Here is a 57,671-nt window from a genome sequence, read left to right on the forward strand (position 1 = left end):
CGCACGCGAGTTCGTCGAGAACACCGCGATTTTCGAACAGCCCGGCGCTTGGTCGGTGGCGGAGGAGAACAGCGTGGAACTCTACAACGGTGCTCCCCAAACGCCGATATTCGAATGGCATTCGCCGACCGACCACCTGATTCCGCTTCATGCCATCGACAACACCGCCCGCCGCTGGTGCGCGGCCGGGGTGCCATTCCAGATGCTGCACGTGCCCGCCTTCGATCACCTGTCCGCGGCCGCCGTGGGCGCCCCCGCGGTGGCGGCGTGGCTCGGAGGCCGGGTTCGTGGAGAGCCCGCCCCTTCCAACTGTTGACGATGCGAGCCCCGCTGCGACCGCGCAGGTGGTGCGCTCCGGACCGCCGGAAGCCGTCAGGGCCGGATTGCGTCGAGATCTGCGGGGTAAGCCGTGATTACAGGAGGTGATGACATGCCGAAGGCTTGGACGGACAAGCAGGAACGTCAATACGAGCACATCAAGGATTCGGCGAAAGACCGGGGCGCGAGCACCGGTCGCGCGAAGGAGATGGCCGCTCGCACGGTCAACAAGAATCGTGCCCAGTCCGGGCAGTCCAAGACCGCGAGCAAGACCTCGACCGACGACAAGTCTCCGCAGCAACGCGGAGGGCAGCGTTCGCACAGCGGTGCGCAGGGTCCGACGCGGGATCAGCTGTACAACGAGGCCAAGAAGCGCAATGTCGAAGGCCGCTCGAAGATGACGAAGAAGGAACTGGCGCACGCGCTCGGACGGGATTGAGCCCCACGCGCCGTCGAGGATCGAGAAGCGAGAGGAGTGAAAATGGCCGAGCAGCAGGAAACCGGCACCGTCACCGGCACCAGGGACAAGGATTACAACCTGATCTGGTTCGTCGAGGCGTCGCTGGAGAACGCGTTGCGTCTGGACACGTTCATCCGGGACGCGGAGCGGGACGGAGACACCGAACTGGTGGAGTTCTTCCGCAAGGCGCAAGCCGACAGCCGCAAAGGCGGTCGGCTGGGTAAAGAGCTTCTGGCCCAGCGTCTGGCCAAATCCGATATCTGACGATAGACAACCACCGACGGCGGAGGGTGCAGCCCATGGGGCCACCCTCCCCGCGTGTTTCTCCACGTCGTTACGCCGGTCCGCTGCGCAACGCGCCATGTCCTGCCAGTTCGCGGACCGGGCACGCTGTTTGCCGTTCCCCGCCGACCCGCCGCTCGGATGATTCGCCGCCGGGATGCTGGGTAACTCGCTCACGAATCTCGCCGCCGAGCCAAGGAGCAGACATGCGCGTCGTTGTGGTCGGTGCCACCGGAAACGTCGGGACCAGCGTGCTGGAGACGCTGTCGGGCGAGGCAGCGGTCAGCTCGATCGTCGGGATCGCGCGGCGCGTGCCGGGCAAGCTGCGCGACGGCGTCGAATGGGTCCGCGCGGACGTGCGGACCGACGACCTGGAATCCCACTTCCACGGGGCCGACGTCGTGGTGCATCTGGCCTGGTTGTTCCAGCCCACTCATCAGCCCTTGGTCACGTGGCGCGCGAATGTCGGCGGCACCGAACGCGTGCTGCGCGCCGTGGCCGCGGCACAGGTCCCCGCTCTGATCTACGCCTCGTCCGTCGGCGCCTACTCCCCGTGTCACGACGACGAGCCGGTGCCGGAGAGTTGGCCGACCGACGGATGGCCACCGGCCGCGTACACGCGTGAGAAGGCTTACGTCGAAAGACTTCTGGATCGGTTCGAGGCCGAGAACCCGGACCGCCGGGTGGTTCGCATGCGCCCGGGATTCATCTTCCGACGGGAGACCGCCAGCCAGCAACGGCGCCTGTTCGCTGGTCCGCTGCTGCCGAATCGCCTGATCCGGCCCGGACTGCCGCCGGTCCTGCCGATTCCGCGGGGGCTGCGATTCCAGGCGGTACACAGTGACGATGCCGGCCGCGCCTACACGCTCGCGATCACCACCGACGCCCGTGGACCGTTCAACCTGGCCGCGGAACCGGTGATCGACCGCGACCGGTTGGCCGAGTTGTTCGATGCGCGTGTGGTGACCGTGCCGCCCGCGCTGGTGCGCGCGGCGCTGGCGGTGGGATGGCACGCCAGGGCGCTGCCCGCGGCGCCGGACCTGTTTGACGCGGTGATGCGGCTGCCGCTGCTGGATACCGGCCGCGCGCGGGCAGAGCTGGGTTGGACGCCGCGGTTCACGGCCGTCGACACCCTCCGGCAGTTGCTCGCCGGGTTGCGCGCGGGCGCAGGAGAGGACACTCCGCCCCTGGCTCGCGACGCGGGTGGCCCCTGGCGATGGCGCGAGTTCACCTCCGGGGTCGGTGGTCGAGAGCTGGGCGTCGGCTGAGGTCCGGTCGGCGTCCGGAATTCCGCTCGCCGCCGAAGCCGCGGATCGGCCCACCGAGGCTGTTTTCCCCCATGCGCGGATGGCGACGGTTCGAATGGACCACGCGCTCGGAGAGGAAGCGTCGGGCCCGGACGTGGTGAGACGTCACTGACCCGACTACCGCTGAGACACCGGGGAATCGGGCAACCCGACCCCGTTCTCCGGCACATCCGCCCCTTCCGACCGGGCGGCATCCTCCGTTGCCGAGCGAATGGCGGTGAACGGGTTACTTCGCCGGGTAGGGCGCGTTGATCGTGGTGAAGTACTGGATCGCCGCGCCGATGGCCACCGGTGCGGTGACCAGGATCTGGCCCGCGACGGTACCCAGCGCGCCGACCGCGGCGACGCCCACGAGGCAGCCCACAGCCGCGGCCGGGATGAACGGACCGAACAAACCGGCGATGGTGCCCGCGGCGATGGTCGCGCCCGCGATGCCGCCGAGGACACAACCGACGGCCGCGCCGCCGATGCCGCCGACCAGAGTGCCGATGGTGGCGCCCATGCTGATGGTGCTGGTCATACGGGACCAAGCGGCCTGCTCACGGTCGTACTCGGTCTTCCACGGCGCCTTGTCCTCGAACGGCAGCGCGACCGGCTCGTAGACCGCACGGTCCAGCGACAGGTCCGGCGTGAGTGTCGCGGTGCGGCCGGAGATCTCGGCGATGATCGGGAACTCGAACTCGTCGAGGGTGAACGTCAGCGGCGTGCCCGCGACGGTGACGCCGTCTCGGGACTTGACTTTCAGCGTCGCATCCTCGACAACCAATGCGCCCGAGTCGATTTCGATGATCGAGGCCGTGTCGGTGGCGTGCGCGGTGAAGGAGATGGCCCGGTCGTCACCCGGGTCGGCGTGCGCGGTGGCCGTCACGGCGGTCAGGGCGGCGAGCGCGGGCACGGCAAGTGTCCTCAACAACATGGGGGTTTCCTCATCGTGAAATCGGTCGGGCTGAAGTGCCCAACTCGACCATTATTGATAATGATTGTCGTTATCATCAACTTCTTCACGACAGTTGTTGCAGCACAGACCTTTCACCCTTCTCGACCAGCGACCGCCCTTGCGCACTTAGTGGAAATGGTTATCATTATTTGCTGCTCGACACTTGGAGGGTTTGTGGGACATCTGCTGAGGGTGGAGACCTGGGCCGGCTCGATGAGCACGCTGCTTCCGGCCGGAATACGCGACGGAGGACATACGAGACGGTCACCGTGCGCGGCCACGCCACCGTGGTCGGCGTGACCGACAAGCGGCTCACCGGAGTGCCCGCGTTGAACGAGGCAGGCGCATGTTCCCGGCCGCGCTGAACGCCGACGAGCAGGCAGCGGTCAGCGCGGTGGCCCGTGCCGCGATCGCGGCGCTCGGCCTCGACGACACCGTCGCGCCGGACTGGACCGTGCCGTCGCGACGCGCCGCGGACGTGGTGAGCCGATGATCACGGTGGACGACGTAGCCTTCTCATATGACGGTCGGATCGTGCTCGACGGCGTCGGGCTGGTCGCCGAGCCCGGCACGACCGTCGGCTTGATCGGTCCCAACGGCTCGGGCAAATCCACACTGTTGCGCCTGCTCTACCGCGCGCTGCGGCCGCGGTCGGGTGTGGTGGCCATCGACGGCACTCCCGTCGAGGCGCTGCGCGGGCGCGAGCTGGCGGCGCGCCTGGCCGTGGTAGCCCAGGAGTCGCCCGCCGAGACGCCCATCACCGTCGCCGAGACCGTGCTGCTCGGCCGCGCGCCGTGGGCCGGTGCGCTGCAGGGTTACTCGCGTGCCGACCGGATCGCCGCCGCCACGGCGCTCGCTCGCGTCGGCGCCCGTCACCTGGCCGATCGCCCCTACACCGCGCTTTCCGGCGGGGAGCGCCAACGGGTCCTCATCGCACGCGCGCTGGCGCAGCAGGCCGACCACCTGCTGCTCGACGAACCGACGAATCATCTCGACATCGGCTACCAGCACGAATTACTCGGTCTGATCCGCGATCTGACGACCACGACCACGCTGGTGGTGCTGCACGACCTGAATCTTGCCGCCCGCTACTGCGACCGCTTGGTGCTGCTGCACCAAGGCCGGGTGGCCGCCGCGGGGCCGGTCGAGGAAGTGCTCACGCCCGGCATCCTCGAACCCGTCTACGGCGTCTCGGTCCACATGTCGGCCGCGTTCGGCGCGATTCAACTGCTGTTCGGCCCGCGCGAGGTGGCATCGCCCGCCGAGGCGCTCGATACCGGGAAGGCTGCCGTCCGATGACAACGACCCGGTCGCACACCGAGGACGCCGACGATCTGGAATACGCGCGACACCGCGCGACGACCCTGCTGTGGCTCGGCGGGCTCGGCGCCACGCTGGCAGTGGCGCTGATCGTGGCCACCGGGCTGGGCCCGGTGTGGGTGCCGCCCGGCACCGTCGCGCGCATCGTCGGCCACCACACCTTCGGGACGCCCGTGGTCGCGGACTGGACACCGGCCCAGGATTCCATCGTCTGGCTGGTGCGCGTGCCGCGCGTGCTGCTCGGCGCGATGGTCGGCGCGGCGCTGGCCGTCGCGGGCGCGGTGCTGCAAACCATGGTGCGCAACGTGCTCGCCGACCCGCACATCCTCGGCGTCACCTCCGGCGCGTCGACCGGCGCGGCGGTGTCACTGCTGTTCGGCGTCACCGCGGCCACCGCGGGCGCGCTGGCGGCCAGCGCGTTCGCCGGTGCGCTGGCCGCGACGGTCCTGCTGTTCGCCATCGCCAGGATCAACGGGCAGATGACCTCGCTGCGGCTGCTGCTGGGCGGGGTCACCATCGGTTACCTGTTCTCCGCGGCCACCAGTTTCCTGATCTTCGCCTCCGACAATCAGGAAGGCGCCCGGACCGTGCTGTTCTGGCTGCTCGGTTCGCTGAGTTCGGCAGGCTGGTCGTCGGTGACCACCACGGCGCTGGTCACCGTGGCCGCGGTCGGTTCCTTGCTGCTGCTGGCCACGCGGTTGGACGTGCTCGCCGCGGGTGACGACACCGCCCGCGCGCTGGGCCAATCGCCGGTGCGGCTCCGGATGCTCGCGCTGGGCATCGTCGCGCTCGCCATCGGCGCGGTCGTCGCGGTCGCGGGCGCGATCGGCTTCGTCGGCCTGATCGTGCCGCATGTCGCCCGCCTCTGCGGCGGCGGCACGCATCGCAGGCTGATCCCGCTCTCGGCGGTGCTGGGCGCCCTGTTCCTGGTCGTCGCGGACGTCGCGGCCCGCGTCGTCTTCGCGCCCCGCGAGCTGCCGCTGGGCATCGTCACCGCCGTCGTCGGCGCGCCGCTGCTGCTGATGCTGATCCGCCGGTTCCGGCAGTCACCCGCCTGAAACCGAGTCCGTACGGAAGGAACATCGATCATCGTGTCCATTGGTCTCACCCGGGCCGCCCGGCTCGCGCCGTTACCCGCCGCGCTGCTCGCCGCGGCGCTGCTCACCGGCTGCGGCAGCCCCGCTCCCGCCCCCGTCCAAGCGTCGGAGGGCTTTCCGATGACGATCTCGAGCTGTGGCCGCGGCGTGGCCTTCACCGCCGCGCCCCGGCGCGTGGTGACGGTCGGCTCCGTCGCGGCACCACTCATCGCGGCCGCGGGCGCCGCCGACCGCATCGTCACCCGCACCTTCGAAACCGCGCCGTTTCCCGGCCGGTACGCCGACGCGCTGAAGGACGTCGAAGTCACCGCTCCCACCGGCGAATTCGCGCGCGAGGAGATCATCAACCGCACGCCCGATCTGGTGGTGAGTTTCGAGGGCGCCGCGGTCACGCCCGATGATCTGGCACGGGTGAACATCCCGCTGCTGGTGACCCGTGGCTACTGCCGCGATGCCGCGGGAAACTTCGACGACATCTTCGCCGACATCGAGTTGTACGGCCGGTTGTTCGGCACGTCCGCGGCGGCGAACGCCGAGGTCGCCGCTCTGCGGCAGCGAGTGGCCGCGATCGCCGACCGCCACCGCGCCGATCAGGTGGCCCGGCCCGCCGCGGCGCTGATCATCTCACGCGACGGCGCCGAGCTGAGCGCCTACGGCAGCACGAGCACCGTCGCCACCCAGATGCGAATCCTCCGCCTCGACAACGTGTTCGGCGACCTCGCCGAACGCAACTTCGAAGTCAACACCGAAACGCTGATCCAGCGCGATCCCGAGGTGATCATCCTGCTCACCCAAGGCGCCCAGACCCCGGAATCGGCGCGCGAGGCGCTGCGCGGCCGCCCCGAACTGGCGGGGCTGCGCGCGATCCGCGCCAACCGGATCGTCGCCGTCCCGTTCGGCTACACCGGCCCGGGACCGGTCGCCGTCGAGGGCCTGGAAGTACTGGATCGTGAAATCGGAGCGCAACGGTGAGCGCGCCCGCGGCCACCGGCTACCGACTGCGCGTGGCCTGCCCCGAGGATATTCCCGGCGCCCGCAGCGTCATGCTCGACACCTTCTACGAGGTGTTCGGCATCGGTTATCTGCCCGAGCACCATCACGATGTGATCGACCCGGAAACGGCGTATCTGCGCCACCCGCTCAACCGGCTCTGGGTCGCCGAGCACGAAGGCCGCGTCGTCGCCACCACCGCGATCCGCGCCCAGGGTCCGCGTCATCCACCACACCCGCAGTGGCTGGCCGAACAATTCCCCGACCAGAGCACCGCGCAGCTGTTCCGGGTCTACGTTCGCCCTGAGCACCACCGGCGTGGTCTGGCCACACAATTGGTCGGCGCGGCGATCGACTACGTCTCCGCAACACCGGAATTCGAGCGGCTGTATCTGCACACCGACGCCAGGACTCCAGGAGCCTTGGACTTCTGGCTCACTTTCGGCGAGATCATCCACGACGCCCGCGGGCCCGGTCCCGGGTTCCAGACCGTTCACCTGGAGATCCCGCTGACTCGCACGTAACGCTGTGCCACAGTTGGGCGCATGACGACCCGCGCCCAACTACGCAAGGCCGCGCTGGCGCTGCCCGAGACCGTCGAACAGAGCACCCGATCCGGTGTGGTCGCGTTCGCCGTGCGCGACAAACAGTTCGCGGCGGTAGGCGAGGACGGGCGAGCCCAGCTTCATCTGTCCGGACCGGACGCCGACGAAGTCCTGTCGGCGCACCCGACCGCCGAGCGGCTGACCCGTGGCGCCGTGCCGATCGGCGTCCGCATCTCGCTGTCGGATATCAACGGCCAGCAGCTCAACCACTGGGTGCGGCGCGCCTGGCTCGCGCGAGCGCCGAAACGGCTCGCGGCACAGGTGTCCGCCGGGGACGACGTGGACGCCGTCGTGAGCGACTTGCCCATGGCCATCGGCAGACCGGCCCGCCAAGCGCTGGTCGCCGCCGGGATCACCACGCTCGCGCAGGTCGCCGCGTCTACGCAGACGCAACTGCTGGCGCTGCACGGCGTCGGCCCGAAAGCCGTTCGCCTGCTGCGCGAAGCGCTCGAAACGACCGGACGTTCGCTCGAGGAGTGAACCGCTATGCGCGGACCGTGGTCAGCACTTGCTCGATGCGGGCGCGCAACGACCGGCCCGCCGCGTGCAAGGGTTCGGTGGAGCGCAGGGTGCGGCTGAGGACGAAAGCGCCCTCGAGGGCGGTGAGGACGGCGAGGATGAGGTCGCGCGCATCCGTGACCGGCAGGCCACGCCGGACGAAATAGTCGGTGCCCTCGTCGATCCACGCGGCGATGACCTCGGCCGCGACTTCGCGCAGCGCGGGTTCGCTGTCGGCGACCTCCCCCGCGACGGTGCCGACCGGGCACATGTTGATCCAGCCGGTCTGCTCGATCTGCTCGGCGGCGGCCGCGAAGGCGGCGGGCACCGCTTCGCGCAGGTCGTCATGGGGATCGAGCAGCAGGGGCAGCAACTGGATGTACGCGGCTCCGGACACGCGCAGCGCGGCGGCGGCGATCTGGGGTTTGCCGCCCGGGAAGTGGTGATAGAGGGAGCCCATCGGGGCCTCGGCGGCGACAGTGATCTGTTTGACGCTGGTTCCCGCGTAGCCCTGGGTGCGCATCAGCTCGGCCGTCGCGGTCACGAGGCGTTCCCGGGTGCTGGTTGACATCTTCTCGGTCACCATTCCAGACTAGAGCAAATACTCTAGAGCGATCGCTCGAATGGAGGCGGAACATGCCTGTCGTCGAACTCCCCGCGGGCCGGGTGCACTATGTCGAGCGCGGTGACGGACCTCCGGTCGTCCTGCTACACGGCCTGCTGATGAACCACACGCTGTGGGACGACGTACTCGACGCCCTTCCCAGCGGCTTCCGCTATGTGCTGCCGGACCTGCCGCTCGGCGCCCATCCTCTCCCGCTGCGCCCCGATGTCGACCTGAGCCTGCGCGGCTTGAATCGGCTGGTCGCCGATTTCCTCGAAGCCTTGGACCTGCGCGAGGTGACGCTCGTGCACAGCGATTGGGGCGGAGCGCTGTTCCTCACCGCCTACGGGCTCGACCGACGCGTCGGCAGGCTGATCGTGCTGCCGTGCGAGGCATTCGACAATTTCCCACCCGGTTTGCCGGGCAAGATGGCCACCGTCGCCACCTATCTCCCCGGTGGGATCTCGCTGGCGCTACGGCAATTGCGTGTGCCCTGGCTGCGCCGCTCGCCGCTGCTGTTCGGCTGGATGGCGCGGCGCCCGCTGCCCGACGCGCTGGTGCGCGGCTGGACCGAGCCGGGGTTGCGGGACGCCCGGATCCGGCGGGACCTGCTGGCCTATACCAAGTCGGGCTTCCGCAAACCGGAGTTGATCGCGAATACCGGAGCGCTGCGCGACTTCCAGGGGGACGCGCTGATCCTGTGGTCGTCGGCGGGCAAGGTGATGCCCCGCGAGCACGGACGCAGGCTCGCCGAACTCATGCCGAAGGCGAAGCTGGTCGAAATCGACGACGCCTACGTCCTTTCCATGCTCGACCAGCCCGCGGCGGTCGCCGATGCGATGACGGCGTTCCTGGTCGAGAGCCACCGCGCACCGGAACCGAACACGCGCTAGACGCGCAGGCGCTCAGGCGTCCACGGTCACCAGTTCAGGTGCGGCCACGGGGGTCTGCGCAGCCTCGGACGGTTCCTCGGTCATGCGGCGACGCGTCCGGTGGTACGCCCACTGCAAAAGGCCGAGTCCGACGAGCCCGGCCGCGGTGGTCGCGATCCCGATCCGGCTGCCGGGCGGACTCCAGTCCACGATCAATTCCGCGCCCGAGGTGCCCGCCGGGATGTCGACCGCGAGGAACACGCCGCCGATCGTGCCCGCCGCCAGCTCGCGCCCGTTCAGGGTGACGCGGTGGCCCGGCCAGGCGAGCCGGGAGAACACGACGCGCCCGCCGCTCGCGGAGCTGACCACGGAACGGATGGTGATGTCGTCGAGCGCGTTCTTCGTCTCGGCGGCCACCCCCGCGGTGTGGGCGATCGGCCCGTTGCGGGTGGACACGGGCCCGGCGGCGCGCTCCAGCACCCAGATGTGGCGCTCGTGGCCCGGGTAGTCCGCCCACCGCCAGCCCGGGGGCGCGGGACGGTCGCGGGCGTCCGGGTATTGCGTGCGATGCAGGACCACCCGGTCGACCTTCATCAAGTCGACGATGCTCGCCCCCGTGACGGTTTCGGTCGCGAAGGCGCGGCGGAACGCGTCCGGGCAGGTGCTGCCGTCCCAGGCCATGCACAGCATGCCGGCGAAGGCGGCGTGCCCGATCGGCGTATAGGCGTTGACGTAGTCGAGGCCGAGCGCCTTCGCGTAGTTGCCGATGGCCAGCGAACCGTAGGCGCCGGCCAGGTTCCGGTCTCGCGGGTGGACGGCGGCGCGGTCGGCCAGTTGCAAGGTGAGGCCGTCGAAGTCGGGGAACGCGGCGCGCATCGCCGAGCGCCGTTCCGGGAAGTTGTAGGACATCGGCGTGCTCGGCGCACCGGCCACCTGCGCGTAGGCGATGGGGAACATGGCGAGGACGGCCAGTGCGCACGCCGCAGCCGCGCCGCGATGGCGCACCACCCACAGGGCGGCCGCGCCCAGCGCGCCCACCGCGAGCGCCCCCGCCACATGCCGCAGCACCAGTTCCGGAGCGGCCGAGACCGACCGCACGAACAACAGGCCGATCAGTACGGCGGCGGCTGTGGCGCGTCGGCGCGAGGCGGCGAAGGTGCCGTGGCGGCTCAGCAAGACGCAGACCAGCACGAGCAGCACGATGGCGAGCATCGGCAGCACGCGGGCCGGCCAGCGCAGCGGACCGATGGCGCCGGGGCCCGCCGTCCACATCAGCACCGCGACCGCCAAGAAGACCGGTCCGCTGAGGTCCCTGGCGGCGGAGCGCGCCGCACGCCAGCCGATGAACGCCAGCGCCGGGATGAGGAACCACGCGATGTAGACCATGGGCAGCGGCTGGACGTGCCCCCACCAGGCGGTGAACGCGGGCGTGGTGCTCGGCAGGCTCGCGTTCAGCGACTCCGACCACGGCACCGTCAGAAACGGGTCGTTGTGGATCTGCACGCTGCCGCGCCAGGTCACCTGCGAGGACAGGATGCCGGACAGATTCGCGATCGCCGCGGTGAGCGCCGCGCACCCCGCCGCGAGGCAGAGCCGGACCGTCGGCGCCCAACGGCGTTGATACACCACCTCACCGGCCGCGACCGCGGCGATGATCAGCGCCGATTGCACCGCGGTGAACGCGTATTGAACCGTGAGCGTCAGGTACAGGAAGACGAATACCGGCAGCGGTCCACTCCGGCCGCGGGCATACTGCACCGCCGACGCCCAGGCGTGCACCATCCAGGCGGTCGCCACGTGCGGGGTGAACCAGCTGGCCTGGTCGAAGAACAGGAACCAGCCGCTCAGCGGGAACGCGACGCCCGCGACAGCGGCCCACCGGGGGCGAGCGCCGTAGGCGAGGCAGATGCGGAACACGCCGAGCGCGGCGATGATCGAGAAGACCAGCTTCACCGCGGTCGCGTAGGCGGCGAGATCGTCCATCGAGGGCGCGAGGAGATAGACCAGCAGCTGCGGCGGATTGAACAGCGCCGCCTCTTCCAGGGTGTAGTTGCCCGCCATCCACTCGTGCGGGACGAGCGCGGGAAAGCGGCCGTCGCGCAGCAACTCGCCGAGCATCACCCACATGGGGGCGTACTGCGCCTCGGTGTCGTCGGTGTAGTAATGCCTGGCGTCGGCCAGCAGCACCGACACATACCCGGCGATCACACCGACGACGGTGGCCGCGCCCCAGACGTAACGTTCTTTTCGGGGCCCGGTTGCCGCGGCAGTACTCACAAGGCGCGGAGTGTAGCCGCAAGGAGTAAACGAGTCACGACCTGTTCGCGTGATATGTCCGAATTCTCGGCGGCTGCGGTCTTCGATCGACTCCTGCGATTCACGCCCCGTCCGGCACGCCCAGGACTTCCCTGCCGATCACACCGGCGATCACCTCGGTCGAATACGCCATGAGCTGGCCCGCCTGGGCATCGCGCAAGTGGCGCTGGATCGGGGACCGCTTGAGATACCCGGAGGCGCCGCCGACCCGGACGCCCAGTTGCGCCACCTCGACCGCGACCTTGTTCGCCAGGTATTTCGCCCGGGCGAGGTTGTCGAAGAACGACGCGATCCCGTTGTCGGCCTGCCACAACGCCTGTTCATAGAGCGTGTGCGCCGCCGCGAGCCGGGTCTGGACGTCCGCGACGTCGTATTGCACCCACTGCTGGTGCGCCAAGGGCTTACCCAGTATCTCCCTGGCCCGAGCGTGCTCGACCAGCGCGTCCAGCGCCGCATCGGCGATACCCAGCGAGATCGCGGGCAGACCGGCGGGGATCACCGCGAAATCTTCGGGCCGAGGCCCCCGCCCTCGGTAATCGGCGCGCAACAGGGTGTTGTCGAACGCCAGCAGCTGACTGCGGGTGGCGCGCAAGCCGAGAGTGTCCCAGATCGGGATGACCGACACCGTCTCGTCGGGGACCACGCCGAAGAAGGCGGGCTCCCCCGCCACGAGCGCGTTGACCAGCAGATAATCGGCGATCTCGCTTCCCGACACGAACCGCTTCGCCCCGCTGAGCGACCATCCGCCCTCGGTCGGCATGGCGACCTGCTGTGGTTGGAGGAAACGGTTGCCGCTGGCGGGTTCGGACAGCGCGTTCGCGAAGCGCTTGCCCGCACGGAACTCCTCGGCGAAGAACGAACCCAATGTCTCCCGGGTGAATTCGGCCAGGGCGACACCGGCCCCCGCGTGCATCGTCCAGATCGTCGCGGTGGACGGATCGGCCTTGGCGAGAATCCGGATCAGGCGCCCGAGCCCCGAGTAGCTCAACCCCGCGCCGCCTGCCGATTCGGGTAGAACCGCCTGATTCACTCCCGCCGTGTGCAACGCGTCGAGATGCGCGACGGCGATCTCGGCGCGCTCGTCGTAATCCGCTGCCTCGGCGGCGAATCCGATCGCCAGGTCCGAGACCCGATCGAGCAGTTCCCGTTCGTCGTCTCGGATCGGAAGGAAGAAATGGGCACTCGTCACGAATCGCTCTCTGGTCGGGAGGAAATCGGCGGGCACGACCGCCGGACGGCTCACCCGAGAATAGGCAGACGCTTGCCTTGACGTCGACGAGAAGGTTTAGCGTTGCGGTGACCTGGGCGAAGGAGGACGGATGCGCATCGGCGAATTGGCGCGGCGGGCCGGCACGAGCACGCGCGCCCTGCGCTACTACGAAGAGCACGGTTTGGTGCGGCCACGCCGCGCGGCCAATGGGTACCGGTTCTACGACGACACCGAGTTGCTCATCGTGGGGAAGATCCGCGAACTGCTCGGCGCCGGCTTCGACCTCGACGACGTCCGTCCCTTCGTGGCCTGCCTGCGGGCAGGTCACGGCTCCGCGGACGTCTGCCCGGATTCGGTGTCCACCTTGCGGCGCAAGCTGGCCGAGGTCGATTCCTATCTGGACCGCCTGGAGGACGTGCGCAGACAGTTGCGCGGCCGCCTGGCCGCGGCGTGCGAGTTCGACCGGGTGCGGGAGCAGCGGTGAAGTTCGCGGTCAACTACAGCACGCCGTACTTCGGCGTCGACCCCGACCGGCTGATCGGCTACGCACAGCACGCCGAGCGCTGCGGATTCGAGGCCGTTTACCTGCCCGAGCACATCGCCCTGTATCCGGGCGCGACCGTCGGGCCGATGGAGATCACGCCGTCGGTGCCGTTCGCCGATCCGCTCGACGCGCTGAGTTTCGTGGCCGCGGCGACGGACCGGATCCTGCTCGGCACCGCGGTGCTGCTGCTGCCCTATCACCATCCGGTGGTGCTCGCCAAACGCCTGGCGACGATCGATGTGCTGTCCAAGGGCCGGATGCGCCTGCTCACGGTGGGACTGGGCAGCCTGCCCGGTGAAGCGCGAGCGATGGGCGTGGATTTCGCCACCCGCGGCCGTCGCGCCGACGAGGCCATCGACGTGCTGCGACTGCTGTGGTCCGGCGACGCGAACGGCGTGAGCTTCGACGGTGAGTTCTTCCGATTCGAGAACCTGTGCAGTTACCCGAAGCCCGCTGGGGGCGAGCCCTTGCCGATCCATGTCGGTGGATCGAGCCGGGCAGCCGCCCGCCGCGCCGGAGCGCGCGGCGACGGATACTTCCCGGGCGGCATGCTCGGACCGGCCGAACGCGCCCGCCAGCTCCAGGAGGTCCGCGCGGCGGCCGACGCGGAGGGGCGCGGCGCTCACGCGTTCGAGTACACGCGCTGGGGATCGATCGACATGCCGGCCGAACGAGTCGAAGGCCTCGCCGAGCAGGGCGTTACGCGCGTAGTGGTGAGCGCGAGTACGGGCGACCCGGCAATCGCGCGCGACGAGCTGTCCGCCTTCGCCGAACGCTTCGGCCTTGCGAACACGCCGCGCTGACAGCCGGATCGCGACGTGACCACCTCAGACAGTATGCCCGGCAACCAGATCCGCGACCGAGTGATAATGCAATGTCTCCGCCGCGTGGCGCAGCACGGCGCCGTCCTCGGGTTCCAGTAGCACTCCGACGTGATCGCCGAAGTCGTACCGCTCGCGGATGTGGGCGCTGAACCAGCAGGGCACCGTGCTGAGCACGGGAATGCCGCCGGGGCCGGAGTGCCAGCCGCAATGCATGAACTTGTCGATGTCGTCGCCGGTCTCACCGCCGAAAAGCCGGGCAAGCGAGCGCTGTTCGCTGCCCAGCAAATGCACCGCGAGCCGGTCGGCCCGCTGGGCGACCCGATAGGTGTGGTTCTTCTTGGACAGGCCGATCAGGAACCGGCGCGGCTCGATGCTGACCTGCGTCGCGAAACCGACCAGGCAGCCCGCGCGCCGGCCTTCGGCCTGCACTGTGACCAGCAGCACGGGGTAGTCCGCCGCCGCGACCACCGCGTCGAACACTGCGGTCCGGTCTTCGGTAGCCATCGGTCCTCCCAGCGTGATGCGACGTTCTCCGGCTGCCCGCGCGATCGTCGCGCAAACATGCCGGGCCGAGCGGCGCCAACCTTCGACCGCGGCGGCAGATTCGTCTGAGACGCTGACGCCGACAAGGGTGGGTCGCCCGTGCGACGGCTGCGTAGACCAGCTTTCCGATCTACATCCCGTGGATGATAGTCCACCACAACGGCTTCCGCGCCGACACTGAAAATGCAGAGTGGCGATCGCCACATTGCGAGCCACCTGCGTTCACGTCCACACAGCGGCGTCGATCACGCGCCCCGGTGCACGCGCCCCCGCCCGCGACCGGGGGCGCGTTCCTGCTCCTAGTCCACCGGTGCCAGGTACACGGGAAGCCTGGCATGTCCGTTGGAGATGAAGCTGGACACTGCGCCGAGTTCGGCGGGGCTCGCCGCCAGACGCAGCTTCGGGAAGCGCTGGAAGAGGGCAGGCAGGGCGATCTCGGCTTCCAGCCGGGCCAGCGGCGCGCCCAAGCAGTGATGCGCCCCGTAGCCGAAAGCCAGATGCTCCTTGGTCGGTCGCCGCACGTCGAACTCGTCGGCGGTGGCGCCGTGCAATTTCGGATCGCGGTTGGCCCCGGCGTAGGAGGCGAGAATCGGGTCGCCCTTGGCGATGCGCCGGCCGCCGATCTCGATGTCGTCGACGGCGAAGCGCAGCGGCAGGTGCGCCACCGGCGCCTCGTAGCGCAGCGCCTCTTCGATCAGATCGCTCCAAGCCGCACGCCCCTCGGTCACCTCCGCCCACTGCTCTTGATGGGTCAGCAGCGCGAAAACGGCTTGATCGAGCAGGTTCACCGTGGTCTCGTGCCCGGCGCTGATGACGAGCAGCAACGTGTCGATCAGCTCCTGATCGGTCAGCTTCGAGCCGTCCTCCTCGTCGCGATGCGCGATCAGCAGGCTGGTCATGTCATCACCGGGCGTCTCGCGCCGGTAGGCGACGAGTTCACCGAGGATCCGGTACATCTCCAGGTAATTCGCCTGTGACGCCTCGGGTCCGAGCGAAGTGTCGAAGATCCCGTCGACGCAGGTGCGCAAACCGGCGTTCAGGGATTCTGGTACGCCCATCAGCGCGCTGATGACCTGGATCGGCAGCGGGTAGGCGAAACGCTCCCTGAGGTCGACCGCCTCGCCCGCCGGGATCGCGGCGAGCTCGGCCAACAGGTCCGCGGTGATCTGCTCGATCAACGGGCGCATCGCCTGGGTACGGCGGTGGGTGAACGCGGGGGCGACCAGCTTGCGCAGCCTGCGGTGATCGGCGCCGTACGCGGTGAACATGTTGTGCACGGCGACCCACAGGAACAGCGGCCAATCCTGGGGTATCTCCCCGTTGATGAACGCGGGCCAGTGCTGCCTGGCGTCTTTCGACACCCTCGGGTCGGCCAGCAACTGCTTGAGCACCTCGGCGTCGGTGACCGACCATGCCCGCACGCCGCCCGGCAATTCGACGAGGGCCACCGGCCCGCGCTCCCGGATTCGTGCGGACTCGCCCTGGATGTCGGCGCCGGCCGGGTCGAGGACTAGGGGTTGTGTGTCCATCGGGACTCCTCAGAAAACAGTCAATGGAGGGGATTTGGGAAACACGACGGGTAGGGACACCAGGGCGCGATGGAATGGACCGGGCCGCCAGCTCAATTGGCCGGGCTCGACCGCCAGCTTCAATTCGGGCAGTGCGTCGAGGATTTGATCGATGGCGTCCTGGGCCAGGAGATACGCGGCCGACCGCGCGGGGCACGCGTGCGGCCCCACGCTCCACGCCAGGTGCGCACGGCTGTCGATACGTTGACCGACGCCGATCGCGGGATCGTTGTTGCAGCCCGCCATACTGATCAGGACCGGCTGGTGCGCGGGCAGCCAGACGCCGTCGATGAGGATCGGCTGCTTCGGGTAGCTGACGCAGTAGTTGGCCATCGGGGGGTCGTTGAACAACACCTCGTCCAGGGCATCGCGCGTCGAGAGGCTGCCGCCGAGAAAGTCTCCCGCGAAGCGTTCGTCGGTGAGCATCAGCAGCAGCGTGTTGACGATGAGGTTCTGCTGTGGCTCGATGCCCGCGCCGTAGAGCGTCGCCAACTGGTGGATCATCTCCACGTCGTCCAGGCCCGCGGAGTGCCGCAGCAACCTGGAGGAGATGTCGTCGCCCGGTTCCTTCCGCTTCAACTGCACCAGTTCGAACAGCGCGTCGGTGAGCATCGCGTTGCCCTTGTCGGCGTTGACGCCCTCGAAGATGGCGGCCATACCGGTCGCGACCTGCTGTCCGATGTCCGGCGGGCAGCCGATCATCGCGTTGAGCACCGCAAAGCTGAGTGGAAACGCGTACTGGCTGATCATGTCCGCCGCGCCGTCCTCGCAGAACGCGTTGATCAGCGGAATGGCGATCTGCTCGATGGTTCCGTGCAGCGCGTGCAGATCGATCCCGGCGACGGCGGCGACGTTGGCCCGGCGATAGCGCAGATGTTCCAGGCCCGCGCTGCGCAGCGCATTCGGCCGCCATTCCAGCATCGGCAAGACCGGGCACTCACCTGGAATGTCCTTCTGCCAGGTGCGGGGATCCGCCGGGAAGTGATCGGGATCGTTGAGGATGCGCAGCGCGGTGTGGTAGCCGATCACCAAAGTGGCGGGCACATTCGGCGATAACTCGACCGGAACGAGCGGACCGTACTTGCGGCGCATTTCGTGGTAGGCCTTGTGCGGGTCCTGCGCGTATTCCTCCGAATACAGCGAATAGCGAGGACCGTCGGTGTCGATCGGCGAGCTGTGTCGAACGGGGCACCCGTTCGCAGCGTCGGACGGCGGGAAGTGTGGCGTGGTCAAAAGACAGAGCTCCAGAGAACAAGCAGTCGACGAACGCGTTCGCCGCGCACGTGCGCGCGCGACGCGGTGGGTCGACTCGATGCGTGGTTATCGGCGACAGGCCGGCGCGCACCCTCGTCGGCATGTGCGCAGGCGGCCTCTGAGCGGCTGCCTCCCTTCTGAATCGCGATCCCGCGTTCCTACCATCGCCGGACGGCTCGCGGCTAGGCCGGTTCGCTCCCCTGCTGGTCCGGGAAGACAGGCAACGGAGGGGATTCGGGGAAGACAATCGGCAGCGCGGTGAGCGAACGGTGAAACGGGCCCGGCCGCCAGGCCAGTTCTTCGGCGGGAACGGCCAGCCGCATCTCGGGCAACGCGTCGAGCAGCTGATCAATCGCGTCCTGGGCGATCAGATAGGCCACCGATCGGGCCGGGCAGGCGTGCGGCCCGACGCTCCATGCGAGATGAGACCGGTTGTCGGTGTATACGCCGGTGTTGATCGCGGGATCGTTGTTGCATCCGGCCATGCTGATGACCACCGGCTGGTGCGCCGGTAGCCACACACCGTCGATCAGGATCGGCTGACGTGGAAACGTGACGCAATAGTTCGACAGCGGCGGATCGGTGAACAACACCTCGTCCAACGCGTCCCGCGTCGACAGGCTGCCACCGATGATGCCGCCGGCGAACCGCTGGTCGGTGAGCATCAGCCGCAGGGTGTTGATGATCAAGTTCTGCTGCGGCTCGATGCCCGCGCCGTAGAGCATCAGCACCTGCTGGACCATCTCCGTGTCGTCGAAATCGACGGGGTGCTGCAATATGCGGGAGACGATGTCGTCACCGGGCTGGGATCGTTTCAGCGCCACCAGTTCCGACATCGCGTCATTGAACATCGCGTTGCCCTGCTCGGCCTCCACGCCCTCGAACATCGCGGCCAGTCCCATCGCGGCCCGCTGCCCGATGTCCGGCGGGCAACCGAGCATGGCGTTGATCACCGCGAACGACAGCGGAAACGCGTACTGTGCGATCAGGTCGGCCGAGCCGTCCCGGCAGAAGCTGTTGATCAGCGGAACGGCGATCCGCTCCACCGTGGCCTGCAGTGCGAATTGGTCGATCTCATCGATGCCCGCGACCGTGGCCTGCCGGTAACGGGTGTGCTCCGGGCCGGAGTTGCGGATCGCCGCCGGACGCCATTCCAGCAGCGGCAAGACCGGGCAGTCGCTGGGGACGTTCTTCTGCCAGGTCCGCGAATCGGCCGGGAAATGGTCGGGATCGTTCAGGATGCGCAAGGCGGTGTGGTAACCGATCACCAGCGTGGCCGGCACGCCGGGCGCCAGTTCCACCGGCACCAGCGAACCGTACCGGCGGCGCATCTCTCGATAGACACTATGGGGATCCGCGGCGAATTCATCCGAGTACAGCGCGACCCGGGGGCCATCGGGGCCGACCGGTGAGCCGTGCCGGACGGGGCAGCCGCCCGACGACAGCGCGGACGATGACGAGGACTGTGGGGTGGTCAAAACGTGACTCCAAAGACGGAACGTTCGACGAGCAGGGTAGGCGCATGACACGTGCCCAGCCGGAGGCCGGGTCGTCGTGCGGACGTGGCTGGATCCGACTCTACGCCGTAATCCACTGGGGCACAGCATATCTCGTGCGCGAAATCGAGGCGATCGGGTGTCGGCGGACACCCTCTCCACCCGCGGCGGAACACCGCGTATCCGCGAGGGATACGCGGGTGATCGAGTCCGGCACGGGACGAACGAACTCCGCTGCCGACAGGTGTGATCGCAAAGCCCGTACGGGCCGGACTACTCCGCAGCCTCCAGGAACACCGGCAGCTCGGAGTGACCGTTGGAGATGAAGCTGGGCACGGGGCGCAGCTCGGACGGGTCGGCCGCCAGGCGCATGTCCGGGAAGCGACGGAAGAGCGCCGGGAGGGCGATCTCGGCTTCCAGCCGGGCCAGCGGCGCGCCCAGGCAGTGGTGCGCTCCGTAGCCGAAGGCCAAATGCTCCTTGACCGACCGACGCACGTCGAACTCGCCCGCGGTGGCGCCGTGCACCTTCGGATCGCGGTTGGCCGCCACGTAGGAGGCCAGGATCGCCTCGCCCTTGGGAATCCGGACGCCCGCGATGTCGATGTCCTCGACGGCGTAGCGCAGCGGCAGGTGCGCGACCGGCGCCTCGAAGCGCAGCGACTCCTCCACCACATCCGACCAGGGGGTCCGGCCCTCCGCCACGTCGGCTCGCTGATCCGGGCGAGTGAGCAACGCGTAGATGGCCTGATCGAGCAGGTTCACCGTCGTCTCGTGCCCGGCGTTGATGACCAGCATCAGCGTGTCGACGAGTTCCTTCTCGGCCAGCCGCGAGCCGTCCTCCTCGTCCCGGCTGGCGATCAGCACGCTCGTGATGTCGTCGCCGGGCGTCTCCCGACGGTATGCCACGAGTTCGCTGATCAGCCGGAACATCTCGAGATAGTTGGCCTGGGCCTCCTCCGGCCCGAACGAGGTGTCGAAGAACCCGTCGACGCATTTCCGCACGCCGGGGCCCAGATGTTCGGGCACACCCATCAGTTCGGTGATGACCTGGATGGGCACCGGGTAGGCGTAACCCTCACGCAGGTCGACCGCCGCGCCACGCGGGGTCGCCGCGAGGCGGTCGAGCAGCTCGGCGGTGATCGCTTCGATGCGCGGTCGAAGCGCCACGGTGCGACGGTGCGTGAACGCGGGCGCGACCAGCTTGCGCAGCCGCCGATGTTCGGCGCCGTAGGCGGTGAACATATTGTCGACCGCCACCCAGGGGTGCAGCGGCCACTCCTCGGTGATCTCGCCGTTCATGAACGCCGCCCAGTGCTGCCGGGGATCCTTCGACACGCGGGGGTCGGCCAGCAGGCTCTTCAGCACGACGGCATCGGTGATGGACCACGCGGGCACCCCGCCGGGCAGTTCCACCAGGGCCACCGGCCCGCGCTCGCGCAGCCGCGCAGCCTCGCCTTGGATATCGGAACCGGTCAGGTCCAAGACAATCGGCTCTTGCGACATCGGACGCTCTCCTTACACCAGGTTCAACGGAGGGGACTTGGGGAAGACGACCGGCAGGGCCGCCAACGCCCGGTGGAAAGGGCCGGGACGCCAGACCACTTCGTCCGCGGGTATGGCCAGCCGCATTTCGGGGAGAGCGTCGAGGAGCTGGTCGATGGCTTCTTGGACGACCACGGACGCCACCGACTTCGCGGGGCAGGCGTGCGGTCCGACCGCCCACGCCAGATGCGAGCGGTTGCCTGCGCGGTCACCGCCGCGGATGGCCGGGTCGTTGTTGCAGGCGGCGAGACTCACCAGCACCGGCTGGTGCGCGGGCAACCAGGTGTTGTCGACCAGGATGGGTTGCCGCGGATAGGTGATGCAGAAGTTCGCCATCGGCGGGTCGTTGAACAGCACCTCGTCCAGCGCGTCGCGCGTCGACAGGCTGCCGCCCAGAACCTCACCGCCGAAACGGTCGTCGGTGAGCATCAACAGCAGCGTGTTGGTGATCAGGTTCTGCTGTGGCTCGATCCCCGCACCGTAGAGGCTGATCAGGTTCGAGAGCATTTCCTCGTCGTCGAGCTTGGCCGGGTGATGGGCCAACCGGGACGTGACGTCGTCGCCGGGCTCCGCGCGGCGCTGGTGGATCAGCTCCATCAATGCCTCGGAGAGCATCTGCATGCCCTTGGCCGCCTCGACGGTGTCGAACAGCATGGCCATACCGGTCGCGACCCGCTGCCCCAGTTCGGTGGAGCAGCCGACGATCCGGTTGAGCACCTCGAAGACGAGCGGGAACGCGTACTGCGTCACCAGATCGGCGGAGCCCTTCGCGCAGAAGGTGTTGATCAGCGGAATGGCGATACGCTCGACCATCGAGTGCACCTCGTGCAGGTCGATGGCGTCGATGCTGGCGGTGTAAGCGCCCCGGTAGCGGGCATGCGCGGCGCCGCTGTTGCGGAGGGCGTTCGGGTACCACTCCATCATCGGCCGGATGGGCGAGTCCTCGGGAATGTTCTTCTGCCAGATGCGGGGATCGGCGGGAAAGTGCTCAGGATCGTTCAGGATCCGCAGGGCTTCCTGGTATCCGATCACCAGGGTGGCGGGGACTCCGGGCGACAATTCGATCGGGACCAGCGAACCGTGGCGCCTGCGCATCTCCCGGTAGACCCCGTGCGGGTCGGCCGCGAATCCCTCCGCGTACAGCGGGATCCGGGGGCCGTCGGTGTCGATCGGCGATCCGTGCGCGACCGGGCAGGCGCCACGGGATAGGTGCGCGGGGTAGGTCGAGGACTGCGGCGTGGTCAAATGCGCGACTCCAAACGGTGGAACAAGAATTCGACTAGCGTGATCAGTGAGCGCAGGCAAGTGCCCCGGTCACGCGCGTCCAGCGTCGTCAGCGGCGTGCCGGGTTCCAGATCGAGGGCATCGCGCACCTCGTCGAGCGGGTAGGGGCGCGCTCCTTCGAACTGGTTGACTGCCACCGAATACGGGACGCCGCGCTCCTCGAGCACCGACAGCACCTCGTCGGACTTCTCGATGCGACGGGTGTCGACAAGCACGAGCGCGCCGAGCGCACCGCGAGCCAGCTCCTCCCACAAAGGGACGAAACGCTGCTGCCCCGGCGTGCCGAACAGGTAGAGGGCGAGTTTGGGACTGAGCGTGATGCGGCCGAAGTCCATCGCGACCGTGGTCTGCGACTTGCCGGGCAGCCCGGCCATATCGTCCACGCCGACGCTGGCCTCGGTGATGGTCTCCTCGGTGCGCAGCGGCTTGATCTCCGAGACGCTGCTCACGAACGTGGTCTTGCCGACACCGAAGTTGCCGGCCACCAGCAGTTTCACCGAGCGGGTCACGGTCTCCGGCACGTAGTCGACGGCGCGATCAGACGGCGAGAGCACGGAGCCCATTGAGTACCTCCTCCAGCAGAGCGATCTCCGGCAGGGACTCGGCCGGGGTGGGGGTGACCAGGTGCCCGCCGTCCATCAGATCGGACGTGACGATCTTGACGACGGACGGCGGCAGGTCGAGGTACGCCGCGATCTCGGCGATCGACAGCGCACCCCGACGGCTGCACAGGGCCATGACCCGGCGCGCATCGGGCGACGCGCCGGGGAGTGGATCTTTGGCGGTCAGGACCAAAGTGACCAGGTCCAGCTCGCGAGTGGGACGCGTACGCCCTCCGGTGCGCACATAAGCCCGGACGAGGTCCGGGTCGCGCCGCGGCTTGCTCATGACGGCACCTCGCGCTTGCTCGGCTCCGTGATGCCCAGCGGCGCAGTACCTTTGACTCGCTCGCTGCGCTCGATCATGGCATTTCGCTGCCGTCTACGCGCCTGCGCGGCTGGCTGCCGAGCTCGCGCCCGACCCGGCCTGCGAGCTCGTTCATCCGGTGTGCGACGAGGCCCACATCGATGTCGTTGGTGGTCGCGACGCCCAGTAGCGCGCCCTCCCCCGCCGCGGTGATGAGGATCATTCCCTGGTCGTACTCGGTCATGTTCTGCCGCACGCCGTTGGCGGAGTCGCCGCAGAACTCACCGAGCGCCTTGCCGAGTGAGCGCAGGCCGGAGGCCGCCGCGGAGAAGCGTTCCGCCTCGTCGCGAGCGATCCCCGCGGAGTGCGCGATCCGCAGGCCGTCGTCGGACAGCAACACCGCGAACCGCACACCCGGGATACTGAGATCTTCGAGTAGCCAGCCCAGTTTGTTGCTGCTGTCGGTCACGGGTGTGGCCATCAGGATGTCATCCCTTCCGTGTCATCAGATGCGGCGGCGCGGCCGCTCTTGGAGCCGGTATGCCAAGCTGCGGCGACCTCGGGGCGAGCCAGCCCCGGTTCGGTGCGCGGCCCCACCGGGGCTAGCGCGACCGTCCTGCGTCGCCGCTTGGGTAACCCCCCGCTGGTGATCTCGCTCACCGTCAGCGAATGCTCGTCGTCGCCGGGCTGCTCGCTCGGCGCGGCGGGCGCGGGAACCGTTGCCGGCTCCGGTTTTGCCTCGGTCACGGGCGCGACCTCCTGGACGTTCTGCGGTGTGACCAGCAGCGACTCCGGGATGTAGACCATCGCGCGCATGCCGCCGTAGACGTTCGGGCCATCGATGTAGACGGTGAAACCGTAGCGGCGGGCCAGCGCGGCGATACCCGGGAAGCCGACCTTCGGCGAAGGGCCGAGCTGGTGGATGTCGACGGGCCGCTCGTGCGCGAGCACTTGGCGAGCCTCCTCCATCTGCTCGGCGTTCATCCGCACGCCCGCGTCATCGATGATGACGGTGACGCCGTGATGGCCCTCCTGGAAGTTGACGTCCACGTAGGAAGTCGGCGGGGAGTACCGCAACGCGTTGTCCAGCAGGGTCGCCAGCGTGTGCACGAGCGGTTCCACCGCGCGGCTGATCACGACGCGGTCGAGCTGGTTGGGTCGCACCCGCAGGTATTCGCGGACGCGGCCGATGGCGCCGCCGACCACGTCGGTCAGCGTCTGCGCGGGCCAGCGACGGCCGGGCAGGCCACCGCAGACGATCACGTAGGACTGCGCCTGGCGGATCATCTGCTGCACGGTGTGGTCGATACGGGTGAGCGTTTCGTACACCTGGTCGTCGCGATGCTCACGCAGCGCGGCGCTCACCACCTGGCTGACGTCCGCGCCGAGGCTGACCACGGAGGTGCCGAAGGAACGGACGGCGGCGCTGGTCGCCTGGCGCGACGCCGAGGCCACCTCGGTGCGCGCGGCCTCTTCGGCGGCCTTGATCGCCTGCTGCGCTTCGTTGTTGGTCAGGTCCCTGGTCTCCGAGCGGATGAGGCTCAGATCGTCGGCGTACCGCTCGGAGATCCACCGCAGGATCTGCGCGAGCCGCGAATTCTCCATGCCCGCCTGGACTTCGACCGGGGGAACCTGCGACTCGAACCGGCGGATCGATTCGGCCACCGCGGGTAGCGTGGTGGCGGCGAACCGCTCGAGCGTGTCCTCTGTCGCGCGCTGTTCCCTGGTCAGGGCCTCGACCTTGGCTCGCTGAGCCTTGGCATACTGCACTGCGTACAACGCCCCCGCTACGGCGATCACCAAAGCGGCGGCGAGGATCCATGAAAGCACCACGGCGATATCTTGATTCATCAGTTCTTTCGTCGTTGACTGGTCTCGAGGAATCGGCCCACTGCCATCCTGCTTCGCTCGCCTTCCCTCGCCTGCCGACCATGAACGGACCGGTCGGTGGGGTCCGCGTCGGAGTACCGGAAACCCCGCGGCGGCACCGGCACTCGCCGAGAGTGCCTACCGCACAGTGCCCGCAGGACAGGCGATTACATGTCAATCGCCGACCGCCCGGATCATATCCGAACGGTAACCAGAACCCGACCATTCGCACATTAGCAGCATTCCGGAGAAGTCTCTGCCGATCCCACCGACACTTTCGGTTTCCCGGAGCTGGGACGATACGTGCCGCCGATCGCGACATTGCTGCGCAATACTGTTGGGCTGCCATACAAGTCGTACCCCGTTTGCGCTGCAAACGGAACCGCAGGTCAGGTGGACTTCAGCGGAGGCGGGCCACCGCTGTCGACGACGGCGGCCCCCGGCGGCCGGAACCGCCCAGTGGAATGGACGCTCACTGACACATCAACAAAAGTATTGCCGGCCGCTGGAATTCGACTACGAAGGGTCGTGTTCACCTCGGGGCCGAGCGTCCGCGCCCTCACAACGGGGCGGACCAGCGGTACCGGATACCATGCGCCCATGGCAAAGCTGAAGGTCTCGGTCGACGTCCCGATCTCGCCGGAGGAGGCCTGGGCGCACACCTCCGACCTCGCCGAACTCGACAAATGGCTGACCATGCACGAAGCCTGGCGCGGCGAGGTGCCCGCCGAGCTGACCGTCGGCACCCAACTGGTCGGCATCGCCTCGGTGAAGGGGCTGCGCAATCGGGTCACCTGGACGGTTCGGGCCGCCGAGCCGCCGAGCCGCCTGCATCTGACCGGCGCGGGCAAGGGCGGCACCAAGCTGGGCCTGCAACTGCTCGTCGCCCCGAAGGGCCCGGGCTCGGAGGTCACCGTCGACATCGAACTCGGCGGCGCGCCGCTGTTCGGCCCGATCGGCGCCGGGGTGGCCCGGGCGGTCAAAGGCGATATCGAACGCTCCCTCGACCGCTTCATCGCACTTTACGGCTGACCCCGGCCGTCATCCGCCCAAGGCATCGAAGACTTCTTCGGCCCGGTCGCGGGTGCGATACATCTGCCACGCCGTCTCGGCCAGCTCGTCCGGATCGAGGGTGTGACCTTCCGGGCTGCCGAAACGCGCCGGGTCGGCCGTGACCATGGTGTGGATGTCGCCGCGTTCGACGAGTCCGCCGATGGTGAGGGTGCCCGCGTAGACGTTGCGTCCTGTCAGCGCCGCGTTGAGGGTGAGGGCGTAGTTGCGCAGCGCGGCGGTCGCGAGGGCGAGGTGGCCGAGCATGGGCATGGGGCGGACGCTGGACAAGCCGCCGGCGAAGAACAGAGCGCCGTTCCCGCGATCGAGCATGCCGGGCAGCACTTCAGCCACCACGTCCACCGCGGGCCACACCCACTCGAAGGCCGTTCGCGCCGTGGCGGAATCGATGTCGGTGATCGGCACGGGCTGCTGCGTCGGCCCCGGCCCGTAGTAGACCGATCCGATCGGACCTTCGCGGCGGATGTCGCCGAGTACCGCGGCGAGCCGCGAGCGGTCGGTGACATCGGCGACGTGGGCGGTGGCGTCGATGCCGCGCGCCGCCAGGTCCGCGAGGTATCCGGCGTGCCGCGCATCGCTGCGCGAGATCAGCGCCACGCGGAACCCTTCCCTGCCGAAGCGGCGGGCCATCGACATCCCGAGGCCGGGGCCGACGCCGACGATCACCGCTGTTCCATGGTCCGACATGTTCTCTCCTTAATCTGAGGCCCCCCTCGATTTATCACCGTAGCATGAAATCGAGGGCGCCCTCAGATTTTGTAGGATGGCAGCGTGACCAAACCGCTGCGCCGGGACGCCGCCCGCAACCGGGAGAAGTTGTTGCGGGAGGCGGCCGACGTTTTCACCGAGCAGGGCCTCGAGGGTTCCCTGGAGGAGATCGCGCGGCGCGCGGGCGTCAGCATCGGGACGCTGTACAACCATTTCCCGACCCGCGACACCCTGATCGAGGCCCTCCTGCCGCCGCGACTGGCGGCGGTGGACGAGATCGCCGCCCGCGCTGCGGCCGAGCCGGACGCGTGGACGGCGTTCACCGGGTTCGTCGAAGACCTGCTCGGCAGGCTGACCGGCGATCGCGGGCTGCTCGAGGCGTTCACCGGAGACCATCCCGCGGCCGCTCGGCTGGCGGAGGCGTGCCATCGCGGAATGTCGCATCTGTCGACGGTTCTCGCACGCGTCCGGGAAGCAGGCGAGCTGCGCGCCGACGCGACCGACGAAGACATCGTCAACTTGGTGTGGGCGCTGTCGCTGCTCGGGGAGACCACAGGCTCGCCGTCGTGGCGACGCGCGGCGGAGATCGTGTTCGACGGCCTCCGAAGCCGACGGTGAACACGCTCGGCGGTCCGGCTATGCCCCGCTCGATGCCATGGTCCCGGGATCGCCTGGCAGAAGGGCGATCCGGGACACCTACAGCTACGCGTGGACCACGGTCACCGCGTCGGCCGCCTCCGGGTTCTTCGGCTTGGTGCGCGGCAGGAAGAACGCCGGGACCAAGGTCAGCACGATCAACACCAGCGCCACCACATAGGTCTGGCTGAACGCGTGCGCGGCCTGCTGCAGGCCGGTTTCCACTGTGCCCGGCGGAAGCTGGCTCGCCAGCGCCGGATCGAAGTTCGCCGCGATTGCCGGACGGGCGAGCGGCTCGTTGTTCAGCAGGTTGGTCAGCACCACCGACATGGTGGCCGTGCCGATGGAGCCCGCGGTCTGGTTGACGATGTTCATCAGGGTCGACCCCCGGGCCACCTGCTGGTGGGTCAGCGTCTGGATCGCCGCGGTCATGATCGGCATCATCGTGCAGCCCATGCCGAGGCCCATGACGAACAGGGCGCCGATCATGGGGAGATACGAGCTGTCCGCGTCGAGCTGGACGAAGTAGGCCGTCCCGATCGAGATCAGCGCGATACCGATGAGCACGATCTTGCCGGGGCCGATCTTGTCCACGAAACGGCCCGCGACCGGCATGCTGAGCATCGCGCCGATGCCCTGCGGCGCGAGCAGCAGACCCGCCTGCAGCGCCGACTCACCGCGCACCTGCTGCAAGTAGGTCGGCAGCAGCAGGCCCGCCCCGAAGAACGCGACGGCGAACAGCACCATCGTGAGCACCGCGAAGGTGAGCGCGCGGTTGCCGAACAGGTGCAAATCGATCAGCGGGTGCTCGGTGCGCAGCGCGTGGAACACGAACGCCGTCATCAGCAGCACGCCGATAGCGGCCGGGATGAGCACTTTCCCCGCGATCACCGTCCCCTCCTCCGGGATGGAGGAGACACCGAACAGGAACAGCGCGAGGCCGGGCGAGGCCAGCAGCATGCCGATGAAGTCGAACGACTCCGACGGCTCCGGCTTGTCACCCGGCAGCACGACGACCGCGAGCACCAGGGCGACCACGCCGATCGGCAGGTTGATCAGGAAGATCCAGTGCCAGCTGAAGTTCTCGATCAGCCAACCGCCCAGGATCGGGCCGCCGATCGGGCCGAGCAGCATCGGCACGCCGAGTACCGCCATCACCCGGCCGACCCGATGCGGGCCCGAGGCGTGGGTCATGATCGTCATGCCCAACGGCATCAGCATGCCGCCGCCGAGACCCTGGATCACGCGGAACGCGATCAGCGACTCGATGTTCCACGCCGTGCTGCACAGCAGCGAGCCGAGCACGAAGAAGACGAGGGCCATGATGTAGAGCCGCTTGGTGCCGAAGCGGTCGGCCGCCCACCCGGTCAGCGGGATCACGGTGGCCAGCGCGAGTGTGTAGCCGGTCATCGTCCACGCCGCGATGGCGTAGCTGGTGTCGAACTCCCGCTGGAAGGTCGGGATTGCGACGCTGACGACGGTGATGTCGAGAATCGACATGATCGCGCCGAGCACGACGACGCCCGCGATCTTGAAGACGGCCGCGTCGAGTTTGTCGGTCGTCGGGTCGGGCCCAGCCGCCTGGGTATCCGGAGGTTGTGTCACCGCTTGAGCGTGGCATCTCCGGGGCCGCAACACCAGTCGATGGCGGTTCCTTGTGCCGAGAATTCGGCGAGCGCGGTCAACGCGGCCCGCGTCGCGCCCTCGCTCGCAGGTAGCAGAGGCAATCGGACCGCAGGGCTCGGTATGCGACCCTGCGCCGCGAGCACCGCTTTGATCACCGCGGGATTGGGTTCGGCGAACAGCGCGGCCGACAGCGTCGCGAGCCGGTGGCCCAGCGATCGAGCCGCGTCGAGCGGACCGGTGCGCCACGCGCCGACCAGCGCGGCGAACGACGAGGTGTGCACGGCTGCCGAAGCCGCGATCGCGCCGTCCGCGCCGAGGGCCAGCATCGGTGCGGCGAACAGGTCGTCACCGGCCAGCACCGCGAAGTCCGCGGGCCGGGCGCTCATGAACGCGATGGTGACGTCATCAATGGCCCCGACCGCGTGCTTCACCCCGATGACCCCGGGTATTTCGGCGAGCGCGAGCAAGGTGTCGAACCCGAGGGACAGGCCGGTCCGGTACGGGATGTGGTAGACGACCAGCGGCACGGGACCGGCTGCGGCGAGTTCGCGAAAATGCGCGAGCACCCCCGCCTCGGACGGACGCGTGTAGTACGGGACCACGGTGAGCGCCGCGGTGCAGTGGGGGTCGAGGCCGGCGAGCGCTTCGACGGAAGCCGCCGTCGAGTTCGATCCCACTCCCACGATCAGCGGCGCGGCGCGTTCCCGGCAGACGCGCCCGCAGACGGCTACCACCTGCGCGCGTTCCGCGGCCGTCAGGGTCGCGGGTTCACCGGTGGTGCCGAGCGCGACTATGCCGGTCGCGCCGTCGTCGAGGACCTCGCGGGCGAGCCGCTCCAGCGCGTCTGCGGCCAGCGCGCCGTCGGCGGAGAACGGCGTGACCAAGGGGACGAAGAGACCTGCGAGCGTCATAGGGACAAGCCTGAACGGACCGAACCATCAGATCCAGTTCACATTTCTGTCGCAGACCATAAGGTGAACTGATGCTCGATGTCCGCAAGCTGAGCTTGCTGCGCGAACTGGCGCATCGCGAAACCATCGCCGCGGTCGCGGAAGCCCTCGCTTACACCCCCTCGGCGGTCTCCCAGCAACTCACCGCGCTGGAACGGGAGGCCGGTGTGCCGTTGCTGGCGCGAACCGGGCGGCGGGTCCGGCTCACCCCGGCGGCCGTGGTTCTCGTCCAGCACACCGAGCGAATCCTCGCGGTGCTCGAGCAGGCCACCGCCGATCTGGCCGCGACTCGCGCCGAACTGACCGGGACGCTGCGCATCGGCGCGTTCCCCACCGCCGTGCGGACAATCCTCTCTCCCGCGCTCGTCACGCTGAGCAGCGCGCATCCCAGGCTGGAACTGCGGGTCACCGAACTGGATCCGGCGCTGGCGCCCGACGCGCTGCGTGCGGGGACACTGGATGTCGCGCTGATCCAGGAGTACGACTACGTGCCGGTTCCCGCCGATCCGGCCCTGCACAGCGAGCCGCTGTTCGAGGAGATCGTCTACCTCGCGGCACGTTCCACCGACTCGCTGTCGGCGCACCGTGAAAGCCCCTGGATCGCGAGCACTCCCGGCACGCTGTGCCACACGATGACCGTACGCGCCTGCGAAGCGGCCGGCTTCACACCCAGGATCCGGCACCACGCCGACGACTTCGGCACGGTCCTCGCGCTCGTGGCCGCGAGTCAGGGCGTCGCCTTGGTGCCGGAATTCGGCACCCGGGAATGTCCCGCGGGCGTCGTACTCGGCCCCCTGCCGACGCGACGGCGCACGCATCTGGCCTATCGCCGCGGCGCGGGCCATCATCCTGCGGTGCGCGCCGCACTAGCGGCGCTGCGCGAATCGGCGGGACGCTCCCCCGGCCGCTGAACGACTCAGCGCAACCGGTATCGACTGGTGGGCACCACATCCAGGTTCCGGTCGCCGCCGAAAGTCGCGACGCTGGCCATCAGGCGGTCGACTCGGCGAGCCAGCTCCGCCGCGTCGCCGCCGCTGCCATAGAAGGCGTGCGGATCGGTGAGGGCCTCGATCGGGAACAGCTCCTCCACGATCCCGGCGATCTCCGGCGCACCGGCCGTGGCGGGCCCCGTCACCAGATTCTGCACGTAGCCGAACGTCGCCTGGGTCTCGATGGCGATCGCGGTGTGATGGTTACGCCAGCGATCCAGCCATTCGGCGTGTGACAGGTCATCCGGTTCGCGCAGGAAAGCGATGTTCGACAATCCCGGCGCCCGCTCGTGTAATGCGGTGACCGGCGGCGGAATCGGCGTCGCCTCCTCGACGTGCCAGCCGGCTACCCGCTCCGCCACGGCGCCGAGCGCCCGCTCGGCCGCCTCCGGCTGCGGTGTTCCCGCCCACCAGACGCTGACGACGGCCTGCACCGGCGCGTCGAACGTCGTGATCCGCAGCATCGCCATCTCGACCGCCGCGTCCGAGATGTTCGCCTGCACCGCGCCTGCACCGGACAGGCGAGACACCGGATCGGCGGTCAGCAGGTCGCCAACGCCCCACAGCGCATAGATCGTCTTCATCGGCGGGCCACTTTCTAGAACATGTTTCAGTCGCTGTGCGAGCCTAGCCGACCACGGCGGTTGGTCGCGGCGGCTCGGGGTAAACGAACCTCAGTCTTCTGAAGGTGGTGATCCGTGCGGACCATATCAACAGACATCCCCGCCCGGCTGGACCGCTTGCCGTGGTCGAAGTGGCACTGGATGGTCGTGATCGGGCTGGGATCGGTCTGGATCCTCGACGGGCTCGAGGTGACCGTCGTCGGCAGTGTGGCCAGTAGATTGTCGGAACCGGACAGTGGCCTGAACATCACGGCCGCACAGGTTTCCGGCCTCGCCGCGGCCCTGTACGTCGCGGGCGCCGGCTCCGGCGCGCTCTTCTTCGGTTGGCTGACCGACCGATTCGGCCGGAAGAAGCTGTTCCTGATCACCCTCGCGGTGTACCTCTTCGCGACCGCGATGACAGCCCTGTCGTTCTCGATGTGGTGGTTCGTCTTCTTCCGCTTCCTCACCGGTTTCGGCATCGGCGGCGAATACGCGGCGATCAATTCCGCCGTCGACGAGTTGATCCCGAAGAGATACCGCGGACGCATCGACATCGTCATCAACGGCACCTACTGGCTCGGTGCCGTCGGCGGCGCGTTGCTGTCCATCCTCGCGCTCAACACCGATCTGTTCCCGCCGAATGTGGGCTGGCGGTTGACCTTCGCGCTCGGCGCCGTGTTCGGTCTGGTCATCCTGCTGGTGCGCAGGCATGTCCCGGAGAGCCCCCGCTGGATGTTCATCCACGGACGCGAGGACCGAGCCGAACAAACCGTCGCCGCGATCGAGGAGGAGGTCCGGGCCGACACCGGCACGGCGCTCGCGGATGTCTCCGATCAACAGATCCGGATCAAGCAGCGGCGCACCATCTCCTTCCGGGAGATCGCGGCAGTGATGGTGCGGCACTATCCACGGCGCAGTGTCCTCGGGTTGTCGCTGTTCATCGGGCAGGCATTCCTCTACAACGCCATCACGTTCAACTACGCGCTCATCCTGTCCAGATCGTTCGGCATTCCGGACGATCGGGTCGGCTACTACTTCGCGGTCCTCTGTTTCGGCAACTTCCTCGGTCCGCTGCTGCTGGGCAAGCTGTTCGACACGATCGGGCGCAAGCCGATGATCGCGGGCAGCTACCTCGGATCGGCGGTGCTGTTGCTGGGCACCGCATGGCTTTTCGCGGGCGGCCACCTGACCGCGACGACCCTCACCGCCTGCTGGACCGCCGTGCTGTTCGTCGCCTCGTGCGGCGCCAGCGCCGCCTACTTGACCGTCAGCGAGATCTTCCCGATGGAGACTCGCGCCATGGCCATCGCCTTCTTCTATGCGATCGGGACCGTCGCGGGCGGCGTCGCGGGACCGTTGGTGTTCGCCGAATTGTCCTCCGACGGAGACCTCGGGAAGACCGCCTTGGCGTTCACCATCGGCGCGCTCGCCATGTTCGCGGCGGGTTTGGTCGAACTGGCCTACGGCGTACGGGCGGAAGGGCGGTCGCTCGAGGAGCTGGCCGAGCCGCTGAGCGCTATGCGGGAGCCGGACGCGGCGCAGGCCGCTCAGCCGCCGCCGAGGGGGTAGGGACGACACCGCGCCGTGTCCTCGGCGCTCGCCCGGCCGCAGCCGTAGATCATCACGGGTTCGGCGTTGGTCGAGGGATCCCAGATCTGCTCCACGCTGAGCATGCCCACCCACTTGTCGTGCGCCACCCGGCCGGCGTGGGCGCCCTGACTGACCGAGAAGTCCAGCACGCCACTGCTGGACTCGATCACCGGATGCCGGGGCAGGTCACGCAGGGCGGCCCACACCGCGGCCGCGCTGATCGGGATCGGCTCGGTCCAGACCCCGGACACGGCCGGGGCCAGTGCTTGTACTGCCCGTACGAACAACCCGACCGCGTCGTAGGCCAACGCGACCCGCTCCCCCAGCGGATGCAGCTGGACGCGCTCGCCCAGCGGCTTGTCCGCCTCGGCGCAGGCGTTCCAGCTCGGGATGTCCGGGTCCACGGTGGTGGCGAGGTGGTAGAACTCGACCCGGCTGCGGAATCCCTGGCCTTTGTTCCGGCAGGTCACCAGGCTCGCTTTGGCCACGTAGACCAGCGGGCGCGCACTGTTGGCCGCCCTGCGCCGGTCCACGCTGGCCATGAACCGGTTGACCGAGTCGTCCGCGATCAGCATCACCCGCTGGTCGCCGCACGCTTTGTTGAGGCTCTGCAGGAAGTCGGGGAACTCCGAATCCCGGCCCGCGAAGAACAGCACCTCGTCGCATGCGTCGGTGTTGTCCGACCCGGTGAAGGCATCACGCTGGTCCCAGGAGCCGTCCCAGATCGCCCGGCCGTCGGCCGCGAGGATGTGCAGGTCCGCGGCCATGTTCTCGGTGTAGAGATCGGTCGGGTCGGGCCGATGGTAGATCCGGACGCCGCGCCCGGCCAGCCCGGGAAGGGAGTTCAGGTACTGCTTGATCATGTCGGCGATCGCGTGGTTCGGCGGGGCGATCTGGAAGTACAGCGGCGAGGACAGCACCATCTCGTCGGCCGACAAACTGGGCGCCACCATCGGAATGCCGAGGCCGGTCAGCGAGTTGATCATCCCCAGCGTCGCGATCCGGCTCTGATCGAGCCCGATCGCGCCGACGATGCTCGGCTCCGCCTCGATGAGCGGCGTCAGCAGCTCGACGACTTGGGGACCCTGCAGATTGGCCGGACCGGTATTCGCGAGCAGCAGCCGGATCAGCGGGACCGTGTCGGGCGTGACGGCGTCGGACAACGCGACCGATTCGAGCGCGTTGTACTGAGCCAGCGCCAAGCCCTCGATGTCCTCGCTCTGCGCGGGGTAATCGCCCGGAACGCCGGTCAACTGACCGAAATAGACGAGGGTGAACAGCGGCCGCGCCGGCTGCTGTGCGGCCAGCCGCTCGGCCAGCAGGTTCTGCTTGTACACCCGCCGCTGTGCTTCCACCAGGCGGCGACTGCCCGGTTCGTCGCGCGCGAACAGGAAGCCCCGCCCGCCGGAGTCGGGATCGTCCGGGTCGTATGCGCTGAAACCGACGCAGTTGCCGTCCGTACCGGGGACGACGCGCACCCACTCTACGGCCGTTCCGGTGGCGCACACGGGTTCCCCCGCGTGCCACGGCCGCCAGGTCGCGAACCCGCCCGCCGCCACCGCCAGCACCGCCACCAGGAACACCACGCTCGCCGACAACGCCCGTCGTGCCCACCACGGCGGCGCCGGGACCTCGATCCGGCGGAACGGGTCCGCCTCGTCGTCGTCGGAGCCGGTCGCGGGCACGGCGAACCACAACTGCCAGGCCCGCGGGCGCTGCCGCTGCCGCGCGACGGGCAACTCCTCCACCCAGATCTCGTACAACCGCCGCACCCGGTATGCGGGCCGCGCGGTGACGCCCGACGGCGCTGTCCGCGTGCCTGCCACCACCAGCAGCGGGTCGTCCTTGCCGGTCTCGTTGCGGATGTCGTTGATCAGATCCAGCAGCCGTGGACCGGCTTCGCCGTCGAGAGCGCGCAGGATCACGACCGGATAGGTGGTGCGCCGTGCGGCGCCGATGCTCCACCATCGACGGCGGTAGGCGACCCGCAGGTCTTCGAGAAAAGCATGCACCAGCAGCTTGGCCAGATGCTCGGCGTGCTCTTGGCGGCGGGCGCCCTCGGTGAGACGGTGGGCGAATCCGACGAACTGGCTGGACTGTTCCGGCGCGAGATACTGCTGGCGCATGAACCACCGGAACTCACGTCCCACGCCGGGAATCCGCCCGCCCGTGCGCGCCCGGAACACCGCCGTGGGCAGAACGATACGCAAAACGCCCAACAGGATTCGTTGTACCGCGCCCACCGTGGCCTGGGCTTCGCCCAGCAATTCCTCGCCCCAACGGCCGAAGTCCTTGCGCAACAGCGACGCCAGTTCATCGAGCTCGTTGTCGGAACTCAGTTTGCGCGCCATCAACCATTCGGCCAACCGGTAGCGCCGGAAAGGCAATGGGCGCAGACGCCCGAAGCGGTCCGCCGACAACCCCTTGCACATGTTGTAGAGCAGTTGCCGCAAAACGGTCAGGCCCGGCGTGGTGTCCTCGACCAGCGAGCTGCCCTCCGGCAAGGGGTCGAGGACGTCCACGTCCACGGCCACGTGCACCGCGCCGCCGAGTGCCGAGCCGAACATATCCAGGCATGCCTCGACATTGGTGAGGTCACCGCAGAGACCCACCATCGGCAGCATCCGCTCCCCGCGCGGCGGTCGCCGCACCAACCAGCGCAGCAGGTCTTCGAGCACATCGACTCCTCGGAAGGAGACAGCTCTGGTGCCGGACATGACGCCCCCGTGTCCTCGGCCGATTCTGACCACCCATTGAAGCAGACGCCAAACCTGTTGGGGCTCCGAGACACGAGCGCCGACGGTTCGGCGGGAAGGCAGTAGGCAACCACGTGGACAGCACACCGAACGAGCCCCGCAATTCGCGAGACTCGTTCGGGGCGGGCGTCTTCGACGATTCGGCGGAACTCGACCGAACCTTCCATTTCGAACGGCTCGAAGATGTATGTCGCAGAGGCGCTCAGCGAATTTTGTGGCCCTCGTGCTGTCGTGCGCATGCCACGACAAGCGATTTACGTCACCGGCACGTCGGCGCGGCGTTTCCGGCCCTGCGGCGCAAACACTTTCACGGGCGGTATTCGGACTACGGCGCTATAGAGCAGCGCACAGCCCGCAAATACGCGCCGATGCCGCGGCCGCCGATGCCGGCCCGCACACGGCGTTCGTCGCGTACCCTCCGCACGTCGCGAAAGGTGGACGAACCCGCCGGTTCGGGTCAGTTGTGCCGCGGGTCCGCGGCGGAGGTGTGTGGCCGGGTGATCCGGCGATGGGCCATGACTTCGGCCCACCAGCCGCTGAGCGGGCTCGGGTCGGGCCATACGATCCGATCTCGTTCTTCGTCGTCCGCGGCGACGGGCGCTTCGGGCTTCTCGATCACGATGACGTTCCTCTGCGCTGGTGCACGTAGTCGTACACATTCTTGCGGAGAGCCCTCGTGTTCGTGCGCCGCCGGTAATCAGCGACAGAGCGCTTCGAATCGGCTGAACGTCGAGCAGCGCGGGTTCCTCGCCCCGTTTATCGGACGACCGCGCTGTCGATCCGATACCTCCACATTTACCACAGCCCACCTGAAACAAACCGATCTTTTCGGTTTACGATCCGGACACCAAGCGGTTGCTTGGGTGATTGCGGCCCGCTGAACAGTAAAAACGGACATTCGAACAGCTTTATTACACGAAACCGAAAAAGAGCAGGACGCCGAAAATCGCTCACCGCGCCGGGCTCGAGTCGCCCGCCCCCCGACCGCGTTGGACTCCTCGATCCGCGGCTTCGTGCGGCCGGGCCGCCCTTCCTCGCGGTCGGCCGCGTTCGGATCGGCGAAGTTCGCCGGTGCCCGCGGCCTGCGGCGACGGCCCCACCTTTCGCAGGTGGCCGCTCCTCAATGGCCGAACGATTGCCGAACCGGGCAGCGTCGCGGGGCCAACTCTCGCGGATTGATCCCGAGTGGTGACCACCCATCGGCGAGCGGCGCTCACAACCGTCCCCCGAACCTCACCCACCGCCGCTCCGAGCCGATGGAAAGTTGGCCGAAACCACTTCGCGCACAACGAAACAGCAGAATGATCACGATTCCGTACACCGTGCCCGCAGATCCGGGTGCCCTGATTCGGCACGACACGCCGGGGTACTCACCCACTGTGGTTCGCCGAATCGAAGCCTTCGGGACACACGACGAAGTCACTCGAGCGCGAATTTCCCGGGCCGAGCGAACGCTAGACGTTTGCCGAAGCTCCCGAGCGAGAGCGTCCATGGCCAGGGAAACCAGGTGATACCGATGGCGGACCTCCGGCGGATACTCTCGAAGCACGGCCCCTTCGCATCGGTCTGTTTCGACACTTCCCACGACACCGAGGGCGCGGGCGGTCCGTCCGAGCTGCATTGGCGCTCGATCGACGCCGAGCTGGACCGCAGCGGGGCCCGGCCACGGATCCGGCGGCTGCTGGCCCAGGCGATCACCCTGCACCCAGCGGCGCGAGGGCGCTACGGCAGGCTGCTCATCGCCGACGAGACCGAGGTGCTCGCCGACGAACGCTTGCCTTGGCCACCGGACACCGAGACCGTCCGGGTTTCGCCCCTTCCCTACCTGCTACCCCTCATCGAGATGCAGGCCGAGAAGGTCCCGCACGTCGTCGCACTCGTGGACCGGGTGGGCTCGGAACTCTATTCGCTCGACGGTCATGGCAGCGAACTGGAGGAATCCCTCCGGTGCCTGGACCAGCCGGTGCCCGAGCTCCGGCGCGACGACCGGTCTCGTCGTACGATTCGCCACCACGTCGAGGACACCGCGCATCGCGACATTCGCCAGTTCGCGCACGAACTGGACCGGCTGGCCGACACCGTGCACGCGGAAGTGGTCGTGCTCGCCGGAGAAGCTCGGGCTCGCGCGCAGCTGCGCGGGGCGTTCGACGCGAAGGGCCGGGACGTCATCGAGGCCCGATCCGGCACGCTGACACCGGCTTCGGACCCGAAGGCCCTCGACGCGGAGGTTCGCGACATCCTGCACCGCGTGGTGGCGCAGCGACGCCGTCGGGTGCTCGAGCGCTTCACCGCCGAGATCGAGCGCCCGGACGGCCTGGCGGTGGCCGGGCTGGCCGCGACCACGACCGCGTTGCGCGCCGCCACCGTGGAGCGACTACTGCTGGACCGCACGGCGCTGGGCGACCGCTTGGTGCTCGCCGGTACCGCGCCGAACTTCGTGATCGGCTCGGCCACGAACGGCTCGACCGGTGAGATGCGCCGCGCCGACGAAGCCCTGCCGGTGGCCGCGTTGGCCATCGGGGCCGAGATCACGCTGGTCGACGCCGTGGCCGGCCTGCGCGACGGGGTCGGCGCCGTGCTGCGCGGCCACTAGGCCGGAATCGCGTGGTGCCGACGATCCGACATCACGACTTCGGGACGCGCTCGTGCAGAGTCAGCAGCATGTGGTCGAAGGCGGTCTGCACCGATGGCGGAGCCGGGGGCAAGTCGTCGATCTCGGCGATGAGCTGGGCGGCCAAGTCGCGCAACTTGACGTTGGTCTCCTGCGAACGCCACTGCAAGACGTGGAAGGCCTGGTCGGCGTTGATCCGGTAGATCCGCATCAGCACCCCCTTGGCCTGCTCGATCAGCGCGCGTGCCTCGAACAGTTTCGGCAGGGTGCCGTCGAGGAGATCCTGCCGCTCCTCGGCGATCGTGGCCGTCAGATCCACGTAGTAACCCGCGGTGCCGACTACGGTGCCGTCCTTGTCGGTCATCGTGTCGCCCAGCACGATGACGTGGTGCGGCGCACCGGCGGTGTCGATGATGCGGTGGCGGCTACAGAACGGTTCGGCGTTGCGAACCGACTTCTCGATCGCCTCGGCGACATGATCCCGGTCCTCGGGGTGTTTGTGCGCGAGCAGCAACTCTGTCGTCGGCGTCACCGTGTCGGGCGCGTAGCCGTGCATCGCGGCGACTTCGTCCGACCACTCCCACCGCTGATCGGCGAACCAGAACCGGAAGCTTCCCGTCGTCTGGGGCGTCCCCGCCCCGACCACCCGGGCTACCGCTCCTTCAGCCGTGTCCACGATTCGGTCGCCCGATTCGTTCATCGCGTCAGTATGCTCCTACCTGCAGCGTCTCACCGTGAATCCCGCCGATCGAAGCGCAACGTCCCGACCGCTCACCTCCCGAGGTGACAACATCATCTTATTCTGCGGGGGACGCGGTTCACGCCGAGTAACACCAGAACTCGGCTATTGCCCGAGGGGGTCTCCGCACCCGGATCGCGGCGCCGACGACGACAGTGGCGACCGGCCCCTCGCATCGGTACGCGGCGCGCCGGATGCCCGCGCACGTGCTGCCGGGTAACTCATGACGACCCCGACGTGGTGGTCGGGCCGGAGTCGGGAGTCCCGCGCCGAGCCGCACCATGCGCCGTACGCCCGGCCGCGATGGTGATGGCGGCGGTTCTCACGACGCGGCGGTTCTCACGACGCGGCGGTTCTCACGACGCGGCGGTTCTCACGACGCGGAACAAAGGCCGCGTGCGTCGATCTCGTTGACAGCCGCCGCGGCTCGTGCCGCCGCACCCCGGGTATGCCACCACCGCCAGCGATCCGTATCCAGCGCCCGCGCCCGCTCCACGAGCGCGGGCCAGTCGTCGAGGTCCGGCCGGCGGTCGAGGGTGAGCGCCATGCCCGCGGCGGCCAGAGCGCGACCGGTCGCGTGCTGCTCGCCGAACGGGCGCTCCGCCGGGATCAGGATGGCCGGTTTGCCCGCGGCGGCGATGTCGGCGACAGCGCTCTGACCGGCGTGCGAGACGATCACGTCGGCCTCGCACAGCTGCGGCCACGGGTCGTCGACCCAGTCACCCGATCCGAGAGTGCGCCACCGGTATCGGCGGTGGCGCTGCGCGCACGCGCGAACCATCGCTGCGGTGAACGGTGCGCCGCCCGCTCCCGCCAGTACCAGGACCACAGGGCGCTCGTCCCCGCGGACCGCCCGGGCCGGCACGCGCTCGGCGAAGCGGGTGATGCCGCCGACGTAGTGGGTCTTGTCGGCATACGGGTGCAGCCACGACGGGTCGTAGAGCCCGCGCGGCCACGCCGCGATCAATCGTTCGGCGATGCGGTGCAGCATCTGATGTGCCGGGTCCGTCCGGGTACCCGGCAGCGCCATCGCCACGACCGGCACACCGTGCAGCCTGGCCAGCAGCGCCACCTCCACCGACACGTCCACCACCAGGGCGTCGGGGCGGGTGTCGGCGATCCAGGCGGCGACCGCCGCCATCCGATCGGCGAGGCCGGGATCACGGCGTGGCACCCAGTGCAGCATCCCGCCCGCGGTCGGGTCGTCGGCTCCCGCGGCCCGGTCGCCTGCGGGCAACTCCACCGTGTCGTCGAAGCCTTGGTGGCTTGCCGGCGACAACGAGGACAGCGCGACGACCGGTTGATCGATGTGCGCGCGAATACATTGCGCTCGCAGCAGGTGCCCGCAGCCGTGGTGATGGATGTAGTAGCCGATCACGCCGCCCCCGGATTCGCCGACGGTGACCGCGCGCCGATCAGCGCGCGGAAGCGGCGGGGGTCGAGCCTGACAACCATGGCATCGGGCCTTCCGGGACTGAGGGCTGACGTGTGCCGGTTCTACCCAGGCAAATGTCTAGCAAACATTCATGAGTGCCGACGCGGCATGGAAGGCACGAGGTCGACCGCCCAGCATCGGCGGACCTGGGCACAGGCCCGCGAACCAGCCGAGATGCGCGGGCGTGGCCACCGCGACACCTCCGCTCGAGCCTCCACGAGAGTGAGCCTTCACCCGAGGGCGGATAGGCTTACGGACGTGCCGGGGCAGGTGGAGTCTGCCCCGGCACGCCCGCGTGGACCGTTATTCAGCGTGCGCCAGAGCCACTCGCTGCCTCTCGGTATCGATATCGAGGATGCGGACCGTCAGAGTGGCGCCGATTTGCGGCTCGGTGGACCACTCGGTTCGGTGCAGCAACCCGTGGATTCCTGGAGCGACCTCCAAGAACGCGCCGAACGGCACGATCTCTACGACAGTCGCCTCCAGCACTCTGCCCTGAGCGTGCGCGGCGACGAAGTCCGGCCAGCCGCGCTGCTGCGGCGTTTCCGAAGGGGACATATGTTCACCTCCTTCCGATGTCCCTGTAGTACATGGGATTTCGCGAAGAAGGAGGGCGGGCCCCTGGCCCGCCGGATGATCACAGCGCGGCCGGGCGACCGTTCTGTGCGCGGCGTGTCGCCGACCCGGCAGTCATGACGACGACCTTAACTCAGCACATCACGCGCGGCAAGACCGGCCTACGCCGATGCGGGAATCACTGCCCGCGAACACTATTCACCGAATCGCGGAGATCGCTTCGATCGACGCGGGCGGGGCTCAGCGTTCCCGTTCGGACCAGAACGCACAGTGGTGCCTGATGGCGAAGTCCTCGATTACGACGCTGCCGGTTGCCCGCATGAGCAGCGTCGGCCCGTCGGAACTCTGCCCTGCCGACTCCGGCCACGCCGGCCATTGGGACGCGCCTGGACCGTTCGGGTCACCGGTATGGGCGAAAGTGGTCCACCATCGTTGCATTTGCGCCGCGAACGCGGCGGACGCCCCGGTCCATGGGATGGGCACTCCCATGAGACCGGTGAACAGATACGGAAGTTCGGCGGCGTGGAAGGCGCCGGGCAGGACCGGATCGGCGTCGCCGAACGGCGCCTGATCGAATTCGTACTGCCACAGGGGATGTCCCGTGTCGCGCGCGGTGCGGCTGGTGAACAGCGCGGGACAAGCGAGAAGACCGTCGGTGATCACCGCGGTCTGAGCGGCTGCCGGTGAGGGATACCGATCGAGGGGGTAGCGGGCGAGTACGCGATCGGCATAACCGCCGAATGATTGGCGGACGTAGCGCTCGTAGCTCGCCGCGTCCGGGACGTGGCCGCGGGCGTAATCGGATTCCGCGACGAACAGCGCGCCTTCCGCGCTGTTGCTCCCCACGATGAGCGGTCTCTTGCGCTTGTCTCCTGCCAGGGCTTCGGCGAGTGTGCGGGTGACGACGACGCCGTCGATGCTGGGCACCCAGACGGGGGTCGGCCCGTCGAATCGGACGGTCGGCGAATCCAGGAGCTTCGCGGCGGGAAGCGCGCGAAGGCAGCTCGAACGTGTCGCGGCGTCGCCGCATCCGATGCTCTCCGCGTAGCGCTGTGAGCGTGCGAAGGCATCGTCCCGATTGCCGGGGACCAGCGGTGACTGTGCGCACGAGCCGCTTTGGACGATCGCTTTGGCGAACAGATCGTCGGAGCCGGGTGCGGCGAAATGTGTGCAGACGCTTCCGCCACCTGCCGATTCACCGAAGATCGTGACAGTGCCCGGATCGCCGCCGAAGGCACGCGCGTTCTCGCGCACCCATCGCAGAGCGGCTTGCTGGTCCTGGATGCCGACCGTTCCGGTGGCCCCGCCGGACTCGGCGGCCAGTTCCGGGAGCGACATGAAGCCGAACGGGCCGAGGCGGTAGTTCGGGACTGCGACGATGACGTCGCCGTCGGCGACCATCCGCGTGGGGGCGTCATATTGACTGTTGGAGCCGGTGACGTAGCCGCCGCCGTGGAGAAACACCATGACCGGCAACAGTCGGCCGGGTGCCCGGTCCGGCGCGTACACATCGATGGTCAGGCAGTCCTCGCTGGTGGGGCCGGTCGGTGGTAGGCCGGGCAGGTAGCCGTTCTGCGGACATTGCGGACCGTGGTGGTGAGCAGGCCGCACGCCGGGCCACGGCGGTACCGGACGCGGGGGGCTGAACCGCGCTCCGCCACCGGTGGGGGCCGCGAAGGGAATACCCAGGTATTCGACGATGCCGTCGGCGGCGTGGCCGGAGATCTCGCCGCCGGTCACGATCACCACCAGCGGCATGGACGCCACCGCCGGAGTACTCGCCAACCCCAGACCGCCGGCGAGGATCAGGGAGATCGCGGCTCGCACGCTCGAGCGAATCATGGCTGGCCAATACCTCCGATGCGGTCGCTACGGTCGGCGGCGAGGTTTCGTCCTCGTCCGCGGTAGCCGGCACGATCGGATCGGTCTCGCGGTGGTTTCCGATGCGGTGCCGCAAAGCCCACTCGAAACGAGCCGAATCGCCGCTCGAACCCTCACCCGGCGGATCACACGCCTGTGGCGCCGTAAAACATTCCGGCCGTACACGTCGACGAGGTCCGTACCCGCCCGGCGCCTGCGGCAGCGAACTCGTGCCCGGCCCTCATCGCCCGCCCGGACTCCAGACCCGCGAAGCCGCCGCTATGGGCTCGAGCTGGAGTAATGGCATCTCGGACCGATGCTACAGCGGTCCGGGGCACGTGGAGGTGCACGACGCAGCGGGCGACGAGCCGATGACGTCGCCGTCATCGACACGGCCACCCCGGCCGCGCATCCGTCTCGGACGCGCTGTCGGCGGTCGCTGACCGGCCGGCTCGCCGGTCAGCTCTCCGCGAGCAGGGCGAGTTCCTCGGCGAGAACCTTGACGGTCTCGCGAATCTGGTCCTCGGTGTGGCAGGCGGTGACGAAGAACCGCAGCCGTGCGAGGTCTTCCGGCACCGCCGGATACAGGATCGGGTTGACGTTGATGCCGCGGCGCAACAGCGCGTTCGACAGTCGCAACGTCTTCATCGAGTCGCCCACGATGCACGGGATGATCGGCGTGTCGTGGCTGTCGCCGGCGTCGACCCCCACCTCCCGGGCCAATCGCAGGAACAGTCGAGAATTGCCGCGCAGACGTTCCAGGATGGCGCCTTCGGACCGCAACTGACGGATCGCCGCGGCCGAGGCGGCTGCGTTCATCGGCGTCATGCCGACGCTGTAGACGAATCCTGGCGTCGTGTACTTCAGGAATCGGATCAGTTCCGCGCTGCCCGCGACGTACCCGCCACAACCGGCGAGCGCCTTCGATGTCGTCCCGGACCACAATTCGACGTCGTCGCGATCGACGCCGAAATATTCGCCGATTCCACCGCCGCCCGCGCCGAGCACGCCGACGCTGTGCGCCTCGTCGATCATCAACAGCGCCTTGTGCTTCTTCTTGACGGCGATGATCGCGGGCAGATCGGGGATGTCGCCGTCCTGGCTGTAGACGCCTTCGATCAGGATCAGCACCCGCCGGTACTGATGGCGGATCTCGGTGAGCAGTTCGTCGAGGGCGGCGTGATCGTTGTGCGGGAACGGGCGGCGGGTCGCGCCCGACAGCTTGCAGCCTTGCATGATGCTGTCGTGCGCGAGGCTGTCGTGGATGACGAGGTCCTCCGGTCCTACCAGATGCCCGATGATCGTGACGTTCGTGGAGTGGCCGCCGACCAGTGCGATGGCGTCCTCGGTGCCGAGCAGGGCCGCGAGTTCGGCCTCGAGTTCGCGGTGCACCGGCTTCTCGCCGGAGAGGATCCGGCTGGCCGAGCACGAGCTGCCATAGCGGGCCACCGCGTCCTGCACGGCGGCGACGACCGCCGGATGGCCGGACAATCCGAGGTAGTTGTAGCTGGAGAAGTTGATCACCGAGGCGCCGTCGATGACCGAGGTGTCCTTGGTGACACCGTCGTTGACCAGGAAGTAGGGATTGGACAGGCCGAGCGATTCGGCGCCGGCGAGCCGGTCCGCGATCGACTTCACCTCCGCGAAATCCGAGATCCGGTACTCCGGCTCGGCGACCTCACACGACGGTTCGGGCATCCCGCCGGCCGCAGGGCCGGCTGCCTGCTGCGGGACGGGCGCACCCACTCGACCGGTCAGGTAGGAGGTGACGTCGCCGAGCGTCGCCGTGGGCGTGAATCTGCTCGGGTCGACGGTCAGGCGGGGTAGCTTGCGAACGAGCGCGGCGATCAGGTCGGTCAGCATGAGCGAGTCGAAGCCCAGGTCGTCACCGAGCGTCTGGGCATCGCGGAGCCGGTCGGCCGGGAATCCGCTCACCCTGGAGAACTCCGCGCGCACGACGCTCGCGACGGCTGCGGGGGGCATCGGCGGGTCCGCGGTGGCCGTGCCCACCGCGGTCGTCGGGGTCACGATGTCGTGCGGTGTGACCGTCTCGGTCGCGACCGGCGCCGCCCCTCTGGGCTGTGGAACGTGCCCGGCGGACGGAGCGCCGACCAGACTCGCCAGGACGGCGTTCTGTTCGCGGAAGAGTGCGATCAACTGGTCCATGGAGGTTTCCTCGGATTGAGCGGAAGGCGTTGCGGTATTGCGTGATTCGACCCAGAACCGTTGGTCGGTGGAGAACTCGTATCCGGGCAGCCTGCGGCGGACGCGCTGCGCCGGCTCGTAGAGCCGGTCCCAGTCGGGGTCGAGTCCGTCGCGGTACAGAGCGGCGACGGTCTCGGCGAATGCGCCGCCTGTCGCACCTGGTCCCGGGCTGGGCGTCAGGCAGCGCGCCGCCAGATCCGGGCGGGTCCGGCCGACCATCGTGGCCAGGACACGACGCGGCCCGATCTCGACGACGTGGCTGGGCTCGGTGCCGAGAGCGGCTTCGATGGCCTCGCCGAAGCGGACGGTGGCGCGGACGTGCTCGACCCAATACGCGGCGTCCATCGATTCGCTGGCGTCGAGCAGGCGACCGTGGACGGTCGAGTAGAGCGGAAGTGCGGGTGTGCGATAACCGCATTCGCGGGCGACTGCCTCGAACTGCTCCAGCATGGGTTCCATCAGCGGGCTGTGGAAGGCGTGGGAGACGTTGAGGACCGTGGTCTCCACCCCGCGAGCCGTGAGCGCGTCCCGCCCCCGGGTGATCGCCGATGCCGCACCGGAAAGCACGATCTCCCGCGGTCCGTTGACGGCGGCGAGCGCCATCTCCGGTTGGTCGGCGAGCAATTCGGCGACCTCGGCCGCGTCCGCCCGCACGGCGAGCATCGCCCCGCCCTCCGGCAACCGTCGCATCAGCTCCCCTCGTGCGACGACGAGGCGGCACGCGTCGTCCAGGTCGAACACTCCCGCCACCGCCGCGGCCGCGAACTCGCCGATGCTGTGCCCGATGACCCACGCGGGCCGGACGCCGACGTCGGCCAGTGCCTTGGCCAGGGCGTACTCCATCGCGAAGATCGCCGGTTGCGCGAGATCGGTGCGGTCGATCTCGGTGTGCTCGTCGAGCGTCAGCTCACGTACCGAGTGACCGAGATGAACCGTCATGACCTGGTCCACCATCGCCAGAGCGTCCCGGAACAACGGGACTTCCGCGTCGAGCGCGCGCGCCATGCCTGTGAATTGCGAACCCTGGCCGGTGAACATCCAGCCGACGCCGACCGGTCCCACGACCCCGGTGTCCGCGCCGGCGCGCAGCCGCGCGACGGCGGCGTCACGGTCGGCGGCCACGACGGCGAGCCGGGCGCGGCCGGAGGACTTGACCTGGTTGCTCGTCCAGCACAGTTGCGCGAATTCCTCCGGCGGGGTGGAACCCAGCGCGTCGGCCAGGCGACGGGCGTTGCGCCGCAACCCTTCCTCGTCGTTCGCCGACAGCGTGAGCACGCCGCCCCCGGAGGACGTGGGGGTCTCGGCGGCAGGAGCGCTGCCCAGCACAACATGGGCATTCGTGCCGCCGATGCCGAAGCTGCTGACTCCCCCGTATCCGGGTCCCTCCAGCGGCATCGGTTCGGTGAGCAGACGCAAACCCTGCTCGGCCATCCGCAGCCGCGGATTCTCCTGATCGGCGAACCTCGACGGCGGGACGATACCGTGCCGCAAGCTGAGAGCGACTTTGAGCAGGCCCGCGACGCCCGCCGCGCCTTCGGTGTGACCGAGATTGCCCTTGATCGATCCGACGCCGCAAAGCCGCCGCCGGTTGCGTGCGTGCAGCTGTCCCAGTGCTTTGACCTCGATCATGTCGCCGAGCACCGTTCCGGTGCCGTGTGCCTCGAGGAAGTCCACCTCCTCGGGCCGTACCCCGGCGCGCTCGCACGCCTCGCCGATCACCTGCTGCTGCGCCCAGCGGTTCGGCGCCGTGATGCCGTTGCTGCGCCCATCGGAATTGACCGCGCTGCCCTTGATCACCGCGTAGATCGGCAGACCCGCGGCCTGCGCGTCGGCGAGGCGCCGCAGCACGAGCACCGCGACGCCCTCGCCGCGCACGATTCCATCGGCGTTGCCGCTGAACGGCTTGCACCGCGCGTCCGGCGCGGAGAGACCGGCCTGGGTGTAGAACACCCCGACGGCGGGCGTGAGCACCAAGTTGACACCACCGGCGACCGCTTGATCGCATTCGCCGGAAGCCAGTGCGCCGCAGGCGAGGTGGATCGCGACCAGCGACGACGAGCACGCCGTGTCGACCGCGACACTCGGCCCTTTCAGGTCGAACTGGTAGGACAGCCGGTTGGCGGTCATGAAATATCCGTTGCCGGAACCGTGCTGCGGGGTGATCGCGGCATAGTCGCTCATCTGCAGGTTGGCCCATTCGTTGGCCATCACCCCGACGAAGACCCCGGTACGGGAACCGGCCTCGGCGCGCGGATCGAGCGTGGCGTCTTCGAAGGCCCGCCAGGTGGCGTGCAGCAGCAACCGCTGCTGCGGATCCATCGCCTCGGCTTCGCGCGGGGTGATGCCGAAGAATTCGGCGTCGAACGCGTCCGCGTCGTCGAGGAAGCCGCCGCTGCGGGTGTTGATGGTGCCGGGGGCACCGGCCGGATCGTGGTACTCGGCGGCATTCCAGCGGCTCGCCGGAACCTCGGAGATCACGTCACGTCCGTCGATCAGCAGCCGCCACAGCGCGGCCGGATCGGGTGCTTGCGGGAATCGGCAGTCGAGGCCGACGATGGCGATGTCGGTCATGCGGCAAGGGCGAATTCGGTGGCGATGTAAGCGGCGATGTCGGCGATGGTGGGGTACTCGAAGACCAGGACCGGGTCGACCTCGAGTGACCATCGGTCCTCGATCTCGCCGCACAGGTTCACGGCCGAGACGGAGTCCAAGCCCAGTTCGGCGAGCGGGACGACCGGATCGACGTCGCGGGCCGCGCGTTCGGTGTAGTCCGCCACGCGCTCCACGAGCCAATCCTCGATCGTCGTCGTCGGGCGAACGGCTGTGGTGCTGAACATGTTTCGGCTCCTCGGCTGGTATGGGTGGATCAAGCGGTCAGAGTTCGGGTCAGCGCCGGTTCGAGATCCTCGTGCAGGACACCCTCGACACGATGTGCGAGCAGCGAGTCCCGCATCGCGGCGCGCTGGACCTTCCCGCTGGTCGTGCGCTGAACGGCCCGGGGCTCGACGAGCACCACGTTCGGCGCCGATACGTCGAATCCGCGGGCGACGGCGATCTTGATCGCCGAGGTCAGCTCGGCCAGTGTCGTGGCGCCTTGCCGCGCCGTCTTGACGCCCTGCACCACGACGAGTCGTTCCCGGCCGCCCGTGTCGACGGAGACTGCGACACCGGCGGCGCCGAGCGCCGGATGCAACCCGCGCACGAGTTCTTCGATGTCCTGCGGGTACAGGTTGCGGCCGTTGACGATCAGCAGATCCTTGTGGCGCCCTGCGACGAACAGCTCGTCCTCGTGCAGCAGACCGAGATCTCCGGTGCGCAGGAATGGGCCCTCGGCATCGAGGTACGCACCGAATGTCTCGCGCGACTCGTCGGGGCGGTTCCAGTAACCCGCGGCGACGCTCGGGCCCGCGATCCAGATCTCTCCGACCGTGTCGTCCGGAACCTGCCGTCGCGTGTCCGGGTCGACGATGCGGATGTCCAGACCGGGGGCCGCTCGTCCGCAGCCGACGAGCCGGGCTTCGCGACCCACGTCGAGGTAGACCGGCGCCGCGTCGATGGATCCGCCGCTGGCCAGCAACGTCACCTCGGCCAGCCCATAGGCGGGAAGCAACGCCGTGGGTCGCAGACCGGCGGGCGCGAATCGCCGCGACACGGCCGCGATGGTTCGTTCACGGACCGGCTCGGCGCCGCTCAGGGCGATCTCGACGCTGCTCAGATCGAGTTCCGCCAACTGTTCGTCGGTCACCCTGCGGACGATCAGGTCATAGGCGAAGTTCGGTGCGGCGGTGAAGGTCGCGCGGTATTCGCCGATGGCGCGCAGCCAGCGCACCGGATGCTTCAGAAAACTCGTCGGCGCCATGAAAACCAGGTCCGCCCCGACGTACAGAGACCCGAGCAGCGTGCCGATCAGGCCCATGTCGTGGAAGTGCGGGATCCAGCTGACGCCGATCGAGGCATCGCTCAACCCGGCCGAGGCGATGGCGGCTTCGTTGTGCATCAGGTTGCCGTGCGTGACGACGACACCCTTGGGGTCGCCGGTCGACCCCGACGTGTACTGGAGGAAGGCGATCGTCTCGGGGCCGATGTCGGGCATGCGCCAGTGGTCGGGGTCGCCGAGCGGGCGGTCGGTGGCGACGACGGCCGCGCTGGTCGCGGTCTCGAGCAGCGGCTGGACGTCGCCGGTCGTGAGAACCAGCTCGGCGCCGGAATCCGCGACGATGCCCGCTACGCGGCGGGCGCTGCCCTCGTCGTGCGGCAGGGGCGCGGGGACCGCGATCACGCCCGCGTACAGGCAGCCGAGAAACGCGCGCAGGAACGCCAGCCCGTCGTGATAGAGCAGCACGACGGGCTGCGCCGATTCCGGGCGGTCGGTCAGCCAGACTGCGACAGCCCTGGCGTCGCGGTCGAGTTCGAGGTAGGTCGATACCTCCTCGCTCAACTCCCGCCCGACCTCGTGCAGGTAGGTGAACGACCTGTTCACACCGTAGGTAGAAGTTTGCTGCCTTACGTGGTGAACGAAACTCGGCTGCATCTCGTAGTTCCTCGATAGCGATCGACATCAGGTTCAGCTACTACTGTCCGCCGTGTACATCCCCATAACCAGTGACCTCAGGGAGCATCCAGCAACCCCCGGGGGTGGACGAATAGCCACCCTTGGGTTCGTGGTCGCGGCCCCAAGAGGCCGATAGCCGCGCATCTCTGTCATCACCCACCCCCGCAGCCTTCGACGCGGGCGGCGCCGTCCACTAGTTGCTTAGGTCAAGCAACTACTATATATTTGCGTAGCGCAAGTAACTAGTGGTCTGGAGTAGACATGGCAGTCTCGCCCGATACGGCCCAGAGCCTGATTCGAGAGCTCTACCTGATGGGCCGGGCCATCCGTATCGCGCTCGCACACCCGGAAGAAGGGCAATTGCTTCCGGGCGGCATCGGGGTACTGGGCGCCCTCGAATCCAAAGGCTCGAGTCGGCAAGGGGACCTCGCCGCGGACTTGTGCATCAGTCCCAGCGCATTGAGCAGGCACATCACCGAACTCGTCGGCGCCGACTACATCAGCAGGCACGCCGATCCCACCGACGGCCGGGCCACCCTGGTCCGGGTGACCGACGAGGGGCGCGATCTGCTGCACCGCGTGCGGGCATCGCGGGCCCGGGGATTGCAGAACGTCCTGGCCGACTGGAGTGAAGACGACGCCGAGCAGGCCTGCCTCGCCGTCCAGAAGCTCCGCGGCGCACTGACCACGCACGCCCACAGCACCCCCGTCGGCGCTCACCAGCCGGTTTCGAAAGAAAGTCAGGAAGTGGATGTCTAGTTCAGTCGAGGCGGTGACGCGACGCGACCCGTACGCGATGACCCACCGTGAAGTCTTGGAGGCGATGACCGGGCTGCTCGCGGCGTTGTTCACGGCGCTGCTCAGCACGACGATCGTCGCCACCGCGCTGCCCACCATCATCGGCGATCTACAGGGGTCGCAGACCGCCTACGCCTGGGTCATCACCGCGGCGCTGCTGGCGAACGCGGCCTCCACGCCGATCTGGGGCAAATTCGCCGACCTGTTCAACAAGAAGCTGCTTGTCCAATCCGCCATCGTCATTTTCGTGGTCGGCTCGGTCATCGCGGGCTTCGCAGGCGATGTCGCCCTGCTGCTGGTCGCGCGCGTCGTTCAGGGCGTCGGCATGGGCGGGTTGACCGCGCTCGCCGTCGCGATCATCGGCTCCATCGTCGCGCCGCGCGAACGCGGGCGATACTCCGGCTACATGGGCGCCGTCATGGCGGTTTCGATGTCCGGTGGGCCCATCCTCGGCGGCGTCATCGTCGACAGCCCGCTGGGCTGGCGCTGGTGTTTCTTCGTGTGCGTGCCGCTGGCGGTGATCGCACTGGCGCTCTTGCAGCGGACCCTGCGGCTGCCTACCGAGCGCAAGGACGGGGTGTCGATCGACTGGCTCGGCGCCGCTGCGCTGACCGGCGGCGTGTCCGTGCTGCTCATCTGGGTGTCGTTCGCCGGAAAAGCCGGTTACTACGACTGGGTGTCGCGGGAGTCGGCGCTCTACGTGACCGCCGGCGTGCTGCTGCTGATCGCGACCGTGTGGGTCGAGTCCCGCGCCGAGTCGCCGATCATCCCCTTGCCGATCGTCACCGAACGCACCACGGGCCTGGCGATCATCGCCTCGATCGCGGTCGGCGTCGGCATGTTCGGCGCGACCACCTTCCTAGGCCAGTACTTCCAGACCGCGCGCGGCTACTCCCCCACCGCCGCGGGCGTGCTGACCATCCCGCTCGTCGCGGGCATGCTGATCGCCTCGATCGGCTCCGGACAGCTGATCACCCGGCGCGGAAAGTGGAAGGCTTTCGTGGTCGCCGGAGCCGCGCTGCTGGTGGCCGGGTTCACGCTGCTCTCGACGATCGACCACGCGACGAGCCTGTGGCTGGTCGGCGGATACATCACCGTCGTCGGACTCGGCGTCGGCATGATGATGCAGAACCTCGTCCTGGCCGTGCAGAACACGGTGAGCGTGCACGACATCGGCGCCGCGTCCAGCAGTGTCGCCTTCTTCCGCACTTTCGGTGGCGCGATCGGTGTCTCGGTGCTGGGTTCCGTGCTGGCCACCCGGGTCGGTGAACTGTCCGCGGAGGGATTCGGCAGGCTCGGTATCCGGACCGAGTCCTCCGGCGGCGGCAACCTGGATATCGGCGCACTTCCCGCGCCCATCGCGACCATCGTGCGCGCCTCCTACGGCGACGCGACCGGGCGGATTTTCCTCATCGCCGCGGCCGCGACGGTGGTCGCGCTCATCGCGGCCGCGCTGCTGCCGAACCGCCCGCTGCGCCGCACCATCGACATCGATCCGGCAGTGGACCCGATGCAGTCCGACGCTCGCACCACCACTCGGCAGGCGGGTTCGGGGAGTCCCGCGCAGCAGGCTGACGCCGGACAACCGGCTCTGCTCAACTGAGCCGCCGATCCACGGGCGGCCGGCGAAGCTCCGCGGCTCTGCGCCCGCCTGCTGCGCGCGCGACGGCGAATCAGCGTGGCGGCCGCTCCACGGAGCGCAGGTCCACGGTCGTCGCGGAGGTGAGGGCAACGGCCAAGCAACGCAGTTCCCCCGGAATCAGCACCGATCGGATCGCCCCCTGGAAACACTCCAGCATCGCGCCGTCGCACCACCGCACGTCGTAGCGGTACCAGCACCGGCACGCGCCCCCGGCGCGCTGGATGTCGCGCTCGACCCGGACGGCCAGTTCGGTGAGCGCGGCGCGCACCTGGCTCGGCTCGCCGGTGCTCGCGATCTTCCACCACGGCCGGTTGAAATAGCCTGGTTCGGAGATCTCGACCAGGTAGAGCAATGGCATCCCCACGGCGTCGGAGGCGGTCATACCGCTCAGACTGCCCCAAACCGGACTGGACGTATGGGTGAAACGCCGGGCTTCCGACCGTCGCCCGGGTCACGATTCGATGTAGTCCAACAGCCAGGTCGGACCGACCACCTCCGCCCCCAGCGCCGCGACGCGCTCGCGCAGTTCCCGGTCCGCCGTCACCACCGTGATGGGACGGCTGCCGTCGTTCGCGCGCGCCGCGGCGACCGCGCCGACGATCGCGTCATCGCCCGAACCGTCCGCCCGCACCACGCGCAAGCCGGCGAGGTCCCGATCCGTCGCCCGGTCGACCGCGGCCTTCGCCGCCCCCTCGAGCACCACGATCACCTCGGTGGGATTCGTCATCCGCTCCGGCAGCATGGCCACTTTCCCGAGTAAGCGACGAGCAGCGCCGGCCCGGTCGCGCCACCAACCGTCGGGCCGCGAACCGACGACATTGGCGGCATCCACGACGATCAGCCGAACACTGTCATCCGCCACTTGCTCAGTCTCCCCTACCCCGCGGTGGTACACCGCCACCTGCGAAGGGCGGCGTTCGGTGGGTCACCGTACCGGCAAGGGACTAGGGATCGCGGGCTCGGCCGCCCGCACTGCGGCGAGCGCGTTCACCCTGCCGTACCCGTACTTGTCGCTGTGCCCGTCGGCGTCGTAGCCGCCGCCCTGCGGATCGATCTTGTCGCAACTGCCCTTCAACAGGTCTTTCACCTCGGTCCACGTCAGATCCGGATTCACCGACAGCATCAGGGCCACCACCCCGGCGGCGCCCGGGCAAGCGCTGGAGGTGCCGCCGAAGTCGTTGGTGTAGTCGCCCGCCGCATCCCCCGACGCCGCCGTGCCGGGGTTGTAGCCGCGGGCGCCGTGCCGGTCCACCGTCCAGATTCCCGGCGTGCGGGGGTCGGGATGTCCGAAGGGCCGGTGCCCGAAGTCGCTGCTGGGGAACGCGCACCACACCGCTTTACCGAAATCGCTGTACACACTGCGTTTGCCGGTGTCGTTGCACGCCGCGACCGCGATCACTTTCGCGAAACCGGCATAGCCGTCGTTGTCGACGGATTCGTTGCCGTTGCCCGCTGCGAACAACACCACACAACCCTTGCCCGCACGTCCGGCGCCGACGGCGTGTTCGATCGCCAACCTGGTGCTCGCCGGTAGCGGCACCACCCGGTTGTGCACCGGATCGTTCGGCTCGAACCATTTCCCGTCGGCCGGCCCCCAGCTGCACGAGATGACGTCGGCGCCGTGATCGGCGGCCCACACGAAGGCGTCCGCCTCGGCCTGCGATCCGAGTCCGGAGGCGAGCCGGATGGGCATCAGCGCGGCCTGCGGCGCCACGCCCGACGCTGCGCCCGTGCCGTTGGCGCAGGCCACACCCGCGCATGCGGTGCCGTGGTTGTCACCGTTGTCGGGACCGGTGCCGAAGGTGTCCTTGGGACGCGGATCGCTGGTCTTCGACGTCACGTCCCGCGGTGCGACCACCTTACCGGCGCCCGCGAATTCGGGATGGTCGATATCGACACCGTCATCGATGACGGCGATCGTCACCCCGGCCCCACGGGTGTGGGCATGAGCGGCTTCCACTGCCGCGTGCGCGTCGATCGTGACACCGTCGATGGTGGTCTTCTTCAAATGCCATTGCTGAGGAGAGATCGCCTTCCTTGAACGGCGCCGGATCAACTCCGGGTGGCAATTCTCCACATCGTCGCGATCGAGCAGCGCGTTGGCGATATCGAAGACCCGCTGGCCGGTGCCCTCCGGCGCTGCCGTGAAGTAGGCGTTCCTCGCATACGAAACCCTCTGCTTCACAGTAAGATCCGCTGCGTCCAGCACGGCGAGACAATGCTCGTGCGCTACGCCGTCGACGAACTTCACGAAGATGTTCTCGGTGTAGAGCACCGGTTCCTCGGTGCCGGGGTCGACCAGGACGTGCCCGGCGAACCGCACCTCCGGCGCGGCTTCGAGCACCGGCTTGCGTTCTTCCACCGACCTCGACCCCGCGGGCAGCCGATATACCTCCACCCCGGCCTCCGGGTAGGCCTGCACCAGCGTCGCGTCATCGAGTTCGCCACTGAGCGGTGTGGGCACCGACCCCGATTTCCGCCGGATCCCGCGACCGCTGTGCGTGCGCACCACGATCAGATCGGGGCTCTGCTCGAGTTCGAAACCGGGATCTTCTCTCGTACCGAAATTCGCTGTGGGCACCGTGATCTCCTTCGCCATGGGGACCGAGCACCTGTGAACCTAGCTCCGGCCACCACGAAAATACCGAGTAGCGCGGTACTCGCCTTTCGGCAGGTTCGGACTCGGCACACTCGCTCGGCCGTCACGCCGCTTGCACCCGGCGACCGGACCTCGGTCGGGGACACCCGCCCACGGCGCGAGCAGCCGACGGGGATTCTCGCCGCGGATCCGTATTCTCCACGCGAATCCACGGCGAGAGCCGGCCTGCGCGCGGACGAGCCGCGCAATCGGTCAGCGGAAGGCCCGCCGGTACGCCTGAGGCGTCACACCCACGGTCTTGCGAAAGACCTTCCGGAAGGCGGCCACCGAAGAGAAACCCGTCTGGCCGGTGATGCATTCCATCGTGAGGATGGTCGTCTCGAGCAATACCTGGGCCTTTCGCACCCGGGCGGTCTGGAGCCACTCGTTCGGCGTCATCCGGACCTGCTCGTGGAAGCGCCGGATCAGCGTGCGCTTGCTGACTCCGGCTCGCTCCGCGAGATCGAGCACGGTGATCTTCTCACCGAGCATCGTCTCCGCCCACTCCAATGTGGGATTGATCGACTTGCTGTCCGCCTCCGAACGCGGACGTTCCGCGATGAACTGCGCTTGCCCCCCGTCGCGTGTCAGTGGCATCACCGAGAGCCGGGCGGTATCCGCCGCGACAGCGGTGCCGTAATCCTGCCGAACCATATGGAGGCACAGATCCAGTCCCGCCGCGGCGCCGGCCGAGGTCAGGATGCTCCCGTTGTCCACGTACAGCACCGTGGGGTCCACGCGGACCCGCGGATAGCTCCTCGACAATTCGGTAGCGGCCATCCAATGCGTCGTTGCCCGCCTGCCATCGAGCAGGCCGACCGAGGCGAGCGTGAACGCACCCAAGCAGATCGATGCGACCCTCGCGCCGCGCTCATGGGCACGCATCAATGCCCTTCTCAATCGCTCCGATGGCTGCGCCCGGTAACTCATCGCTCCTGGGACGACGACGGTTCCGGCCTCCTCCTCGAGGAATTCGATGTCACCGAGGCATGAGATCCCGAAGAACTTCGACGGAACGTCGGAGCGCACCCCGCATACCTCGACTCGGTATGCGGGCTCGCCATCCTCCTGTCGGGCACGGCCGAAGATTTCGATGGGCACCGAGAGATCGAACGGAATCACATCATCGACGGCCAGAACAGCCAATGACCTCATGTCCTCGACCTAAACGACTTGCTGGTCCGCTTCCGGCCCGGCAATCACCAACCCCGCTCGGATCAAGCGCTTCAAGGCCCGCCCCTGCAACACCGTCAACTGTGGCGCCAGCTCCGACCACCGGGCGGGGCCTCGGGTCAGCGTTTCCCATAGTTCCTTGCCGCCGTCCCGTTCCAGGCACCGCACCTCGATCTCGGGGTCCGCCGCGGAATAGATCCGGTGGCACGGCACGGTGTCGGCCAGTGGCGAAGGCGCGGCGTCACCGTTGGCGAGGAGGTCTCGCCAGTACGCGGCCAGCCCGTCACGCGCCTCCTGGGGGATCTCGAACGGCGGCGACATGCCTTTGAAGCCCGGTATGTCGGCTCCCATGCCCGAGCGGATCCGTGCGTCTTCCGACAGCGCCACGATGTCGCCCTGCGCCAGTTCGACCGCGTCCGCGGCGGTGAAAGCCCGCAGATAAGGTCCTTCGGTGGCGAGGTCACGCGGGTCACGGGTCCCCTTCGTCATGATGTTCAGCAGGTCGGGCACCAGCGCGGTGTTCAGCAGCGCCTGGAACGTCCCTTCGGTGGCGTTGTCGACCTCCACTCGCCGCCCTTGCGCGCTCCAGTACGGGCTGTCGGGATGCGAACGCGAGATCTCGTGGTACCACTGGTCGATGCTCAGCGCCCATGTCTCCGCCATCCCGCGCCACTCGACGTCGTAATCACGCCAGAGGTCTTGCTTGGCTTGCTCGTCCAACTCCTTGTCGAACGTCTTCCGCAGGACCAATGCGGCCGCCCAGGCTTGGGTGACGGCGAAGGACATCCCGGAAGAGAACAGGGGGTCGACGAAGTACGACGCGTCCCCGACCGCCATCCAGCGATCCGAGTACGAGCCGAAGCACTCGCTGATCCGGGAATAGTTGGTCGCCGTCAGCATCTCGGGACGAATCGGTTCGGCGTCCGCGACCAGGTCCTGCAGTACCGGGATCGACTTGATGGTCTTCAGGAAGATGTCCGGGTCACGCAGATCCACGCGGGCGATCGATTCCGGATTGGTGACGATACCGATCGACCACACGGTTTCCCGAGTGCCATCGACCAGACGAGGCGTCGGGATGTACCACACCCACCCGTGCTCGAAGGCCACCGCGTAGATCGGCGACAGATCCTCCGCCCGGAAGACGTTCCAGTCACCCGCAGCCCGTTGCGCCGGCACGCAGTTGCGGTAATGCGACCAGACGGCCACATTGCGGTACTCCGAAAGCCATTGCTTGTCCCGCTGCGAACCGCGGGCGGCCACCTGATTCGCCCGGCCGGACGCGTCGACGAAATACCCGGCCCTGACCTCGGTGCCGTCTTCCAGGACGACCGTGGCGTCCTTCGCACCGGGGAGGAACCGCACGATCCGCACTCCCTGGAAGACGTGCGCACCACAGGATTCGGCGTGATCGAGCAGAACGGTGTCGAATTCGGCGCGATTGACGTGAACCGACCATCGGTACACGCCGTCGACCAGGTAGTCCGAGTGCTCGAAGAAGCCCACGAACGGCCGCTGGGTGTCCCACTGGTAGATACCGCCGAACTTCTGGATCCAGCACTCGCTCGCGAGCACCTTCTCGAGAGCGCCGCTGGCTTGCAGGACGGGAACCAGTGGATGCGCTCCCGATTCCCCGATGTGCTCGCGGGGGAACACCTCGCGGTCGAAAATCGCCACGCGCAGGTCTGTTTCGCGGCACAACATCGCGGCGAGAGTGGACCCCGCGGGACCACCGCCCATGATGACGACGTCGTACTCGGTTGCTGGTCTGGAAACTTGTGGAGCCATTGACGTTCCTCTCCGATGGCTGATTGCTCAGATGATTTGAATGCGCTGAAGATGCCGCGAGACCGATCCGGTGAACG

The 57,671-nt window shown here is 68.4% G+C and carries 53 protein-coding genes (2 of these 53 running past the window's edge); 20 read left to right on the forward strand and 33 right to left on the reverse strand.

The window, feature by feature from the left end:
• From K8O92_29615 to K8O92_29630, 4 genes are all read left to right on the forward strand, one after another.
• On the forward strand, positions 1 to 316 hold the 3' end of the coding sequence (locus tag K8O92_29615) for a lipase (GenBank protein UAK31853.1). Its footprint begins 845 nt before the window's first position; 316 of the gene's 1,161 nt are visible here — the last part of the coding sequence; its start codon lies off the left edge, out of view; the stop codon is at positions 314 to 316.
• Positions 317 to 430: 114 nt separating this feature from the next.
• Complete coding sequence (locus K8O92_29620) at positions 431 to 757, forward strand: plasmid stabilization protein (protein UAK31854.1); 327 nt, start codon at positions 431 to 433, stop codon at positions 755 to 757.
• A 42-nt stretch (positions 758 to 799) separates the two neighbouring features.
• Positions 800 to 1,042 carry a hypothetical protein gene (locus K8O92_29625; protein ID UAK31855.1) on the forward strand — a complete coding sequence of 81 codons (243 nt, stop codon included), beginning with the start codon at positions 800 to 802 and terminating at the stop codon, positions 1,040 to 1,042.
• 224 nt (positions 1,043 to 1,266) lie between these two features.
• Complete coding sequence (locus K8O92_29630) at positions 1,267 to 2,328, forward strand: NAD-dependent epimerase/dehydratase family protein (GenBank protein ID UAK31856.1); 1,062 nt, start codon at positions 1,267 to 1,269, stop codon at positions 2,326 to 2,328.
• Between the two features lie 265 nt (positions 2,329 to 2,593).
• Here K8O92_29630 and K8O92_29635 read toward each other — a convergent pair whose 3' ends face one another.
• Positions 2,594 to 3,283: a hypothetical protein gene (locus tag K8O92_29635; protein ID UAK31857.1), complete on the reverse strand. Its 690-nt coding sequence runs from the start codon at positions 3,281 to 3,283 to the stop codon at positions 2,594 to 2,596.
• 367 nt (positions 3,284 to 3,650) lie between these two features.
• Here K8O92_29635 and K8O92_29640 point away from each other — a divergent pair, with 367 nt between their 5' ends.
• The 6 genes from K8O92_29640 (at position 3,651) to K8O92_29665 (ending at position 7,796) form a co-directional block, all read left to right on the forward strand.
• On the forward strand, positions 3,651 to 3,797 hold the full coding sequence (locus tag K8O92_29640) for a hypothetical protein (GenBank protein ID UAK31858.1): 147 nt from the start codon (positions 3,651 to 3,653) through the stop codon (positions 3,795 to 3,797).
• Positions 3,794 to 4,603 (forward strand): ABC transporter ATP-binding protein, encoded by an 810-nt coding sequence (locus K8O92_29645; GenBank protein ID UAK31859.1) that lies wholly within the window; start codon positions 3,794 to 3,796, stop codon positions 4,601 to 4,603. The genes K8O92_29640 and K8O92_29645 overlap by 4 nt, the downstream gene beginning before the upstream one ends.
• Entirely contained in the window at positions 4,600 to 5,682 is a 1,083-nt protein-coding gene (locus K8O92_29650) for an iron ABC transporter permease (GenBank protein UAK31860.1), read from the forward strand. The genes K8O92_29645 and K8O92_29650 overlap by 4 nt, the downstream gene beginning before the upstream one ends.
• 33 nt (positions 5,683 to 5,715) lie before the next feature.
• Positions 5,716 to 6,693, forward strand: coding sequence for an ABC transporter substrate-binding protein (locus tag K8O92_29655; GenBank protein ID UAK31861.1), 978 nt, complete (start codon positions 5,716 to 5,718; stop codon positions 6,691 to 6,693).
• A gap of 71 nt (positions 6,694 to 6,764) precedes the next feature.
• The gene (locus K8O92_29660) at positions 6,765 to 7,235 is read left to right on the forward strand and encodes a GNAT family N-acetyltransferase (protein UAK36018.1); all 471 of its coding nucleotides are present in this window, start codon (positions 6,765 to 6,767) and stop codon (positions 7,233 to 7,235) included.
• 21 nt (positions 7,236 to 7,256) lie between these two features.
• Positions 7,257 to 7,796, forward strand: a complete 540-nt coding sequence (locus K8O92_29665) for a hypothetical protein (protein UAK36111.1) — start codon at positions 7,257 to 7,259, stop codon at positions 7,794 to 7,796.
• A gap of 4 nt (positions 7,797 to 7,800) precedes the next feature.
• On the opposite strand, the gene K8O92_29670 is transcribed toward K8O92_29665, so the two are convergent.
• The gene (locus K8O92_29670) at positions 7,801 to 8,400 is read right to left on the reverse strand and encodes a TetR/AcrR family transcriptional regulator (GenBank protein UAK31862.1); all 600 of its coding nucleotides are present in this window, start codon (positions 8,398 to 8,400) and stop codon (positions 7,801 to 7,803) included.
• Positions 8,401 to 8,450: 50 nt separating this feature from the next.
• Between K8O92_29670 and K8O92_29675 the strand changes: the two genes are divergently transcribed.
• Positions 8,451 to 9,311, forward strand: a complete 861-nt coding sequence (locus K8O92_29675) for an alpha/beta hydrolase (protein ID UAK31863.1) — start codon at positions 8,451 to 8,453, stop codon at positions 9,309 to 9,311.
• Between the two features lie 12 nt (positions 9,312 to 9,323).
• Here K8O92_29675 and K8O92_29680 read toward each other — a convergent pair whose 3' ends face one another.
• Entirely contained in the window at positions 9,324 to 11,567 is a 2,244-nt protein-coding gene (locus K8O92_29680; GenBank protein UAK31864.1) for a hypothetical protein, read from the reverse strand.
• A gap of 100 nt (positions 11,568 to 11,667) precedes the next feature.
• Positions 11,668 to 12,849, reverse strand: coding sequence for an acyl-CoA/acyl-ACP dehydrogenase (locus K8O92_29685; GenBank protein UAK31865.1), 1,182 nt, complete (start codon positions 12,847 to 12,849; stop codon positions 11,668 to 11,670).
• A gap of 76 nt (positions 12,850 to 12,925) precedes the next feature.
• On the opposite strand from K8O92_29685, the gene K8O92_29690 reads away from it, so the two are divergent.
• Positions 12,926 to 13,300 carry a MerR family transcriptional regulator gene (locus K8O92_29690; GenBank protein ID UAK31866.1) on the forward strand — a complete coding sequence of 125 codons (375 nt, stop codon included), beginning with the start codon at positions 12,926 to 12,928 and terminating at the stop codon, positions 13,298 to 13,300.
• Positions 13,297 to 14,163, forward strand: a complete 867-nt coding sequence (locus K8O92_29695) for a TIGR03619 family F420-dependent LLM class oxidoreductase (GenBank protein ID UAK31867.1) — start codon at positions 13,297 to 13,299, stop codon at positions 14,161 to 14,163. Before K8O92_29690 ends, K8O92_29695 begins: the two co-directional genes overlap by 4 nt.
• Positions 14,164 to 14,187: 24 nt before the next feature.
• On the opposite strand, the gene K8O92_29700 is transcribed toward K8O92_29695, so the two are convergent.
• From K8O92_29700 to K8O92_29745, 10 genes are all read right to left on the reverse strand, one after another.
• Positions 14,188 to 14,688: a flavin reductase family protein gene (locus K8O92_29700; protein ID UAK31868.1), complete on the reverse strand. Its 501-nt coding sequence runs from the start codon at positions 14,686 to 14,688 to the stop codon at positions 14,188 to 14,190.
• Between the two features lie 338 nt (positions 14,689 to 15,026).
• Positions 15,027 to 16,256 (reverse strand): cytochrome P450, encoded by a 1,230-nt coding sequence (locus tag K8O92_29705; protein UAK31869.1) that lies wholly within the window; start codon positions 16,254 to 16,256, stop codon positions 15,027 to 15,029.
• Positions 16,257 to 16,265: 9 nt separating this feature from the next.
• Complete coding sequence (locus tag K8O92_29710; protein ID UAK31870.1) at positions 16,266 to 17,528, reverse strand: cytochrome P450; 1,263 nt, start codon at positions 17,526 to 17,528, stop codon at positions 16,266 to 16,268.
• 203 nt (positions 17,529 to 17,731) lie between these two features.
• Complete coding sequence (locus K8O92_29715; protein ID UAK36019.1) at positions 17,732 to 18,994, reverse strand: cytochrome P450; 1,263 nt, start codon at positions 18,992 to 18,994, stop codon at positions 17,732 to 17,734.
• Between the two features lie 324 nt (positions 18,995 to 19,318).
• Complete coding sequence (locus tag K8O92_29720) at positions 19,319 to 20,548, reverse strand: cytochrome P450 (protein UAK31871.1); 1,230 nt, start codon at positions 20,546 to 20,548, stop codon at positions 19,319 to 19,321.
• Between the two features lie 12 nt (positions 20,549 to 20,560).
• Positions 20,561 to 21,832: a cytochrome P450 gene (locus K8O92_29725; protein UAK31872.1), complete on the reverse strand. Its 1,272-nt coding sequence runs from the start codon at positions 21,830 to 21,832 to the stop codon at positions 20,561 to 20,563.
• Positions 21,829 to 22,434 carry an ATP/GTP-binding protein gene (locus tag K8O92_29730; GenBank protein ID UAK31873.1) on the reverse strand — a complete coding sequence of 202 codons (606 nt, stop codon included), beginning with the start codon at positions 22,432 to 22,434 and terminating at the stop codon, positions 21,829 to 21,831. The genes K8O92_29725 and K8O92_29730 overlap by 4 nt, the downstream gene beginning before the upstream one ends.
• Positions 22,409 to 22,759, reverse strand: coding sequence for a DUF742 domain-containing protein (locus tag K8O92_29735; GenBank protein ID UAK31874.1), 351 nt, complete (start codon positions 22,757 to 22,759; stop codon positions 22,409 to 22,411). Before K8O92_29735 ends, K8O92_29730 begins: the two co-directional genes overlap by 26 nt.
• Before the next feature lie 73 nt (positions 22,760 to 22,832).
• Positions 22,833 to 23,258, reverse strand: coding sequence for a roadblock/LC7 domain-containing protein (locus K8O92_29740; protein UAK31875.1), 426 nt, complete (start codon positions 23,256 to 23,258; stop codon positions 22,833 to 22,835).
• On the reverse strand, positions 23,258 to 24,628 hold the full coding sequence (locus tag K8O92_29745) for a sensor histidine kinase (protein ID UAK31876.1): 1,371 nt from the start codon (positions 24,626 to 24,628) through the stop codon (positions 23,258 to 23,260). The genes K8O92_29740 and K8O92_29745 overlap by 1 nt, the downstream gene beginning before the upstream one ends.
• Positions 24,629 to 25,246: 618 nt before the next feature.
• Between K8O92_29745 and K8O92_29750 the strand changes: the two genes are divergently transcribed.
• Complete coding sequence (locus K8O92_29750; protein ID UAK31877.1) at positions 25,247 to 25,678, forward strand: SRPBCC family protein; 432 nt, start codon at positions 25,247 to 25,249, stop codon at positions 25,676 to 25,678.
• A 9-nt stretch (positions 25,679 to 25,687) separates the two neighbouring features.
• On the opposite strand, the gene K8O92_29755 is transcribed toward K8O92_29750, so the two are convergent.
• On the reverse strand, positions 25,688 to 26,383 hold the full coding sequence (locus tag K8O92_29755) for an SDR family NAD(P)-dependent oxidoreductase (protein UAK36020.1): 696 nt from the start codon (positions 26,381 to 26,383) through the stop codon (positions 25,688 to 25,690).
• Between the two features lie 105 nt (positions 26,384 to 26,488).
• Between K8O92_29755 and K8O92_29760 the strand changes: the two genes are divergently transcribed.
• Positions 26,489 to 27,043 carry a TetR/AcrR family transcriptional regulator gene (locus tag K8O92_29760; protein ID UAK31878.1) on the forward strand — a complete coding sequence of 185 codons (555 nt, stop codon included), beginning with the start codon at positions 26,489 to 26,491 and terminating at the stop codon, positions 27,041 to 27,043.
• Positions 27,044 to 27,127: 84 nt separating this feature from the next.
• Here K8O92_29760 and K8O92_29765 read toward each other — a convergent pair whose 3' ends face one another.
• Positions 27,128 to 28,666 carry a DHA2 family efflux MFS transporter permease subunit gene (locus K8O92_29765; protein ID UAK31879.1) on the reverse strand — a complete coding sequence of 513 codons (1,539 nt, stop codon included), beginning with the start codon at positions 28,664 to 28,666 and terminating at the stop codon, positions 27,128 to 27,130.
• On the reverse strand, positions 28,663 to 29,598 hold the full coding sequence (gene dapA, locus K8O92_29770; protein UAK31880.1) for a 4-hydroxy-tetrahydrodipicolinate synthase: 936 nt from the start codon (positions 29,596 to 29,598) through the stop codon (positions 28,663 to 28,665). The genes K8O92_29765 and dapA overlap by 4 nt, the downstream gene beginning before the upstream one ends.
• Before the next feature lie 71 nt (positions 29,599 to 29,669).
• Between dapA and K8O92_29775 the strand changes: the two genes are divergently transcribed.
• Positions 29,670 to 30,548, forward strand: coding sequence for a LysR family transcriptional regulator (locus K8O92_29775; GenBank protein UAK31881.1), 879 nt, complete (start codon positions 29,670 to 29,672; stop codon positions 30,546 to 30,548).
• A gap of 5 nt (positions 30,549 to 30,553) precedes the next feature.
• Here the strand turns inward: K8O92_29775 and K8O92_29780 are convergent, their stop codons facing one another.
• Positions 30,554 to 31,210 (reverse strand): EthD domain-containing protein, encoded by a 657-nt coding sequence (locus tag K8O92_29780; protein UAK31882.1) that lies wholly within the window; start codon positions 31,208 to 31,210, stop codon positions 30,554 to 30,556.
• 180 nt (positions 31,211 to 31,390) lie between these two features.
• Between K8O92_29780 and K8O92_29785 the strand changes: the two genes are divergently transcribed.
• Positions 31,391 to 32,800, forward strand: a complete 1,410-nt coding sequence (locus tag K8O92_29785; protein ID UAK36021.1) for an MFS transporter — start codon at positions 31,391 to 31,393, stop codon at positions 32,798 to 32,800.
• On the opposite strand, the gene K8O92_29790 is transcribed toward K8O92_29785, so the two are convergent.
• On the reverse strand, positions 32,779 to 35,538 hold the full coding sequence (locus K8O92_29790; GenBank protein UAK31883.1) for a hypothetical protein: 2,760 nt from the start codon (positions 35,536 to 35,538) through the stop codon (positions 32,779 to 32,781). The two genes, K8O92_29785 and K8O92_29790, sit on opposite strands and share 22 nt — an antisense overlap.
• A gap of 496 nt (positions 35,539 to 36,034) precedes the next feature.
• Positions 36,035 to 36,196 carry a hypothetical protein gene (locus K8O92_29795; GenBank protein ID UAK31884.1) on the reverse strand — a complete coding sequence of 54 codons (162 nt, stop codon included), beginning with the start codon at positions 36,194 to 36,196 and terminating at the stop codon, positions 36,035 to 36,037.
• A gap of 897 nt (positions 36,197 to 37,093) precedes the next feature.
• Between K8O92_29795 and K8O92_29800 the strand changes: the two genes are divergently transcribed.
• On the forward strand, positions 37,094 to 38,170 hold the full coding sequence (locus K8O92_29800) for a hypothetical protein (protein ID UAK31885.1): 1,077 nt from the start codon (positions 37,094 to 37,096) through the stop codon (positions 38,168 to 38,170).
• A gap of 31 nt (positions 38,171 to 38,201) precedes the next feature.
• Here K8O92_29800 and K8O92_29805 read toward each other — a convergent pair whose 3' ends face one another.
• The 7 genes from K8O92_29805 to K8O92_29835 all read right to left on the reverse strand — a co-directional run bounded on the left by K8O92_29805 (position 38,202) and on the right by K8O92_29835 (position 49,534).
• Complete coding sequence (locus K8O92_29805; protein ID UAK31886.1) at positions 38,202 to 38,888, reverse strand: PAS and ANTAR domain-containing protein; 687 nt, start codon at positions 38,886 to 38,888, stop codon at positions 38,202 to 38,204.
• A 412-nt stretch (positions 38,889 to 39,300) separates the two neighbouring features.
• Positions 39,301 to 40,305, reverse strand: coding sequence for a hypothetical protein (locus K8O92_29810; GenBank protein ID UAK31887.1), 1,005 nt, complete (start codon positions 40,303 to 40,305; stop codon positions 39,301 to 39,303).
• Between the two features lie 360 nt (positions 40,306 to 40,665).
• Positions 40,666 to 40,920: a S1 RNA-binding domain-containing protein gene (locus K8O92_29815; GenBank protein UAK31888.1), complete on the reverse strand. Its 255-nt coding sequence runs from the start codon at positions 40,918 to 40,920 to the stop codon at positions 40,666 to 40,668.
• Between the two features lie 258 nt (positions 40,921 to 41,178).
• Positions 41,179 to 42,780, reverse strand: a complete 1,602-nt coding sequence (locus K8O92_29820; GenBank protein ID UAK31889.1) for a carboxylesterase family protein — start codon at positions 42,778 to 42,780, stop codon at positions 41,179 to 41,181.
• Positions 42,781 to 43,257: 477 nt separating this feature from the next.
• Positions 43,258 to 47,574, reverse strand: coding sequence for an aminotransferase class I/II-fold pyridoxal phosphate-dependent enzyme (locus K8O92_29825; GenBank protein UAK31890.1), 4,317 nt, complete (start codon positions 47,572 to 47,574; stop codon positions 43,258 to 43,260).
• Complete coding sequence (locus K8O92_29830) at positions 47,571 to 47,840, reverse strand: acyl carrier protein (GenBank protein UAK31891.1); 270 nt, start codon at positions 47,838 to 47,840, stop codon at positions 47,571 to 47,573. Before K8O92_29830 ends, K8O92_29825 begins: the two co-directional genes overlap by 4 nt.
• 29 nt (positions 47,841 to 47,869) lie before the next feature.
• The gene (locus K8O92_29835; protein UAK31892.1) at positions 47,870 to 49,534 is read right to left on the reverse strand and encodes a fatty acyl-AMP ligase; all 1,665 of its coding nucleotides are present in this window, start codon (positions 49,532 to 49,534) and stop codon (positions 47,870 to 47,872) included.
• Between the two features lie 282 nt (positions 49,535 to 49,816).
• Between K8O92_29835 and K8O92_29840 the strand changes: the two genes are divergently transcribed.
• On the forward strand, positions 49,817 to 50,314 hold the full coding sequence (locus K8O92_29840; protein ID UAK31893.1) for a MarR family winged helix-turn-helix transcriptional regulator: 498 nt from the start codon (positions 49,817 to 49,819) through the stop codon (positions 50,312 to 50,314).
• Positions 50,315 to 50,351: 37 nt separating this feature from the next.
• Positions 50,352 to 51,956, forward strand: coding sequence for an MFS transporter (locus K8O92_29845; GenBank protein UAK36022.1), 1,605 nt, complete (start codon positions 50,352 to 50,354; stop codon positions 51,954 to 51,956).
• 70 nt (positions 51,957 to 52,026) lie between these two features.
• Here the strand turns inward: K8O92_29845 and K8O92_29850 are convergent, their stop codons facing one another.
• The 6 genes from K8O92_29850 to K8O92_29875 form a co-directional block, all read right to left on the reverse strand.
• Complete coding sequence (locus K8O92_29850) at positions 52,027 to 52,377, reverse strand: hypothetical protein (protein ID UAK31894.1); 351 nt, start codon at positions 52,375 to 52,377, stop codon at positions 52,027 to 52,029.
• A 69-nt stretch (positions 52,378 to 52,446) separates the two neighbouring features.
• A complete protein-coding gene (locus tag K8O92_29855) occupies positions 52,447 to 52,857 on the reverse strand; it encodes an NYN domain-containing protein (GenBank protein ID UAK31895.1) in 411 nt (136 codons plus the stop codon).
• Positions 52,858 to 52,920: 63 nt separating this feature from the next.
• Positions 52,921 to 54,576, reverse strand: a complete 1,656-nt coding sequence (locus tag K8O92_29860; GenBank protein UAK31896.1) for a S8 family serine peptidase — start codon at positions 54,574 to 54,576, stop codon at positions 52,921 to 52,923.
• Positions 54,577 to 54,846: 270 nt separating this feature from the next.
• Positions 54,847 to 55,788 carry a helix-turn-helix domain-containing protein gene (locus K8O92_29865; protein UAK31897.1) on the reverse strand — a complete coding sequence of 314 codons (942 nt, stop codon included), beginning with the start codon at positions 55,786 to 55,788 and terminating at the stop codon, positions 54,847 to 54,849.
• Between the two features lie 9 nt (positions 55,789 to 55,797).
• The gene (locus K8O92_29870) at positions 55,798 to 57,594 is read right to left on the reverse strand and encodes a tryptophan 7-halogenase (GenBank protein ID UAK31898.1); all 1,797 of its coding nucleotides are present in this window, start codon (positions 57,592 to 57,594) and stop codon (positions 55,798 to 55,800) included.
• Positions 57,595 to 57,621: 27 nt separating this feature from the next.
• Positions 57,622 to 57,671, reverse strand: the end of a protein-coding gene (locus K8O92_29875) for a TauD/TfdA family dioxygenase (GenBank protein UAK31899.1). Its footprint extends 754 nt past the window's final position; 50 of the gene's 804 nt are visible here — the last part of the coding sequence; its start codon lies beyond the right edge, outside the window — the gene reads right to left on this strand; the stop codon is at positions 57,622 to 57,624.

It is taken from the genome of Nocardia asteroides, assembly GCA_019930625.1.
In the GTDB taxonomy this organism is placed as follows: Bacteria; Actinomycetota; Actinomycetes; order Mycobacteriales; family Mycobacteriaceae; genus Nocardia; species Nocardia sputi.

Coding starts and splice junctions, on each gene's coding strand:
- K8O92_29620 (UAK31854.1), top strand. CDS start 431: ATGCCGAAGGCTTGGACGGACAAGCAGGAACGTCAATACGAGCACATC.
- K8O92_29625 (UAK31855.1), top strand. CDS start 800: ATGGCCGAGCAGCAGGAAACCGGCACCGTCACCGGCACCAGGGACAAG.
- K8O92_29630 (UAK31856.1), top strand. CDS start 1,267: ATGCGCGTCGTTGTGGTCGGTGCCACCGGAAACGTCGGGACCAGCGTG.
- K8O92_29635 (UAK31857.1), bottom strand. CDS start 3,283: ATGTTGTTGAGGACACTTGCCGTGCCCGCGCTCGCCGCCCTGACCGCC.
- K8O92_29640 (UAK31858.1), top strand. CDS start 3,651: ATGTTCCCGGCCGCGCTGAACGCCGACGAGCAGGCAGCGGTCAGCGCG.
- K8O92_29645 (UAK31859.1), top strand. CDS start 3,794: ATGATCACGGTGGACGACGTAGCCTTCTCATATGACGGTCGGATCGTG.
- K8O92_29650 (UAK31860.1), top strand. CDS start 4,600: ATGACAACGACCCGGTCGCACACCGAGGACGCCGACGATCTGGAATAC.
- K8O92_29660 (UAK36018.1), top strand. CDS start 6,765: ATGCTCGACACCTTCTACGAGGTGTTCGGCATCGGTTATCTGCCCGAG.
- K8O92_29665 (UAK36111.1), top strand. CDS start 7,257: ATGACGACCCGCGCCCAACTACGCAAGGCCGCGCTGGCGCTGCCCGAG.
- K8O92_29670 (UAK31862.1), bottom strand. CDS start 8,400: ATGGTGACCGAGAAGATGTCAACCAGCACCCGGGAACGCCTCGTGACC.
- K8O92_29675 (UAK31863.1), top strand. CDS start 8,451: ATGCCTGTCGTCGAACTCCCCGCGGGCCGGGTGCACTATGTCGAGCGC.
- K8O92_29690 (UAK31866.1), top strand. CDS start 12,926: ATGCGCATCGGCGAATTGGCGCGGCGGGCCGGCACGAGCACGCGCGCC.
- K8O92_29700 (UAK31868.1), bottom strand. CDS start 14,688: ATGGCTACCGAAGACCGGACCGCAGTGTTCGACGCGGTGGTCGCGGCG.
- K8O92_29705 (UAK31869.1), bottom strand. CDS start 16,256: ATGGACACACAACCCCTAGTCCTCGACCCGGCCGGCGCCGACATCCAG.
- K8O92_29720 (UAK31871.1), bottom strand. CDS start 20,548: ATGTCGCAAGAGCCGATTGTCTTGGACCTGACCGGTTCCGATATCCAA.
- K8O92_29730 (UAK31873.1), bottom strand. CDS start 22,434: ATGGGCTCCGTGCTCTCGCCGTCTGATCGCGCCGTCGACTACGTGCCG.
- K8O92_29735 (UAK31874.1), bottom strand. CDS start 22,759: ATGAGCAAGCCGCGGCGCGACCCGGACCTCGTCCGGGCTTATGTGCGC.
- K8O92_29740 (UAK31875.1), bottom strand. CDS start 23,258: ATGGCCACACCCGTGACCGACAGCAGCAACAAACTGGGCTGGCTACTC.
- K8O92_29745 (UAK31876.1), bottom strand. CDS start 24,628: ATGAATCAAGATATCGCCGTGGTGCTTTCATGGATCCTCGCCGCCGCT.
- K8O92_29750 (UAK31877.1), top strand. CDS start 25,247: ATGGCAAAGCTGAAGGTCTCGGTCGACGTCCCGATCTCGCCGGAGGAG.
- dapA (UAK31880.1), bottom strand. CDS start 29,598: ATGACGCTCGCAGGTCTCTTCGTCCCCTTGGTCACGCCGTTCTCCGCC.
- K8O92_29775 (UAK31881.1), top strand. CDS start 29,670: ATGCTCGATGTCCGCAAGCTGAGCTTGCTGCGCGAACTGGCGCATCGC.
- K8O92_29780 (UAK31882.1), bottom strand. CDS start 31,210: ATGAAGACGATCTATGCGCTGTGGGGCGTTGGCGACCTGCTGACCGCC.
- K8O92_29785 (UAK36021.1), top strand. CDS start 31,391: ATGGTCGTGATCGGGCTGGGATCGGTCTGGATCCTCGACGGGCTCGAG.
- K8O92_29790 (UAK31883.1), bottom strand. CDS start 35,538: ATGTCCGGCACCAGAGCTGTCTCCTTCCGAGGAGTCGATGTGCTCGAA.
- K8O92_29800 (UAK31885.1), top strand. CDS start 37,094: ATGGCGGACCTCCGGCGGATACTCTCGAAGCACGGCCCCTTCGCATCG.
- K8O92_29805 (UAK31886.1), bottom strand. CDS start 38,888: ATGAACGAATCGGGCGACCGAATCGTGGACACGGCTGAAGGAGCGGTA.
- K8O92_29815 (UAK31888.1), bottom strand. CDS start 40,920: ATGTCCCCTTCGGAAACGCCGCAGCAGCGCGGCTGGCCGGACTTCGTC.
- K8O92_29820 (UAK31889.1), bottom strand. CDS start 42,780: ATGATTCGCTCGAGCGTGCGAGCCGCGATCTCCCTGATCCTCGCCGGC.
- K8O92_29825 (UAK31890.1), bottom strand. CDS start 47,574: ATGACCGACATCGCCATCGTCGGCCTCGACTGCCGATTCCCGCAAGCA.
- K8O92_29830 (UAK31891.1), bottom strand. CDS start 47,840: ATGTTCAGCACCACAGCCGTTCGCCCGACGACGACGATCGAGGATTGG.
- K8O92_29835 (UAK31892.1), bottom strand. CDS start 49,534: ATGCAGCCGAGTTTCGTTCACCACGTAAGGCAGCAAACTTCTACCTAC.
- K8O92_29840 (UAK31893.1), top strand. CDS start 49,817: ATGGCAGTCTCGCCCGATACGGCCCAGAGCCTGATTCGAGAGCTCTAC.
- K8O92_29845 (UAK36022.1), top strand. CDS start 50,352: ATGACCCACCGTGAAGTCTTGGAGGCGATGACCGGGCTGCTCGCGGCG.
- K8O92_29850 (UAK31894.1), bottom strand. CDS start 52,377: ATGACCGCCTCCGACGCCGTGGGGATGCCATTGCTCTACCTGGTCGAG.
- K8O92_29865 (UAK31897.1), bottom strand. CDS start 55,788: ATGAGGTCATTGGCTGTTCTGGCCGTCGATGATGTGATTCCGTTCGAT.
- K8O92_29870 (UAK31898.1), bottom strand. CDS start 57,594: ATGGCTCCACAAGTTTCCAGACCAGCAACCGAGTACGACGTCGTCATC.